Below are 57,671 nucleotides of genomic sequence, written 5' to 3' on the forward strand. Positions count from 1 at the left end.
CTGTTCGCCATTTAAAGTGGTACGCGAGCTGGGTTTAGAACGTCGTGAGACAGTTCGGTCCCTATCTGCCGTGGGCGTTTGAGAATTGAGAGGGGCTGCTCCTAGTACGAGAGGACCGGAGTGGACGAACCGCTGGTGTTCGGGTTGTGATGCCAATTGCATTGCCCGGTAGCTACGTTCGGAACTGATAACCGCTGAAAGCATCTAAGCGGGAAGCAGGCCTCGAGATGAGTTCTCACTTTGACTTAGRGTCAACTGAAGGGCCGTTGAAGACTACAACGTTGATAGGCGAGATGTGGAAGTGCTGTGAGGCATTAAGCTAACTCGTACTAATTACCCGWGAGGCTTAACCATACAACGCCAAAGTGGTTTACTAGAATTGTTCCAGACAATTCCTAGCATGACCTCCATCCATGGAGGCCTTAGCTAACAGAAGTTAATAGACTAAAGTAGACAAAAGAATTTAATAGCTTTTTCCRGATTTACATTGATGARGGAGACTTCATTGATGAACAGAATTTCCTGGTGACTATAGCGTTTTGGACCCACCTGACCCCATGCCGAACTCAGAAGTGAAACAAAACAGCGTCGATGATAGTGTGGATTACCCATGTGAAAGTAGAACATCGCCAGGGCCAAATAAGAGAAACCCGTTGCAGCAATGCGACGGGTTTTTTGCTGTCTGGGGTAAAGTACTTCCATGTAGCATCTCCCTTCGCGCGTCCTTGCGCTCACTTCCTCGAACTGCGAAGCGGTGCTTCGGTTTCTCGTCACCCAAACTCAGAAGTGAAACAAAACAGCCGAAGGGTCGGCCCCGGTCAATGATAGTGTGGATCACCCATGTGACTCTCTATTTAAAAAATGAGAACATCCTACTTCGTAGCGAGCCAGGGCCAAATAAGAGGTTGATGAAAAGCGTTCATCCATGAACTTCATCGACATTCGAACATCCATGTACATCAAAACCCGTTGCAGCAATGCGACGGGTTTTTTGCTGTTTGGGGTATAGAAAATCTCGCGAGGTAAACTCGCTCCTACCACAGTATAGGCACAGTGCAACATGGTGGGAGGTGGTTCACCCGCCGATGGCTTACAATGAAAGTTTCGGCTCAAAGATAATGTGGAACACCCATGTACATCAAAACCCGTTTCAACAATACGACGGTTTTTTCTGTTTGGGTATAGCTTTGGGGCATAGAAAGGCTCGCGAGGTGCACTCACTCCCACCATAAACACAGTATTGTGGGAGGTTTGAGAGGGTTAGGTGGTTAAATAACGCGAGAGAAGCGGGTGTTTTTGACTTGGTTTTGTAAGTAAGCATCAAAGCACATGCAGATGATGCGAATAAACAAATTGCCGTTACTTGTGACTTTTATGGTGTGTTCATTCAGCTCTACCAGTTCATCTGCTGCTAGCGGCTCTAGAGCGTTAAGTGCTTGAACGAAATATTCGTCAAAATTTATATCATAGCGTTGCTCGAACAGCTTTTTATCTAACTCAAAATGACAAATAAGCTGTTTGATCACAGCCGCGCGTATTTCATCATCACCACTTAAGGTTATCCCTTTAGTGATCGCACACCTTTTATCATTTAAAGCTTGATAATAAGGTTTTAACTCTTTTTCATTTTGCAAAATCATGTGACCAACTTGGGAAATGGATGACACACCAAGACCTAACAGGTCACACTCGCCATGAGTGGTATAGCCTTGAAAATTACGGTGTAGATGCCCTTCATTTTGCGCCATAGCCAGCTCATCGTCTTTTTTAGCGAAGTGATCCATACCGATGAATTGATACCCAGCGGTGGTCATCTGCTCCAGTGTTTGCTTAAAGATCTCAAGTTTTTCTCCCGCACTTGGCATGTCGGCTTCTTTTAGTTTTCGCTGTGCTGCAAATCTATCTGGAAGATGGGCATAGTTAAATACAGAGACTCTATCGGGAGAAAGCGCGATAAGTTGCTCAATCGTTTGCTTGTAGCTCTCTACTGTTTGAAATGGTAGCCCATAGATCATATCCATATTAATAGATTTAAAACCGAGCGTTCTCGCTTCAGTTAAGGTAGCCAGCACTTCATCTAGATGCTGTGGGCGGTTTACCGCAGCTTGTACTTCATCATTAAAATCTTGTACGCCAAAAGACACACGATTAAATCCGAGCTCGTGTAGGTGACGCATCATATTTGGTGCAAGTGATCTTGGGTCTATTTCAATACCACGCTGTGCACTTTGAGAGAAGTTAAATGCACTATTGAGCATTTCGATTAGACGTGTTATTTGCTCTGTAGTTAAGAAAGTTGGTGTACCACCGCCTAAATGAAGTTGTTCTACACGATACTCAGAAAATAGCGGCGCTTTTGCTGCGATTTCTTGTGCTAAGTAATCTAGGTAAACGTCAGCTTTGGATTGATGACGAGTAATGATTTTATTACAGCCACAGTAGTAACATAGTTGATGACAAAAAGGGATATGAATATACAGCGAGAGTGAACGAGATTTAGAGCCCGTAATAGCCGCTTGTAACTCTTTTTGGCTATAACCAGACTCAAGCGATAAGGCCGTTGGATATGAGGTATATCTAGGACCAGATATATTGTACTTGTTGATAAGGGAATCATTCCAAATAGGTAAATTAATCACGATACGCACTCTCGAGTTTTATTAAGAGTGTCAGTGTACTTTTTACCGTCTAGGTTAGATTTGCCTCAGATCAAAACACGCCGCGATTGCGACGTGTTTTGGTGTTTGATTAAAGCTTAAATTGGTTGACTGTTGAGTTCAGCGCCTTGGCTAAGTCGTTCAAGTCACGGGCTTCATCTGCCAGTACATTGGCGTGGTTGGCCGTGCTATTAACGAGCTCATTAATTTGGTTAAGACTATTGTTAATATCTTCTGCAACAACGGTTTGCTGCTCTGTTGATGTCGCAATTTGATGACTTTGGTCTTGTACTGTCGTGACCGACTCTGTGATTTCTTTCAAGGCATCAAGCACGGCTTGCGTTTCCTCTACGGTCCCCTCTGCGCGGTCTTGACCTTGCTGCATCATCACTGAAGCTTGTTGGGCGATTTGCTGTAAACGAGAGATCATATTACGAATGTCATCGGTAGACTCTTGCGTGCGGCTTGCAAGCGATCTGACTTCATCAGCAACCACCGCAAAGCCTCGACCTTGCTCGCCTGCTCTGGCGGCTTCTATGGCGGCATTGAGTGCCAGTAAGTTCGTTTGTTCAGCAATACCGTTAATCACATCGATAACGGCACCTATGTTACTGGTTTCTTGTTCAAGTCCGGCAACCACTTTTGCAGCCTCGCCAATATGAAGTGCAAGTTCAGTCATGACTTCTTGGGCTTGTGATGAACGTCCTGCACCTTCATTGGTAATACGTTGCACGACATCAGCGGCTTGGTTGGTCTCTTGTGCATTACGTGATATTTCAGTCACAGTGGCTGCCATCTCGGTCACAGCGGCGCTTACGCTATCGACCTGTTCTTTTTCGCGCTGAATTTCGCTGTTAGTATTGTTTGACACTTCACGCAATTGGGCGGAAGCATTACTTAATTGCTCAGCTTGTGCTGCGGTATCGAGCATCATTGCTCTAAGTTTATCGATGAAGGTATTCATATGCAGCGCGAGTTGACCAACTTCATCTTTACTGGTGATATCGATACGTCTAGTTAGGTCGCCTTCACCTGATGCGATGTCTCGCATGGTTTCGGTAAGCGCTACAATCGGTTTGGTGATCATTTGCGTGGCGAGCAAGATCATTGCCACGATAATGGCTAAGATAATAATCAAGGCTGTGATTGTGCTCATTACGGCGTCATTTACAGGCGCTTCGATCAGCGACACCGGAATAAGTAGGCCAACGTGCCAATCCAATAGGGGGTTGTCTAATTTCACATTGTCATAAACAACATAATACGCTTCCCCTTTGAACGTGACTGTACTATTGCCAACGGGGTTACGCTTGATAGCGGCATTTAGAGCGTCAAAGCCTGATGTATTGGAAAACTGGGATTCAAGGCCATCTAAACCTTCTTTGCCTTTCTCGCCTTCATCTGTGGTAGAGAGTGAATGACCAGTACGCTTGGATAAATGCACAACATTTAAATCACCATCGAGCAAAAAGCCAAAACCTTTATCTTGAAACTTGATACGTTCAACCATATCGTTCAATTTATTGATCTGTAAGTCGACGCCACCCATGGCGACGAGTTTGCCGCCGTTATTGTAGATAGGTTGACGGATCACAGCAGACACTGCACCGGTATTGATATCGGTTGCAATTGGACCAACATACAATTTACCTACATCCAGCGTATCCTGCCACCATGGGCGCTGATAGGCGTAGTAAGGTCGACCATCCGAATATGCTGATGTACGATCATTTTCTTTAAAATATTCACCGGTGTTTGCTGAGGCAATAAAGGCTGAGAGAATATTTTCATCACCTTTGGCGATTCTAACTAAGTCTTCATTGACCTCTTGATAGTCTTTATCTTTAGTCAGATCGGCGCCACGGGTATTATAATTTTCAAACCAATGAATGTTGTGAGGCGTAGAAACAAAGGTTTCAACTACTTTACCGTATTGGCCAAAGAATGCTTCCATCGCCAATTTTTCGGCTTGAATATAGCTTTGCGTTTCTCGTTCAATTCCATCTCGAGAGAGCGTTGCAATATGGCTGACGAAAAAGCTTGATGCAATAATTAATAATACGGAAATGGTGCCGCCAATTAGCAGCAATATTTTCTTTCTAAGGGATAAATTCTCAAGCATGACACTTCTTATTTTTAGCTTATGCAAACGGTAATCAAACCATAGATAACAGGAGAACGCCACCGTTTGCGTTAACTTCTTTTACATAGATAATACAAGGTAACTTCCTAGTTAAGGTAATATTCATATGAAAGTATTAAATCGCAGTCTGGTGGTACTGGGCGCGGGTTGGCTCGGTGAAGCGTTGTGTCGCGAAGCTGAGTTGCAAGGGTGGCAAATAGAAGGCACCAGAACCCAAGCTAGCGAGATGCATAGCTGGTCAAGGCAGCTGGTCTTGACTGAAAATGGCACCTTAGCGCACTCAATTTCTTTACACAACGCGTATTGGGTGTGTGCGATCCCACCAAGAGCGAGGCATGTCGATAGTAACTATTTAGAAACGTTAGAACAGGCATTGTTACTTGCAAAGAAGATGTCAGCAGCAGGTTTCTTATTGTGTTCGACCACTGGCGTTTATAGCACCGAAAATGGTGAATATGATGAACAAGGTAAGTTAGCGGATAAAGCCAACCAGCGTGTTGATATACTAAGAACTGCTGAAGAGATGGTGCTTAACGCAGGCGGTAAAGTGGTGCGCTTAGCAGGTCTTCAAGGTCCCGGTAGGGAGCCTGGGCGATTTGTAGCAGGAAAAGCCTTGTCTAGCTCAGCGAATGGTAGAGTGAATATGGTTCATCGCGGTGATGTTGTTGCTGCAATCAATACCGTGATCGCGCAGTGGCAGGATGCTGCAGACATTTATAATGTTTGTTATCCAGCACACCCCACGAGACAGGCGTTTTATCAATATCACTGTGAAAAGTTAGGGACTGAGATGCCAAGTTTCGCTTCGTCAAAAGAAGAAGCGCGCATTATCAAAGCCGAGCGTATTACCGAACTCGGCTTTGCCTATCATCATCCGATTGTTAATGAATCTGAGTTAGGCTGAAGGTAAGAGTTGTGCTGGTAGCAAGTGCGCCAGTGCAGCTTGACCCAATAATGCATTAGCACTTTCAATATCGGGTGCAAAATACCTATCTTTGTCATAAAAGCTCACGACTGCTCGTAATATTTGCTGAGCAGTAGCCACTTTGTCAGATGGCTTAAGTGGCGCTCTAAAATCTAACCCCTGCGCTGCAGCAAGATATTCAACTGCGAGTACACCTTGGGTGTTGTCAGCCATTTCCTGTAAGCGTCTTGCCGCAAAGGTTGCCATGGAAACATGGTCTTCTTGGTTTGCCGAGGTTGGGAGGCTGTCAACACTGCCAGGATGTGCGAGTGTTTTGTTTTCAGAGGCCAGTGCCGCAGCAGTGACTTGCGCAATCATAAAGCCCGAGTTTACACCGCCATTGTTAACTAAGAAGGGAGGCAGTTTTGATAAGCTCGAATCAATAAGCAGTGCGATACGACGTTCAGCCAATGCACCAATTTCAGCAATGGCTAGCGCTAGGTTATCAGCCGCCATCGCGATAGGTTCTGCATGGAAGTTGCCGCCAGAAATAATATCTCCAGCATCAGCAAATACCAGCGGGTTATCTGTTACCCCATTGGATTCTACAAGGATCACCTCAGCGGCCTGGCGGATCTGAGTTAAACAGGCACCAAGCACCTGTGGTTGACAACGTAAGCAATAAGGATCTTGTACTTTTTCACAATCAACATGAGCATCACTTATTTCTGAGCGAGTTTGTAAGATATCTCTAAATGCCAGTGCAGTGTCGATTTGGCCTTGCTGACCACGAACTTCATGAATACGCGCATCAAACGGCGAGCGGCTGCCCATAGCCGCTTCAATGCTCATGGAACCAACGACACAGCTTTGCGCATAAAGATCTTCAGCTCTGAAAAGACCTTGCAGTGCAAAGGCTGTAGATGCTTGTGTACCGTTAAGTAGTGCGAGACCTTCTTTTGCAGCTAAAGTAAGTGGTTCAAGTCCTGCTATTTTTAACCCATCGATGGCATCGATAAGTTCACCACGATAGCGAACCTGACCTTCGCCAAGGATCGGTAAACACATATGCGATAGTGGTGCAAGATCGCCTGATGCCCCGACTGAGCCTTTCTTGGGCACACAAGGATAGACTTCGGCATTAACCAAGGCCGCTAAGAATTCAATTACATCCAAGCGGATCCCAGAGAAACCACGAGAGAGTGAGTTGATTTTTAGTACCATCATGAGTCGAACGGTGCTATCGTCCATTAACTCGCCAATACCGGCTGCGTGCGACAGTACAATAGAGCGTTGTAGCAACTCTAATTCGTCTTTTGCAATTTTGGTGTTGGCCAGCAAGCCAAAACCCGTATTAATGCCGTAAACGGTGCGCCCTTCTTTGATTACTTGCTGAACTGTGTCTGCACTGTTAGCAATAGCGGCTTTCGCTGATTCGTCTAAGCTGAGATGAACAGGCTGTTGATTGATTTGTCGTAACGTGTTTAAAGTCAGTTGGCCTGGGATTAAATTTAGTGAGTACATACTTACTTTCCTTCCAGCATAGGTAAATCTAGTTTTTGTTCTTTTGCACAGTCTTTGGCTATGTCATAACCGGCATCGGCATGACGCATTACACCGGTACCTGGGTCATTCCATAGTACACGAGATAAACGGGCGTCTGCTTCGTCTGTGCCATCTGCCACAATAACGACTCCCGAATGTTGACTGAAACCCATACCAACACCACCGCCGTGATGCAGCGAGACCCAAGTTGCACCGCCAGCCGTGTTTAACAAGGCATTGAGTAACGGCCAGTCTGATACTGCATCTGAACCATCCATCATCGATTCCGTTTCACGGTTTGGACTGGCTACAGAGCCAGAATCTAAGTGATCACGACCAATCACAATCGGTGCTTTGAGTTCTCCATTTTTGACCATTTCGTTGAATGCTCGTGCTAAACGCGCTCTGTCCTTCAGTCCAACCCAGCAAATACGAGCAGGCAGGCCTTGGAATTGAATGCGCTCGCGCGCCATGTCTAACCAATTGTGAAGGTGTGGGTCGTCTGGGATAAGCTCTTTAACTTTCGCGTCTGTTTTATAAATATCTTCAGGATCGCCAGACAGCGCAACCCAACGAAATGGACCTATGCCTTGGCAAAACAGTGGACGAATATAGGCAGGAACAAAGCCCGGGAAATCAAAGGCGTTATCAACCCCTTCTTCTAGGGCCATTTGGCGAATGTTATTCCCGTAGTCAGTTGTCGCAGCCCCGCGCGATTGCAGCGTTAGCATGGCTTGTACTTGCACTGCCATAGATTGTTTTGCGGCTTTTACAACTGCTTGTGGATCGCTTTCGCGAAGCGCGGCTGCCTCAGCCATAGTCCATGTTTGCGGTAAGTAGCCGTTTAGTGGGTCGTGCGCAGAAGTTTGATCGGTCACTACGTCAGGCGTGATATTGCGCTCAACCAATTCAGCATACACATCCGCGGCATTGCCCAGCAGGCCAACCGATACTGGTTGTCCAGCAGCCTTAGCTTCATCAATAATAGCTAATGCATCATCAAGTGTGGTTGCCTTTCGGTCCACATAACGTGTGTTAAGACGAAAATCGATTCGTGACTCATCACACTCAACAACGAGGGCGCTAAAGCCTGCCATTGTTGCCGCGAGTGGTTGTGCGCCGCCCATCCCGCCAAGGCCACCCGTTAAGATCCACTTGCCTTTCGCCTCACCATTAAAGTGTTGCTTTGCCATTGCTACAAAGGTCTCGTATGTGCCTTGCACTATGCCTTGTGAGCCAATATAGATCCAAGAACCAGCGGTCATCTGGCCGTACATCATCAGGCCTTTCTTATCGAGTTCGTTGAAGTGATCCCAGTTAGCCCAATGTGGTACTAAATTTGAGTTAGCAATTAAGACGCGAGGAGCATTGCTATGAGTTTTGAATACCCCGACAGGTTTACCTGATTGCACCAGTAAAGTTTCGTCTTCTTCTAAGCGGTCTAACGTTTCGACGATTTTATCGAAGCATGCCCAGTCGCGAGCGGCGCGGCCAATACCGCCATAAACTACTAGTGCATTTGGGTGCTCAGCAACTTCAGGGTCAAGGTTATTCATCAACATTCGCTTTGCCGCTTCAGTAAGCCAGTTCTTTGCGGTAATGTCTGCACCTCGTGGCGCGCGGATCTCGCGGCTAGGGTCTAATCTTGGGTTGTCACTCATTCTGCTCTCTCCTGTTGTATATACAACCTAAGTGAAACGTCTAGTTGCTGCGATTGCTTAGTTTCACTAGGTTGTTAGTCTATTTGTATTGCATGACAACCGAGGCTGCCATGTCGTTTTGATTTATCTGCCGCGATATTTGGCGACACTTTATGTGTTACGACCTTTGCTTAAAGGTGAGATGACCACCTAAGCGATATTTACTGCCTGGCGAAATTAATCTCGCGAAGCTAACAATGCCCTTTGCAGACCAAGTTCGGCGGATCATTTGTAAGCATGGTTCTTCATTATAAAGCCCAAGCCACTGGCAAACCTCTGGTGATGGCATAACTGCTTCAACGGTGTGTCTAGCCTCAGTGAGTGGCGCGACTTGAGATAAATATTCATGAGGGGTAGTCAGTTCAAAGTTTTGGTCTAAATACTCCGGTGCCAACTGTGGATTGACAAAGCGCTCTTCGACTTGCAGTGGTTGTTCATTTTCATTATGCACAATTACGCTTCTATAAACTGGTGCGTCCGCTTCTACACCTAGTGCAATGGCGATAGGTGCTACTGCTGCAATAAGTTCAAGCGTTAGTACGGTGCATGAGTATTTGCCATTGCGTGCGTTGACCTCGTCGGCAATATTGCGGATCTCAAGTAACGAAGACTGAGATTTAAAACTGGCAACAAAAGTACCTAGACCTTGGCTACGAGTTAAAATTCCGGCTTCAGTTAGCTCGCTTAGTGCTCGTCTTGCGGTCATTCGGCTAACATTAAATTGGTCAGCTAACTCATTTTCCGACGGCACGCGCTCGTTTTCGAGCCAGCGCGCGGCGCGAATATTATCGATAATATATTGTTTTATCAGCGCAAATTTAGGAAGCTCAGGCACAGTTGTTGTCTCGAGTTCATATTTATGTAAATAAAGATGGCACACTTCTCTTGTATATACAAGTATCCCTGATAGACTCAATGGATAAATCTCGCAGTGAGCGAGTTTCTTTTAATGTGTTGGCATATGGATTTGATTTAGATTAGGACAAGTATGATGTTAGAAGCCGATTTGCTTATTATCGATGTCAATATTGCAACTATGGATCCCAATTTGGATACCCCTTATGGTGCGATAGAAAACGCAGCGATCGCTATTAAAGATGGCAAAATTAATTGGTTAGGCCCTCGTAGTGAACTACCTGAGGTTGACGCCATAGCAACCCCTATTCATAAAGCCAATGGCCAATGGTTGACCCCAGGGTTAATCGACTGCCACACGCATATTTTATTTGCAGGTTCTCGGGCCAACGAATTTGAGCAACGATTACTGGGGGCGTCATATCAACAGATTGCCGCGCAAGGTGGTGGTATCGCAAGTACCGTTAAGGCGACACGATTAGCAGACAGAGAAACGCTGTATGTTAACGGTAAGAACCGCTTGAATAGTTTACTCAAAGAAGGGGTTACCACGGTTGAAAGTAAATCGGGTTACGGCCTAGACGTTGAAAATGAGCTAAAGCTGCTAGAAATTAATCAACTACTTAATGAGCATCACCCGATTGATGTGCATAGCACGTTCTTGGGCGCGCATGCATTACCCCCAGAGTACAAAGACAATAGCCAAGCCTACATTGATTTAGTCTGTGATGAGATGCTGCCACAAGTTGCTTCGCGCCAATTAGCAACGGCTGTTGATGTATTTTGTGAGAACGTCGGATTTACCTATCAGCAAACTGAGCAAGTATTTACTCGAGCACAACAGTTGGGATTACAGGTTAAATGTCATGCTGAGCAGCTATCTAATCAACATGGCAGCGAGCTGGTGGCAAAGTTTAAAGGGCTTTCAGCGGATCATATTGAATATCTTGATGAAGCTGGTGTGGAAGCGATGGCGAAAGGGGATGTGACTGCGGTACTTTTACCCGGCGCTTTTTATTTCTTACGAGAAACGCAATTACCACCAATTGACTTGCTCAGAAAGCATAAAGTAGCAATGGCACTCGCGAGCGACTTCAATCCAGGTACTGCGCCTTTGTGCTCACTGCGATTAATGCTAAATATGGCATGCACATTATTTAGAATGACACCGGAAGAAGCGCTTAGCGGTGTTACGGTTAATGCTGCGAAAGCCTTGGGGTTGAACGACCGTGGAGTATTGAAAGTTGGAACGCGCGCGGACTTAGCGTTATGGGACATTACCCATCCTGCACAGTTAAGTTATCAATTTGGTGTAGCGGACCTGTCAAATTTGTGGATCTTAGGTAAACTTAATCAGTAATGATCCTTTTATAAGCAACAAATTATGCTTTCAATTTCAACAGCTAGTGGCGGAGCCACGGAATTATTGCTGTCTGAAGGAATAGCGATACTAATTACGCCAATGATGGCTGGCATGGCCGGAGCCATTGTAATGGGGGCGTTAGCATTAATGTTGCAGCGCCCCTCTGGTATGCTCAAGCTGGCTCACCTTAGCAGTGCAACACTTGCAATACTGCTCGCCTTTACGGGCAATATCACTACATTACATTTACTTACTCTGACGATACTCCTGTATCTATTCCATGGCTTACAGGAGCACAAAAGTGGCTTATTGTTGATAAGTGCTGCTGCGATAATCACTTTAGTAATGTGGACTGTGTCTGAATATCTATGGACATTTCCTGCCCAGCATGGCGCAATTGTCATTGTGTTTATGTATATTCTTTTCCTTGCCTATCAAGCGTATAGCAGCGCAAATGAATTTGAATTGAAAGAACACAATGATGACCACACCGAGCATGAAAGTTTGGGGTTACCTGGTCGGCAAAGTTTTAAACGTGCTTTTAATGAATATCGCCAAACGGAAGGGAGCCCTTGTATGCTCGTGCTAGTCCGTCTCATGGGTTTCGAGCAGGTAAATTTTCATTTAGGGCGTGAGTTTGGTGACTTGCTGCTAGCTCAGTCGGCTAATCGTATTGCACAATGTTTGCAATCAGGCGATGTTATGGCCATCACTCATGGCAATGAAACTGCGAAAATGGCGCATCTAGGTGGTCTTAACTTTGCGTTTGTATGTTCGTTAAAGCATGGTAAGCACTTTCATGAGCAGCTGATAGAGGAAATATCAAACAGCACTTTAAAGCCATTCAATGTTGGTAGCTGTACGTTAGAGATCATGATGCGTGCGAGTTATGTAAATTGCGATGAAGAAATGGGGCAGCTTGAGAACCTGATTTCTTGCGTGTTTTTAGCGCTAGATACACAATCAGAAGCGCATCAGCATAGCCATCAACAGGTCGTGCCGTATCAACAACGTATGCAAATTCATCGGCTGGAGCAACAGGTTAGGTTGTCGGAGTTAGCTAAAATCAACTTTAGATCTGAATTTGAGCTCTATTTTCATCCAGTCGTTCGTCATGAAGATAACAGCATTGAGTTTGTTGAATTACTGTTGCGTTGGCAGCATCCAAAGCAAGGGATTTTAAGTGCCAATGAGTTTATTGATGATATTCGTTTAGTTGGACTTGCCATTCCCGTTGCTGAATATGTATTAGAGCGTGCATGCGAAATTGCATTGGCACTGAAAATGGAAGGGATCAGCGTTCCCATCAGTATTAATGTCTTTGGTGCTGAGCTCTTGAGCGAAAGCTTTATCGAGTTTATTGACTACACTATGCTCAACCATCAGTTAAGCCCTGGCGCTATCATTATCGAGTGTCCAGCTAGTATGCTTGCCGAACTAGATGAGCAAGAAATTGCGATGATCAGTCGTTTGAAGAACTTGGGTGTAAAAATGTGTGTCGATAGCTTTGGTGATGCGCCGCTGGTACTTGCTAAATTACCCGCACTGCGTTTTGAGTACGTGAAACTGTCGCGCAATATGACGCAAGAACCAGAGCATATGGGGCATACCAAATCCTTGGTAAAAGGCATTGTAGAGATGCATCAAGAAAAGCACTGTCGCGTGATTGGCGAGGGTATTGAATCTCTCGGGCAACTCGAGTTTGTAAAAAGCATTGGCACGGTGGCAGCGCAAGGGTTTTACTTTTCTCGACCACAGAACAGCAATATTTTGATCAGTTGGCTGAAACAAAGGCTACCTCAATAACTAGGAGCGCCTTACCTTTACATTGGTTTGGCTGTGACAGTGTTTAGCGCCTCTGTTGACGGGTACTTAAATAAGCGTTCGCAAGGTTCGTTAGTATTTGGCCACAATGTTCGATACCCGCCTGCTCACCAAGTGGGTGTCTAGCAGGGGCTGCTTCACATAAGTGCAAATATTTAGCATGTCGAGCCTGAGCCATACGGTACACAAAATATTCGGCATCGCTACTTGTGAAGCCTTGATAGGTCAGGGCACTTGCAGGCATACCGACGATGGCATCAACGTCTAACTCTACGCCTAATGGAATGTCGCTTGGCATCGTTGCCAACGCTTTGTCGAGTGATGCGGATAAACTCTGAGTTTGCCTGGTTTTTATCGCTTGATAACTTGAAAATCCGAATCCAGCGTTTTGCAATTGAGTAAGGATTGTTTGGTTGTTTTTGTGCTCGTGCAAGCCGATGACATGATAATGCGACAAACTACCAGCTTGATGCGCGTAACTGAAGCCATTACCGCTATGTCGCCCTTCACAAGCTCGAAAGTCAGCATGAGGGTCAAAGTTGATGGCACCAGCGGCATGCTTGCTGGCCTCAAAATGTGCCTGCAAAATACCAAAAGCATTATTGTGACCACCACCAATGATAATTGGCTCCAAGCCTGCAGCAAAGATAGGTGCTAGGGTTGCAATAACTTGGTTGTCGAGGTCAGCACAGAGAGTGCGTAGCTGCGCTAGCTGTTCGCTATTAGCGTTATCGAGCGATAGTGCACGCGTTTGAATAGCGAGGGTATCCACCTCGCCTAGCAACAAAACCTTATCGCCTGACAAAAACTGGTTATCGGGCTGATTCAAAAAGCGTTTTAAGAAGGCTTGCCAACCGAGCTCGGCGCCGCCTTGCCCGCAATTGGCGCGCGGACCTATATCCTCGGGGATCCCCAACAACACGTAACGGATCCCAAATTGGGCCGCGTCTCTAAGCGAAGCCGCGTAGTCATGATCACATTGTAAAAAGCTTATGCTTTGCCAAATTCTGGTTTCACCGGCTCTTGCACTGACAAAAGTGGCAATATTACTTTCATCATATATACGGACTGCTGTACTCATGACTGTTACTTCTAGCGCTTAATTGTCTTCGTTATCATCTTCTAAAATTAACTCTTCCGCAGAGATGATAATGCCGGTGGAGTCGGCGTAAACAAAATCATCTTCGTAAAAAGAGACACCTGCGAAATTAACGGGAATGCCGACTTCGCCGCTGCCACTGCTATCTGCTGCTACTGGGATAGAAGCGATTGCTTGAATGCCAATATCGCTTTCTTCTAATTCATCAACATGGCGCACCGCGCCGTAAACGATGATGCCTTGCCAGTTGTTCTCGACCGCCAGCTCAGCTAAATCAATATCAACCAGTGCACGACGAGTTGAACCACCACCATCAACGAGCAGCACACGACCAGTACCGTCTTGTTGTAGTACATCTTGGATCTGCTCATTGTTTTCAAAACATTTGACGGTAGTGATACGACCACTAAATGACGTCTGGCCGCCAAAATTGATGAACATAGGCTCTAGCACATCAACCACATCAGCAAAGTGGTCGCAAAGATCAGAAGTGCTGTATTCCATATTGAATCCTCGAATATTGATTGTCGATAACCAGTATACTCTCATACTTGTGCTTAGCAATGCTTTGATTCAACTTACATATTTGTGTCTTAAAAGTGTCACCTATTTGTTATTTTGCTCTTCTATGCTGATATTGTGAGCAATTAGGCGTGACTCGAATGATGAAAGCAAAACTAGCCGAGCTGGACGCTGCATTATACTTTGTGGTGTTTTGCCCTAAACCAAGAAACTGGTTTAGATTGATAGCATTAGGTCTATCCAAAAGTGGCAACGGTGGACTCTATGTGTTGGTCGCAATTGCGTGCGCTCTGTTTTTGGAGCAGCTAGGTCAGCAATTTGCACTCACCGTGATTTTGGCCTTTGCAATTGAAAGGCCGCTTTACTTCTATCTAAAAAATCGTTTTGCACGATTACGACCATGTGACTGCTACGCAGTGAAAGCCTTGTTGACGCCGAGTGATAAGTTTAGTCTGCCCTCGGGGCATAGTGCTGGCGCTTGGCTATATGCGACTTGCTTGATGGAGCAAATTCCACTAGCTGCGTTTCCGTTGATGATTTGGGCTTCAGGAGTGTCATTGTCACGCGTAATTGTAGGGGTACATTATCCACTTGATGTGGTGCTTGGTGCGGCAATGGGTGTTGCCTGTGCAAGTTTAGCGATAGTGATATTAGGAAGCGTATGAAAATACTATATGGTGTTCAAGGAACGGGAAATGGCCATACGACTCGAGCTCGGGTAATGGCAAATTGCTTTCGCAACATGGGAATTTCTGTTGACTACTTTTTTTCTGGACGTCCTTCGGAAAACTATTTCGATATGCATGATTTTGGTGATTATCGCAGTTGCCGAGGGTTGTCATTCGTTACCGAACGTGGCCAGTTAAATCGTTTAAAAACTTTTCAGTCGCTCAAGTTTGGTGAGTTTATTCGCGACGTTAGAAAATTAGATGTATCAGGTTATGACTTGATCTTTAACGACTTTGAGCCTGTCAGTGCGTGGGCAGGAAAGCTGGCAAAGGTTCCGGTGATAGCGATGAGTCATCAAGCGTCATATTTATATGATGCTGTTCCACAATTTGCCGTACAGCCTTGGCACAAAGCCCTGATCCGGTATTTTGCACCAGCTGATATTCATCTTGGGGTGCACTGGCAACCGTTTGATAAGCATATTATTCCGCCTTTTATTCCTTACGAGGCTGAGCAGGAGCAATGTGCATCGATAATTAACAAAGTTTTGGTTTATCTGCCGTTTGAAGCTTTGGATAGCATTATTGAGTTGTTAAAAGATTTCCCTGATAAGGAGTTTTACTGCTATCACCCGGATGCTGACAATGCTTCTTTGCAACATATTCACCTAAGAAAACCGAGTCGTTCTGGGTTTATTCAGGACTTAAGAAATACCAGTGGTGTGATTGCAAATGCCGGGTTTGAGCTTTCTAGTGAAGCATTAAAACTCGGTAAAAAACTGCTACTTAAACCATTAGATGGTCAATTTGAACAGCAGAATAATGCACAGACGCTAGCCGAACTCGGTCATGCCCAAGTGATGAATTATCTCAATGCTGGGGCGCTGGAAGAATGGCTGCGAACAGACGCGAAGGCATCGTTTTATTTTCCATCCGATCCTAGCTTGCTAGTGGAGTGGTTGATAGGAGGTCAATGGCACAATATTGATTTATTGCACAATCAACTTTGGAACGGTGTTAATAATTTGTATGTAAAAGCGGCGTAAATATATTAATTTGTAATATGAACCCAGAATAATTACCTATTATGAGGCAAGGCTGAAAGGCTTCAGCTATACTTTAGCCAGTCTATTAACATTGTAGGTAAGCCGATGGCGGTATTAGAAAATCTGACTATCAGACGTCGTTTGCAAGTGAATGCATTAGTGGTAGGGATTGCCTTGGTTGTTATGTTAATTATGATCATGTACGAAGCTCGTACTATGCTGAAATTGAATGAAACCATTCAATATGCAGAAGAGCTCGACATTCATGAATTAGCAATGCGCAAACACGAGAAAAATTTCCTTTTTTACAAGCAGGTAGATTCACTCGATGAGTTTGAAAACGAGTATCGTGAGCTGCAAACTAAGCTCGCTTTGTTGCAAGGTACTTTTTCTGATTTTGATATCGATTTAGGTCGGATCAACGAATTTGAACGCTTAGCAAAAAGTTATTACGATGACTTTCAAAAAGTGGTGCAATTACAAAAAACAATTGGCTTGCATCCAAAGGATGCTCTTTACGGTGAGCTTCGTGGTGCGGTACACGAGGTAGAAACACTACTAAAAGAGCAGCAGAATTATCAACTCCTTTCAACCATGCTGCAGCTTCGTCGAGCCGAAAAAGACTTTATGTTACGTTTTGATACCAAATATCTTAAGCGTTTTGACGAGCTAGTTGCACAGTTTTCTCAGGAAATTCGTAGTGCTGGGTTTAACGCTCAATATCAATCTAAGCTACTTAGTTTATTGAGCACCTATCAATCCAAATTTGCGGGTTTAGTTCGAGCACAAGAAGCACTTGGCTTAGATTTAACGAGCGGTGCGCTTGGCAAGATGAAAGTGAGTGTTGAGAAAAGTGATGCGCTGGTCTCTGAAGTCGTGGAGCAGGCAAAGGCAGAGATCAAAGAAAACGTTGATAAAACTCAGATGCTTGCCATCGGTGTATTTGTTGTGGCTGGTATTATCGTGATGACTTTGGTGTTATCGACTAGTCGCTCAATTATTCAGCCCGTAGAGCGCGTTTATCAAACCATTGAGCGCATTCGTCGTGAAAATAATTTAAGTCTACAAATTGAACAAAGCGGTAATGACGAAATCACGATTATGACCCGTGATTTTAATAGCTTAATTTCTGACTTCAGAGATCTCATTGCTGATGTGAATGGAGCGTTGGCAACTATTAATGAAGCCACGGATCATTTAACGGAGACAACAGCCCAAACGAGTACTGGTATGGCTGAGCAGTTGCACGAAGCGGATATGGTTGCAACCGCTGCGACCGAGATGCAAGCGACGATCCAAGACATTTCTCATAATACGGGTGAAGCTGCGCATAAAGCCGAGACAACGAATGAAAATGCGCAACAAGGTCGCCGTGAGGTCACAGCAACAATTGAGCACATCATGCAGTTATCGGAATCGTTAGGTGGTGCTTCAAGTGTTGTTGCTCAGTTAGAGCGTGACGGTGAAACTATTGGCTCGGTATTGGATGTGATCCGTGGTATTGCAGAGCAAACAAACTTACTTGCGCTAAACGCTGCTATTGAAGCTGCACGTGCGGGAGAGCAAGGTCGAGGTTTTGCTGTTGTAGCGGATGAAGTTAGGTCACTTGCGCAGCGTACTCAAGACTCCACGCAAGAAATCGAAAGTATCATTTCTACACTGCAACAGCGTACACGAGAAGTGGTGAACATCATGGAACAATGTCGTGAACAAGGCAATGAAAGTGTGTCGCAAGCCGAAAAGGCTGGGGAGTTGCTCAGCATGATCACCCAAGATGTGCAAACGATTATGGAAATGAGCACGCATATCGCGACGGCAATTGATGAACAAAACCAAGTTGCTTCAGAAGTGAATAAAAACGTGGTTAAGATCAGAGACATTGCGCAAGGTGCCTCAGAGCATGCTCGCTCTAATGCGCAAAGTAGTGAAGAAGTCGCAGAGCAAGCGCGCGTATTACACGAAGCCGTGGCTAAGTATCAGGTATAAACACCAATTCAACCTGAGGTTCTTAATGTCAAAGCCCCACTTAATTTATAGTGGGGTTTTTTATTAAACCTGAGGCTCGGATAAGAAATGAGCTTGCTTATTATTTTTAAGGTTCAGGTTGATTGTCATTTTGAATATTGAGAAGCGTATTGCATTTAAGGTGACTCTATTCAACATCGTGAGTAATATGTACTGTTGTAGAAATTTTCCGGATCGTCTTAGGTAGGGGTTTGCATCTTTAAAAGGTATGTTTTATAAAGAGAAAATCACATGTTGAAAAGGAATATTTAAATGAAACTCTCCACACGTAATTCTTGTATCCGGGGGCTATTTTTACTTTTGGCTATGGGAAACTTTTCTGTTCAAGCTTCGATGTTATGTCGAGATAGCTTCGATACTGTACGCAATAACATGACTAATATGAATTATAAAAGCTTTGATCAAACACCTAACTCTGGGTGGCGAGTACTGTATAATCAGGGTTGTTATTTAGAAGCTGCAATGCTCATTGAGCAATATAAAACCATGACTGGAGAGCAGCAAGCAAGTTTGCAATGGCATTTATTTCAGAATTATGCTATGGCGGGAAAGCGAGAACAGGCGATAGAGGTTGGAGAGGCACTTCTGCTCTCTGCGAAGAATAATCCTGCCGAGTTCCTTTGGGTAGAGTATATAGCCGCGAGTGTTGCGTTTTTAAAAGAAGATCGAGTGACACTAATGAAGATGCGTAACAAGCTAGCGGCACAAGCTGATTTCTTCCCTAATAAGATGAATTTAAAGGTTTTAGATAGCTTGGTCGATAATGTCAAATCTTCGTATCAGGCTGCTTATCAACAGTAAATTTAAGGCACAAACTTGATAGGTACGCTGTCCTTTTGGGTTTTATACTCTTCTACAGCGTTTACATATTCCTGCCATAGCACATCGTGTTGTGTAGCTATAGTGTATAAGTATTGCCAGCTGTAGAGCCCTGAGTCGTGGCCATCATCAAAAACAAAGCGTGCAGCATAGTGACCAACGGGTTCAATTTTCTTTATGGCGACATTCTGTTTGTTTAGCACGAGTTGCTTTTGCGCCGGACTATGCCCTTGCACTTCGGCGGATGGTGAATGTGTTCGTAAGAATTCGGCACTTAGCGTAAAACAGCGGCCGTCCTCAAAATAAACATCGAGTACTTTACTGAGCGTATGATAATGAAGTTTGGTGACTTGATACATAATTGGTATAACTCAAAAAGCGGAGCAAGGCTCCGCTTTTTATTTTAATTTACAGAATGAAGCGGCTTAAATCTTCATCCTGAACAAGCATGTCTAAATGCTGTTCAACGTAGGCGGCATCAATCGTCAAGGTATCACCAGCCTTTTCACTGGCATCGAATGAAATCTCTTCCATCAGCTTTTCCATCACAGTGTGAAGGCGACGCGCACCGATGTTTTCAGTTTTCTCGTTGACCTGATATGCAGCTTCAGCCAGTTTAGTGATAGCGTCATCGGTAAAGTCGATAGTGACGTCTTCTGTTTTCAGTAGCGCTTGTTGCTGCTCTGTAAGAGATGCATTTGGCTCAGTTAGAATACGTTTGAAATCACCCGCAGTTAGTGCTTCTAGTTCAACGCGAATAGGTAAACGACCTTGTAGTTCAGGGATTAAATCCGACGGCTTGGCCATTTGGAACGCACCTGACGCGATAAATAAAATGTGGTCGGTTTTTACCATGCCGTGTTTAGTATTAACGGTTGAACCTTCGATAAGTGGTAGTAAGTCGCGTTGTACACCTTCACGGCTAACATCTGGGCCAGAAGATTCTCCGCGCTTACAAATTTTATCGATTTCATCAATAAACACGATACCGTTTTGTTCAACTGACTCAATAGCTTGCTCTTTAAGCTCTTCTGGATTAACAAGCTTTGCAGCTTCTTCTTCAATCAATAGCTTAAGTGCTTCTTTAATTTTCAGCTTACGGTTCTTTTTCTTGTCACCCGACATGTTTTGGAACATGCTCTGTAGCTGGCTGGTCATTTCTTCCATACCAGGAGGTGACATGATCTCAACATGAGGCGCCGTTTCTGCGATGTCGATCTCAATTTCTTTGTCGTCTAACTGACCTTCACGTAGTTTCTTACGAAATACTTGACGTGTTGACGAATTTTCATTTGGCTGAGACTCACCCCAAGCGTCTTTTGCTGGTGGCAAAAGTGCATCTAAAATACGCTCTTCGGCGGCTTCTTCAGCGCGGAATTTGAATTTCTTGGTTTGCTGTTCACGTGTTAGTTTAAAAGAAACTTCGACTAGATCGCGGATGATGGTTTCAACTTCTTTACCAACATAACCCACTTCGGTGAACTTAGTCGCTTCTACTTTGATAAATGGTGCGTTAGCAAGCTTTGCTAGACGGCGGGCAATTTCAGTTTTACCTACACCCGTTGGGCCGATCATCAAAATATTCTTGGGTGTAACTTCTGCACGCAGCTCTTCATCAAGCTGCATACGACGCCAACGGTTGCGCAGTGCAATCGCGACGGCTTTTTTGGCTTTGTCCTGACCGATAATATGTTGATCAAGCTCGTGCACAATCTCTCTTGGAGTCATAGCTGTCATGACGAGTCCTATTACAATTCTTCGATAGTTTGGAAATTATTGGTAAATACGCAGATATCGCCGGCGATCTTCAGGCTCTTTTCCACGATTTCTTTCGCACTTAAGTCTGTATTTTCAAGTAGTGCGGTTGCAGCCGCCTGTGCGAAGTTACCACCACTGCCGATAGCAATAAGATCATGCTCTGGCTGCACCACGTCGCCGTTACCTGTGATGATAAGCGAGGCGGTTTCATCGGCTACCGCAAGTAGGGCTTCAAGCCTTCTTAATGCTCTGTCGGTACGCCAGTCTTTTGCCATTTCTACGGCTGCTTTAGTGAGATGGCCTTGGTGCATCTCTAGCTTTGCTTCAAAGCGTTCAAATAATGTAAATGCATCAGCTGTACCGCCAGCGAAACCTGCCAGTACTTTACCATTGTATAGACGACGTACTTTACGTGCGTTGCCTTTCATAACTGTGTTACCAAGCGAAACTTGGCCATCACCGCCGATAACCACTTTGTCATCGCGACGAACACTAACGATGGTAGTCATAGTAATCCTTATCTGGGCCTGTGCCCGTGTAACTCTAGATTAGTAGGAAATATGGGTGGACTTATAAAAATCAAGTCCAGCCCCAAATCCCGCAGCCAAATATCCCAACGCGTTGTAATTTGTTTTTATCGCTTTCTGCTAAACGCTTGGTATCGTAGGGGCCAAGACGGACACGATACCAGACACCGTTACTCCCTTCGGTACGACGGATCTCCGCGATTAATCCAGCAAACGCAACTTTGGCTTTCATGGCTTCGGCTTGGCTATGGGTTCTAAATGAACCACACTGCATTTGATAGGGACCTTTGCTCTCGATCTCTTTAACTTCGACCTTGATTTCATGATTTTTAATTTCTTCAATGAACTCAGGTGGGCGAGGCTTTGGTTTAATAACCTTTTGCTCGGCAACTGGGTGTGGGTTTTTGGCTTGCTCTACTTCTTTAGGATCGGCATTGGTTTTTATAAACCAAAGACCGTAGGCAAACCCTCCGATTAGTAGAAATGCAAAAATAGCAGCAATAACAGGAAATTTCGCCGATTTTTCTGGCTTGTCTTTCCCCTTGCCTTTAGGTTTCTTATTGATGTAATCGTGCTGTGCCATAGGTTATTTGATTTTAATAGCTATCCATTGGATCAACATCTATGCTCCAGCGTACTCGATTGGCAGACTCATGCGTAGCGATATAGCGCGCAAGTTGCGAAAGGTAGTCCCGCAGCACAGTGCGTTGTTGTGCGTGTATGTGTAATTGATATCTGAACTTTCCAGCTATTCGTTCAAGTGGTGCTGGAATTGGACCCAGCAATTGTATACCAGGATAGGGGGTAGCAGGAACCAAATCCGACAAAAAGCGCAATACTGTATTTATATTTGTTGCCTCGGCGCGGATGATAGCTAAGTGTGCGAAGGGGGGAAGCATAGCTTCTTCACGCTCTTGTAAGGCATATCGCGCGAAGTCGCCATAACCATTATTAATTAAATCTTGCAATAATGGATGTTCTGGAAAATGCGTTTGCAATAACACGGTTCCCGCTTCACCGGCACGTCCGGCTCGTCCAGCAACTTGCGTAATGAGCTGTGCCATTTGCTCGGTTGCTCTAAAGTCACAAGAGTAAAGTCCTGAGTCCACATCCAAGATAATCACAAGGCTGACATCGGCAAAGTGGTGGCCCTTGGCAAGCATTTGAGTGCCGACCAGAATTCGCGCGCCACCTTGATTAATTTCTTCAAGGGCGCTTTCAAGGCTGCCCTTACGGCGCGTAGAATCTCGGTCAATGCGAGTAACGGGAATATCAGTGAAGCGTTCGCTTAAAAAGCCTTCGAGTTGTTCTGTACCAAGCCCTGTGGGCATGATTTGGGTGCTGCCGCAATCTGGACACTGTCTCGGTACAAAGTCCTGTTCACCACAATGATGGCATACCAAGCGGTTCATGTTTTTATGGTACGTGGCGCTGGTAGAGCAATGTTTACAGGTATTAAGCCATCCGCATTCGTGACACATCAATGTTGGTGCAAAGCCCCGACGATTTAGAAACACCATAACTTGCTTACCACGAGCGAGTGTTTTTTCCATCCAATGTAAACTCATTGGTGAAAACCCGCCTTGTTCTGGCTGACCTTTCATGTCGACAAGGTGAAATTGGTTGTCGTGCTGGGTCTGCGCTCGTTTACTCAGTGTGACGAGTTGATATTTGTTGGTAATGGCTTTGTGTAATGTTTCTAATGCCGGTGTTGCGGTTCCCAAAAGCAAAGGGCAGTGTGCCTGATGCGCTCGAAATGCAGCGAGATCTCTGGCGTGATAGCGCAGGCCTTCTTGCTGTTTAAACGAGTTGTCGTGCTCTTCGTCAACGATGATCATGCCGAGATTTTGAAATGGCAAAAAAATGGCCGAGCGAGTACCGATAACCAAAGCGCTCAGACCCTTTTCGGCGCGACGCCAAGTATGTAGGCGCTCGTTATCGGTTAGATTTGAGTGCCATAAATCAATGGGCAGGTTATTAAAGCGCTTCTTAAAGCGGTTGACTGTTTGCGGTGTGAGTCCAATTTCAGGCACTAAGATCAGTGCTTGTTTACCCGCTTTTATTATGTTTTCAAGGCTCTGTAAGTAGACTTCGGTTTTACCACTTCCCGTTACACCTTCGATTAAAAAGGTACGGTAACCGACTTGTGCATTGACGGCGCTGCAAATAGTCGCTTGCTGGTCGTTTAGGCGTGGCTTTTCGCCTAGCTGTAATTCGTTTTGCGACCAATCACTATCATGCTCAATAGATTGTGAGATAAGCGCTTTTTCTTCTAATGCTTTAATTGTTTGGCTAGCAAATCCGAGCGCTTTGAGTTCACTTAATTTTATTGCACCACCTTCATATAATTGAGAAAGCAGCGCTTGTTGCTTTTTGGCTCGCAGTGTTGGTAGTTTCTGCCCTTTTTCCGTTAATCTGACGATAGGGATCTGAGTTTTGTCTGGGCTTCCACCATCTCTGAGTACTGCCGGTAGTGCTGTGAATAAGGTATCGCCAATTGGATGACAGTAATACTGGGAGACAAAGTGTAAAAAGCTAAGTTGTGCTTGATTAAAGACAGGATGCTCGTCCAACACCTCAATAATTTGCTTGAGTTTTTCTTTTGGTACATCGGTGTCGTCTTTTTTAGCAAGCGCAATCGCTGTGCAGCGACGGTTGGCAAAATTGACGGTGACTCTCATTCCTGCTTCAACTTGCATGGTTGGTGCTAGCAAATAGTCGAATGTTCGGTGCAGTGGCAGCTTTAAAGCTACTTCAAGAATGAGCATGTATTACAATTCCATAAAGTGAGCGCAGTGACGAAGTATATACCTAAGGTGGTACGAATTGAAAACTTACTCAGAGGCGGTGATAAAAAACTCTGAAATATTGCTTGTAGATTGTTCAGTTAAGCACTAAAATACGCGTCCACATTTTTGTATAACTACGTATGGTGCCAGACTTCGGGTTTGGAGAGCGATACGGCCTTAACTAGAGGTTGCTATGAAAGAAGGTATTCACCCTAATTACGAGACGATCACTGCATCGTGCTCTTGCGGTAACAAGTTCGAAACTCGTTCAACGCTATGTAAAGATATTCACCTAGACGTATGTTCTGCATGTCACCCGTTTTACACTGGTAAGCAGAAGATCCTTGACACAGGTGGCCGTGTAGATCGCTTTAACAAGCGTTTCGGTGCACTTAGCAGCAAGAAGTAATCTTGTTGGTCTAGTCGAAAAAAGCACCTTTAGGGTGCTTTTTTTGTGCCTGTTTGAAAATACCTTCTCGATTTATACATCCTATTCTGCATCAGCAGATAGACCGTCAGTCATCCCGTCTTATTGTGTCTTTTATTCTTCTAAAATAAAAAACTTGCCAGTTTGGCAGCAAAACTTTACTGATCTCTTGGGTAGAGTAAAAACTCTATTTAGCAGATAAATATTGAACATTTACGAGCTTAAGTTGTGAAAATAATCAAAGCTCATATAGTAAATAGTATCAGGTATGAGCACTTAATATAAACTAAAGTCAGTATATTGCGATTAAATGTCGGTATCTTGACGTTAAAGTTAGTTAAGTTGCAATTTTCTTATTGTTTTTATAGTTGGTGTACATTTGTGCTAATTTTATACATTCCGTGCTGATTTTAGCGTCTTGTTTTTTAAGTTTTAGTCATTTTATTTGTGAAATATTTCTTAAAATTGAGCTTATCTTCTCGGAAAAGTATAGAAAATACCATGCTAGTGGATAGACCTGATTTTACTTGAATAATGAGCAAAACTCGGTATTGTGTGAATACGGTCGATTAACTATATGTCCTATTGACATACCGCGACAGCAAAGCACATACGCTTGTTGAGTGGTTGAATGTCGTCGCTCATATAGTTAATCGCACTGTGTGTTGCTGTAACCAGCTAGCTAGGTTGCCAACATTCAGAATGCGAACGTTTACCACACTCTCACATTAACTTCGTAGGAAAATATCGCGCCATGACAGACTTTCGTCAACAAGCTCTAGATTATCACGAGAAGCCCGTTCCAGGTAAAATCAGTGTTGAACTCACTAAACCTGCCGAGACCGTAAAAGACTTAGCACTTGCATACAGCCCAGGTGTTGCAGAGCCAGTACGTGAAATCGCGGCTGATCCGGCGAATGCATACCGTTACACGGGTAAAGGAAATATGGTTGCGGTGATCAGTAATGGTACGGCAATTCTTGGCTTGGGTAACTTAGGTCCTTTGGCGTCAAAGCCTGTTATGGAAGGTAAGGCACTATTATTTAAGCGTTTTGCGGGCCTTGATTCAATCGATATCGAAGTTAAGCACAACACCACTGAAGACTTCATCAATACTGTGGCAAATATCGCAGACACATTTGGAGGTATTAACCTTGAAGATATTAAAGCGCCAGAGTGTTTTGAAATTGAGCGCGCGCTAATTGAACGTTGTGACGTTCCTGTATTCCATGATGATCAGCACGGCACTGCAATTGTAACCGCTGCGGGTATGCTGAATGCGTTGGAAATCCAAGGTAAAGATATTCATGATGCGATTATTGTGTGTCTTGGCGCGGGTGCAGCCGCTATTGCTTGTATGGAATTACTGATCAAATGCGGTGCTCAACGTGAGCACATCTATATGCTGGACAGAAAAGGCGTGATCCATACTCGTCGTGATGACCTAAATGAATACAAAGAGCTGTTTGCAAACAACACGGATAAGCGTACGTTACAAGACGTGATTGCAGATGCGGACGTATTTGTTGGTGTTTCTGGCCCAGACTTACTTTCTGCTGAGGATCTAAAGCTAATGGCTGACAAGCCAGTGGTATTCGCTTGTTCTAACCCAGACCCTGAGATCAGCCCTGAAGTTGCACACGGTGCACGTAATGATTTGATCATGGCGACAGGCCGCTCGGATTATCCAAACCAAGTAAATAACGTACTGTGTTTCCCGTTTATCTTCCGTGGTGCGCTTGATGTACGCGCAACCGCTATCAATGACGAGATGAAGATTGCAGCGGTTGAAGCAATTAGAACGATTGCGAAAGAGCCTGTACCTGCTGAAGTGTTAAAAGCGGCTGACGTAGATAGTCTAGAGTTTGGTCCTGAGTATATTATTCCAAAACCAATGGATCCACGTTTGTTACCTCGTATCGCAAAAGCGGTAGCGGTAGCTGCAATTGAATCAGGCGTGGCACAAATCGATATGCCAGCTGGATATATGGAATAATACCATTGGTATTATTCAAATGAAAAAGCCTCGATTGAGGCTTTTTTTGTGTCTGTATTTCCAGAGCGAAAGAGCAGTTATCACTCTTCGTTTATTTCTGGGATCTCCAAACCGCGCTCTTCCATTATTTGTCTTACCTCTAAAGGAATACGCTCTGGATTATCTTTTCTCAAGTCTTCATCGCTCGGCAGTGGCTGACCTGTGAAGGCATGTAGAAACGCCTCACATAAAAGCTCACTGTTCGTGGCATGACGTAAGTTATTCACTTGGCGACGTGTACGCTCATCAGTTAGCACTTTGAGTACATTCAGAGGTATGCTCACCGTGATCTTTTTTACTTGCTCTGCTTTCTTACCGTGTTCTGCATATGGGTGAATATACTCACCGTTCCATTTTGCCATAATTGTGTACTTGCCTCAGTTACATCAATGCCAATATGACTGGGTTCTGGTCTACATTATTCACCAACCGCATGAATATAGGGATAACCTTACGAATTAAAGATAAATCCCAAACTCAAATAGATGAATAAACTAATCCGCCATAGCGAGATAGAAGAATCTCTGCCATAGTTTTCAATAACTCAGTCGTATTAGCAACGCCTAGAGTGGCGAAATTTTATCGGTTTAAAAAAGATAGTCAAATACTAGTTATTTAGCCATTTAGCAGTATAAATGTTTTGACTTCTGGTTTCTGTTGCTCTAACCTTTTAGACGTCTAAACATCCAACTATCTAGGTGACCTTATGAGTCAAGTTAATAAATCGACGGTAGCAGTGCGTCACGGTATAGAAGCTGATAAAGCGCATGGGGCAGTAGTGCCACCGCTTTACCTTTCTACCACCTATTCTTTTGCCGATTTTGATACCAAACGCGACTACGATTATGGCCGCAGCGGTAACTTTAATCGTGATGTGCTTGCACAGGCACTTACCGAACTTGAAGGTGGTGCTCGTGGTATTATTACCGCCACTGGCATGGCTGCCGTTCACCTAGTAACTCAACTGCTTAACCATGACGATACGCTGGTTATTCCACATGACTGCTATGGTGGTAGCTATCGCTTGTTTACATCGCTTGCAAAGCGTGGATTGCTCAAATTAGCCGTCTTGGATCTCACGCAACCTGAAAGTCTTGCGCAGCTGCAGCAGATCAAACCTAAATTAGTTTGGATTGAAACACCAAGTAACCCAATTTTGCGGTTAACGGATATAGAAGCTGTCGTAAATGCAGCACACGCTGTGGGGGCTTTGGTCGCCGCTGACAACACCTTCTTGTCTCCTGCATTACAAAACCCCATTGCCTTTGGCGTAGATGTAGTCGTGCATTCAACTACTAAATATATCAATGGTCATTCTGATGTCGTGGGGGGCGCGGTGATCGCGCGTACACAGGAGTTGGGTGATGAGTTAGCTTGGTGGGCGAATAATATCGGTATTACAGGTGCACCTTTTGATAGCTACCTTACCCTACGTGGACTGCGCACCTTAAATGTGCGTTTACGCCAACATCAAGAAAATGCTCAGATTATTGCGGAGTATTTAGAAAAGTCGCCGTATGTTAGCCAAGTTTATTACCCTGGCCTTGAGTCGCATCCTCAACACGAACTTGCGAAAAAACAACAGCTCGGCTTTGGTGGCATGGTGAGCTTTGATATCAAAGGCGATCTGCAAACATCTGCGAAGTTTTTAACGTCTCTAACGCACTTTTCATTGGCAGAATCTTTAGGTGGGGTTGAGAGTCTTATTTGTCATCCAGCGACGATGACACACGCGGGTATGGATCCGCAAGCACGTTTAGAAGCGGGAGTGGGCGACACGTTGATTCGTATTTCTGTAGGCATTGAAGATGCACAGGATCTCATTGCAGATCTGGAATCGGGATTTGCATGTATTGATGAAAGTCAGGCGAGTGATGATGCTAAGTCATTCAAATTAACGCCTGCACATACAGTAGCGTTGTGGTGAGTAAATGGCAAAAGTAGTACATAAGTTTGGTGGTTCGAGTTTAAGCTCGCCAGAGCGTTATCAGGCGGTTGCCAAGATAGTGTTAGAGCAATGTCAACTAGGTGACAGTGTTGTGGTTTCTGCTGCAGGAAAAACAACGAATACCCTAGTGAAGTTATGGCAAAGCTTTGAGCAGCAAGATGTTCGCGCATTCAACGATGTTTTATTACAAGTTGAAAATCATCAACGTGAATTAATTGATGCCCTGTTTGTAGGTGAACAACACAGTGTGTTACTCAAACAGCTTGTCAATGAGCTGCAAGCAATCGCTTTAGGACGAGAAGAACAGCATCTTCACTACGCGAGTTTACTTGCACATGGAGAGCTATGGTCGGCTCGTATATTAGCAAACTACCTAAGTTCTCAAGGTATCGAAGCCAAAGCTATCGACGCTCGTACGTTATTTGTACAACAAGAGGGGGTGTTACTACACGCCCATAACAAAGAAGCGTGCTATCGCGCAATTGATGATCACGCTATCTATATTGTTACCGGTTTTATTGCCGCAAATGCACAAGGTGAAACGGTGACTTTAGGCCGAAATGGCAGTGACTATAGCGCGACTTTGTTGGCAAGTTATCTTGATGCGGCTCAAGTATCAATTTGGACGGATACAACGGGTGTATTCAGCACTGATCCACGTAAAGTCGCCAATGCCATAAAATACACAAAGGTATGTCGTGGCCAAGCTGAATTACTCGCACGATTAGGTAATCCAGTACTACATGCAAAAACGCTGTCTCCACTTAAAGATACCGATATAAAACTGCAAGTTCGCAGCAGCTTTGACGCCGATGCACTTGGCACTGAGATAGTAAAGGCAGGCTATAGCAAAGAGAAGCGCTTTATTACCACTTTTGGACAACTTGACCTGTTACGCGTTGAGCAGCTAAAAAGTGGTGAAGTGAAACAGCTAAGCCAGCTTATTCAGCATAGCATTCATCATTTTGTTAAAGGTGGAGAGGCACACTTACTGGTGCCATCTGAGTTTAGCCATGTTGTGATTAAAGCGCTGGATTCGCGAGCCAATATTATTGAGTCGCAAGTACAAGGCTTTGCTATTGTTGCCCCAAGTCAGGATGTTGCTGGCTTACATCAGCAAGCTCTGGAATTATTGGATGAACATGCGATTGTCACCCGTTTTGTGCTGCAAGAGCGCCATTACAGCTTAGTGTTAACCGATCAAGCAATTGATAGCGATCTACTTGCTATATTGCACGAACGTTTGGTCAATAAAGGCAGAGAGCTTGCTGTGATTGTAGCTGGTGTTGGCAATGTGGGTGAAGTGTTTATCGAACAATGCAAAAACCAAGTCGCTAAGCTGAGTGAGCACTTTGATCTTAAGTTGGTTGGCTTACTGCGTTCTAAGCAAATGTTGTTCTGTCCAAGCGGGTTGAATTTAGCATCGTGGCAACAGCAATGGCAAAATGAGGCCATCGAATACAATGAAGCAGAGCTATTCACTCGTATTAAAGAGCTAGATTACGAGCATAAAGTGGTGGTCGATATTACTGCGAGCGAGCGTTTCAGCGAGTTGTATCCACAGTTTGTTGAACATGACTGCCATTTGATCAGCGCTAATAAATATGCCGGCACGGCACAACAAGGTTGGTACTCAAAGCTGCGTCAGCAGTTACAAGATCGTAACCTATTATGGCGTTACAATACCAGTGTTGGCGCAGGTCTTCCCATTAACTTTGCATTGGCTGATCTGCAAAATAGTGGCGATGAAGTGGTGAGAATTGAAGGCGTCTTTTCCGGCACTTTATCTTGGCTTTGTAGTCGCTATGATGGTTCTGAAGCATTTTCTGAGCTAGTGCTTGGGGCGCAAGAACTTGGTTTTACCGAGCCCGATCCGCGCGAAGATCTATCTGGCCGAGATATGCAGCGTAAGCTTTTGATCTTAGCACGAGAGTTAGGCATTGAGCTTGAGCTTGACGATATTGAATTAGAGGCGTTAATGCCAGAGTCCTTGAGTGTGGGTTCATGGCAAACGTTTTTAGAAAATCGCCAGCAACTCGATGACTTTTATGCGACACACTATGCAAAGGCCACAGCGAATGACGCTGCGCTTCGTTATACTGGTGCGCTTGAAATTGCAAGCAATGGCAAAGTGTCTGCAAAAGTAGGCATTGCACAGGTACCAAATGGCTCGGCAATCGCGAATTTAACACCGGGTGATAATATTTTTGTGATCCACACTAAATGGTATGAACAAAATCCGCTGGTGATCCAAGGCCCGGGGGCAGGTAAAGAAGTGACAGCAGCGGGAATACATTCCGATTTATTCTGGCTGACGCAAAATCTAAAATAACTCTTTTAAGAAAATAGATATAATACAACTGGTATAAGACAAAAATGCCGATACATCTGTATCGGCATTTCTATTTTAGAATAACTCTTCGTGAGTCGGTAGCGGCGCGGTATCGTCAAACGGTGTGCTGCTATCCGTATCCAATACGTACTTGGTTGGGGCCGTACCTTGCTCGAAATATTCAAACCGAGATGTGTAATCGTTCTTGCGAGACAAAAGCCCTGTCTTTAAGTCAATCCGAGTTGAAATAAGCCCTGGAGGCGGCTCTATCGGAGCCAAAGGCTCGTCTTTAAGCGCCTCACGCATAAAGTCTATCCAAGCAGGTTGTGCTGAAATCGCTCCGGCTTCTGCGCCAACAAGTTGATTATTACCAAGGTTAGCGTTGTAGGCCGCACGACCCAAGGATTTACTCGCATCGTCAAAGCCAACCCAGACTGTGGTGAGGACATTACGGTTAAAGCCCGTAAACCAAGTATCTACTGAGTCATTGGTGGTACCCGTTTTTCCAGCAAGGTCACGACGTTTTAACCATTGACCACGCCAGCCTGTGCCGCTCCAGCCCGTATCGTGTTTCCAACTACCACCACCCCAGATAGCACTGTGAAGCGCATCAGCAATCAGAAATGCGTTTTGCTCCGAAATCACTTGCGGTGCACAGCGCTCAGGTTGTTCTTCCATCTGCTGTTCGTCGCAGACCAATAGCGGCTCTGCAGAACCCAGCTCAGTGCCGAATGAGTCGGTAATTTTATCGATAAAATACGGCTCAATGAGGTGACCGCCGTTTGCAAAAGTGGCCATGCCGCGCGCCATTTCAATAGGAGTCAGTGCAGCACTACCAAGCGCCAATGACTCGCTGCGATTAATATCTGCGTCTTGAAAACCAAATTTAAGCAAGTGATCAGCAGCCTTATTTATGCCAACGCCTTTGATCAAACGAACAGATACCACGTTTTTCGATTGTGCAAGCGCTCGGCGAATACGGATTGGGCCGTTATACACTTCAGGGCTATTCTTCGGACGCCAAGCCACGCCAACGCTTCTGTCCCAATGATTAATCGGGGCATCATTAAGAATGGTGGCTAGGGTATAGCCATTTTCTAATGCGGATGAATAAATAAAGGGTTTGATGTTTGAACCCACCTGGCGCTTAGCTTGGGTAGCACGATTGTATTGGCTAAGCTCAAAGCTGTAGCCGCCCACAATCGCCTTGACACGCCCATCCTGCGGGTCAAGTGAGACGAGGGCACTGGATGCCTGCGGCAACTGACTTAACATCCAACCGTCGTCTTGTTTACGGACAAACACTTGCATGCCTGGCGCGAGGATATCTGCGGTTGTTTTTGGTGGTAAGCTTTGACGCGTTTCACTGATGTATTGTCTGGCCCAACTTAAGCCTGACCATTCCAATGTAATTTGCTCACCGGTTTTTAAGAGCAGGTCGGCCGTTTTCTCTGCAATGCTTAGCACCACAGCGGCTTTTAACGGCCCAATTTCATTGACCTTTTTAAGGCGAGTAATAATGCCTTCATGGCTTAGCGGCGATTCCGTTTCAGCATGCCAATAGGTTTCTTCTGCGCCTCTAAAGCCGTGACGCATATCGTAGGCATGTAAATTATCAACTAATGCATGCTGAGCAGCCTGTTGCATGTCAGACTCCACACTGGTGTAAACTTTCATGCCTGAGTTATAAGCTTTATCAGTACCATAACGCTCAACCATATAGGCGCGAACCATTTCAGAAATATAAGGTGCATACAGCTCGATTTCGGCGCCATGGAATTTAGCCGTGATAGGAGCTTGTGTCGCCTCACTATATTCTGCGCGGGTAATATACTTTTCAGCAAGCATTCGTCCGAGCACAACATTCCGGCGCAATTGCGCGCGCTCTGGGTTACGAATTGGATTTAACGCAGAAGGCGCTTTTGGCAGGCCTGCAATCATTGCCATTTCTGCTAAAGTTAATTCTGATAGTGAGCGACCGTAGTAGACTTGCGCTGCAGCACCGATACCAAAGGCGCGATTGCCCAGTTCAATTTTGTTTAAGTAAAGCTCAAAAATTTCATCTTTCGTTAATAGTTGCTCAATATGCAACGCAATAAAGATTTCTTTCACTTTACGAATATAGGCTTTCTCTCTTGTTAAGAAGAAGTTTCTGGCAAGTTGCATGGTGAGCGTACTGGCTCCCTGCTTTTTTTGCCCTGTGGTGATAAGTACTATAGCGGAGCGGACGATACCTATCGGATCAATACCGAAATGATCGTAAAAGCGGTTATCTTCTGTCGCTAAGAATGCCTTTCGCATGGGGAGTGGAACATCCTGCAAACGTACAGGGATCCTGCGCTTTTCACCAAATTGATTGATGAGTTTTCCGTCTCGTGTAAAGACTTGCATGGGTGTTTGTAGTTGAACATCTTTCAAAACCTCTACACTTGGTATGTCAGATTTGACATAATAATAAAGACTGATAAGTGTCAACACGCCTAAAAGGGTACAAACAAAAACGAATTGTAAAAATCTTTTCAATAATTTCACGGAATTATCCCTAGTTAGACTCCCAATTACAGGTAGACACTGCTAGTATATCTTGATTAAAAAACGATTAATATTTTTGTGTGCTAAATTTTTATGGTACACAGTCTTAAAAGGAAACGGGCGCTTCACATGCTGAGCCAACTACTAAAAAAACAAGCACCTCTGATGATAGGGATCGATATCGGCTCCCATTGTGTCAAAGCGGTGTTGCTGTCGAAGACAAGTTCCAGCTACCGAGTAGAAGCCGTTGCGATTGAACCTATTCCGAAAGGAGCAGTAAATGAAAGGGCCATTCAAGACATTGAAGCGATCGGCAACGCGATAACCAAAATGAAGCGGCGCATTCCAAAGCTCACGCAATATGCAGCAGTTGCCGTATCCGGTCAGACCGTGATTACAAAAGTGATCTTTATGGATGTGTCATTAACTGATGCTGAACTCGAGTCTCAGATAGCAATAGAAGCAGATAGCCTGATCCCTTACCCGTTAGATGAAGTTAGTCTAGATTTTGAAAAAATTGGAGTAAACGAAGCCGATCCGTCAAAAATGAATGTGCTGCTCTCTGCGGCTCGTACCGAAAGCGTGCAAGCACGGGTTGGCGCATTGGAAGAAGCGGGTTTCAAAGCGAAAGTTGTTGATGTAGAAAACTACGCACTAAGTAGAGCCATGGATGTCATTTACCCTGAACTGCCAAATGATGCCTTTGATAAAATCGTAGCAATGATAGATATTGGCGCAGTGCTTACGCTGATTAGCGTTATTCAATCTGGGAAAACGATTTACACTCGTGACCAAGTGTTTGGTGGTGAGCAATATACCAACAGCATTGTTGCTTATTACAACAAAACCTACGATGAAGCAGAACTGGCGAAAACGACGGGGGATTTACCTCCAAACTATACCTTTGAAGTCTTGGCTCCTTTCCAAACTTCTATGCTGCAGCAAATTCGTCGAGCAGTGCAAATGTTTATGACGACCAGTGGTAAAGATCATATCGATTACATCGTGTTGACGGGTGGAACGGCTTTAGTGGATGGCTTAGATAAACTGCTCATTGATGAGCTTGGGATCCACACAATAGTGGCAGACCCGTTTACTGATATGGAGATTGCACCAAAAGTAGATAGGCATGTGCTGCAAAAGCATAAAGCGCAATTCGCCTTAGCGACAGGCTTGGCATTAAGGAGCTTCTCATCATGCCACATATAAATTTGCTTCCTTGGCGCGAGCAGCAAAGGCAAGCGTCGCAACAAATCTTTCTGACTATCATTGCGGTGATCATTGCGGCTTGTCTGTTGTTAATGTACATGCTTGGCAGCTTCTATGACGGCTTAAAAACCGGGCAAGAAATTAAAAACCGCTATCTCGAAAGCGAGATCACTCAACTAGATTCACGGATAGTTGCGATTAACGACCTGAATAAGCAAAAAGAAAATTTACAGCGCCGTATTCGGCTTATTGAGGAGTTGCAACTCAACCGCAGTCTCGGCACGCAAATTATCGATGAAATAGCGCGAGTGGTTCCGGCTGGGGTTTATCTCACCAGTCTTGAGCGACAAGACAATATGATCAAAGTCATTGGTCGGAGTGAATCAAACAACCGCTTATCGCAAATGCTACGACAAGTTGAATCATCATATTTAATAGAGCGGCCGGTGATCCAAGGCATAGTAGCCGGTGAGCAAAGTTCAAAATTACTGAGTGATTTTACGATGCACTTTTATATTAAGTCTCATGACGACATCCACTTAGCCGATAAAGCGAAATAGGGCGGAGGCACAGTGCATGAATTTTGACTTAAACAGTTTAAAAGAAATAGATTGGAATGAGCTGGAGCTCGATAATATTGGTCATTGGCCATTTCCTGTAAAAGTTTTATGCTCCGTTCTGGTGGTTTTACTAATGATGGTATTGGGTTATAACCTGATGGTCTCAAGTTCCATTGACCGCTACGACCAAGCGGTTAAAAAAGAGCAAGAGCTGAGAACGAGCTACCGGATTAAATACGCAAGAGCAAACAATCTAGAGCTATATAAACAGCAAATGATTGATATGGAAGCGCAATTCACTGAGCTGTTGAGACGACTGCCAAGCTCCAACGAAACGCCTGGACTACTTGATGATCTGACTTACGTTGGTACCTCAAGCGGATTAACCTTCCTAAAAATTGGCTGGATGCCAGAGGTACGTAAAGAGTTTTATACCGAATTGCCGATTAAGCTAGAAGTGATAGGTAAGTATCATGAATTTGGTCAGTTTGTGAGTAAGGTATCTGAATTACCTCGTATAGTCAGCCTACATGATTTTAGAATCGAAAATGCAGGAAATGGCGAGCTGGTATTTAGTGTTGTGGCAAAAACTTATCGTTATGAGCAAGGAGGTCAGAAATGATCCGACTGATGCTCTGCGTGACCTCGTTGATGTTCATCTCGGGTTGTAATGATAGTACTGCAGAACAAAAAGAATTTATTGATCAGGTAAAAGCAAGCTCAACACCAAAAATCGAGCCTATACCTGAAATGCAAAATTATGAGCCATTTAAGTATAGCGCTTCAGAATTGCGTAGCCCTTTTGTTGCGCCCCAGCCTGAAGTGATTGAAAATAAACTAGTTCAAATTAAAAACTGTTTACATCCAGATCCAGATAGAGATCGCTATCCATTGGAGAAATTTCCGTTGGATAATCTACGTATGAAAGGCATTATTGCCAAGTCTGATGGTCGTTGGGCGCTAATCGAAGCGGCGACGCAAGGCTTGTATCGTGTAAAGCGTGGTGAATATATGGGCCTGTATCATGGCAAAGTGCTGAGTGTACATGCCGATCATTTAGAATTATTAGAATTGATCCCAGATGGAACGGGATGTTGGAAAGAAAGGCTAACAAAAGTGGAAATGTTAGAAGCGGAACAAGGTGGCACGAGTGAATACTAACAATAACGTTATAAAATCAACCATTAAAAGCACTCGAACATTATGGCGTTCTGTGCTCGGTGTTGCCTTAGTTGGCCTTTCGTCAATTACGCATGCCATTCCTATGTTGTATGACATTCGCTATAACCCCGTTCCGACAGGGGAAACTCAGCTACAACTGGTGTTTGATGAAAAACTCAATACAGAGCCAAAAGTTCGTGTTGTCGGCGAAAGCACCAGTATTGAATTGTTTTTCCAGCAGGCTGAGTTTGAAGAAAGCTTAAAAGCTTTGAGTATTGATAAAGCTGGTATTCAAGGCATTACCAGTGAACTCAGAGATGGTGGTTTTGCCGTTTCCATCAACATGGATGAGCTGAAGCTATATAAAACCGAGGTTAAGAATAACCTTGTGATAGTGGAAGTGTCTAATAAACCGATTGTCTCTGAACAAGATCAAAGTCAAAAAGTCACTGCGTTTATCAACCAAATTCAAGCTATCGATTTTCGTCGCGGTGAGAAAGGTGAAGCTAAAGTACTTGCGTTTCTTGAGCACAACCAAGCGGCCATCGATGTACAAGAGCGCGGTGGTAAAATCATTGCGGACTTCCACCATATCGATATTGCAGAAGACCTGCTATACGAACTCGATGTGTTAGATTTTGGCACTGTGGTATCTCGCATAGAAACCTTTAAAGAAGACAATAAAAGCCGCATTGTGATTGAGCCAAATGCGGCATTCAAGTTTACCTATCAACAGCTTGATAACATCTTTACCTTATCAGTTGAAAAAGACGAAGGTAATAAAACCTTTGGCGATAAAAAAGAGTATAGAGGTCAGCCGATCACGTTGAATTTTCAGGATATTCCAATTCGCTCCGTACTACAGATCATCGCCGATACAAACAACTTTAACCTAGTAACGAGTGACACCGTATCTGGCAATATAACCTTGCGTTTAGATGGTGTACCTTGGGATCAAGCGCTTGATGTTGTGTTACGTGTGAAAGGGCTAGATAAGCGTATGGATGGCTCTATTTTGATGGTCGCGCCATCTGAAGAGCTCGCTGCTAGAGAAGCCAAGGAATTACAAGCGCGTCAGCAAGTAGAAGAGCTGGAACCATTATATAGCGAGTATATTCAACTTAATTACGCGAAAGCGGAAGAGTTTGCTGACTTACTCAAAACCGATATCAACTCTATTATTAGTCATCGTGGTAGTGTATCGGTTGATAAACGTACCAATACTTTATTAATTAAAGACACCTCACGCAGTATTGAAAGTGTACGTCGGATGGTTGAAACCTTAGATGTGCCGGTAAAACAGGTGCGTATAGAGTCACGCATGGTTACTGTAGATGACACAGTACAAGAAGACTTAGGTGTCCGCTGGGGCTTTAGCGATCAGCAAGGCAGTGATGCCATCTCTGGTACGCTAGACGGTGCGAATGCGCTATCCAATGGCAATATTCCGTCTTTGGAAAACCGCTTAAACGTTAATTTAGGCGTAAAAGGAGTCCCTGCTGGCAGTATTGGTATGCACATTGCGAAACTAGCTGATGGCACTTTGATAGATCTTGAGTTGTCTGCATTGGAGCAAGAAAATAAAGGTGAGATAATCGCGACGCCAAGCATCACGACAGCTAACCAGAAAAAGGCGCGTATCGAGCAAGGTACAGAGATTCCTTACGTAGAGGCATCATCAAGTGGTGCAACGACGGTGAGCTTCAAAAAAGCGGTTTTAAGCTTGGAGGTGACACCGCAAATCACACCTGATAATAAAATAATTCTCGACTTAGTGATTACACAAGACACTAAAGGTGATACCGTGCAAACGCCAAATGGCCCGGCGACGGCAATCAATACCCAAGAGATCCAAACACAAGTACTGGTTGAAAATGGTCAAACTATCGTACTGGGTGGTATCTATCAGCAAGAAGTGAAAACGGCAGTAAGTAAGATCCCAATTTTGGGCGATATCCCATATTTAGGTCTATTGTTTAAGAACTCTCGTGATATTAATGAAAAGCGAGAATTGCTGATATTTGTGACGCCTAAGATCATTCAAGACAGTTTATAGGCCCGTTGACAGTAAAAGTATTGCGCTTTTTGCGTGGTTTGACTTGAAATTGTTCACGGATTACTGAGATAATCCCCTCCTTAATTTTGGGGCCAGGTCGTTAGGCGGGGTTTTATTTCAAATTTTAGAGTTCGTTTGTACTAAAAAGATATGGCTGAGAAACGTAATATATTTCTAGTAGGCCCGATGGGGGCTGGTAAAAGCACGATTGGTCGTCACATTGCAGATCAATTACACCTTGAATTTTTCGATTCGGATCAGGAAATTGAGCGCCGCACAGGTGCCGATATTTCTTGGGTGTTCGATATCGAGGGCGAAGAGGGGTTCCGCAAGCGTGAAGAAAGCGTCATCTCTGACCTAACAGAAATGCAAGGCATTGTGTTAGCGACAGGTGGTGGCTCTGTGATCAGCAAAGAAGTGCGCAACAAGTTGTCTGCGCGCGGTATTGTTGTTTACCTAGAAACGCCGATCGAAAAACAGGTAGCTCGTACTCAGCGTGATAAGCGTCGTCCATTACTACAAACCAGTGAAGACTCACGTGACGTACTAGAGCGCTTAGCTGATGAGCGTGAACCACTATATAGAGAAGTGGCAGATCACGTTGTTCGCACGGATGAGCAAAGCGCTAAAGTAGTTGCAAACCAAATTATTGAAAAATTAGATTTCTAATATAACAACACCGTAGGAGGGACGCCATGCTTGAATTAAAGGTTGATTTAAACGAGCGGAGCTATCCCATCTTCATCGGTGAACATCTCTTATCAGATGAAGGACGACTTAAGCAGTACGTTGGGCAAAGTCGTCCTGTTATCATCACCAACACCACCATTGCACCTCTATATTTAGATAGTCTGTTAGCAATATTTGATGCTCAAAAACCGCTACATTTTGTTATTCCTGATGGTGAACAATACAAATCGCTAGAATGGTTTGAAAAGATCTCTGCCTTTTTGCTCGAGCATAATTGTGGTCGTGATACGTGTTTGATTGCCCTCGGTGGCGGTGTGGTTGGCGATTTGACTGGTTTTGTTGCGGCATGCTACCAGCGTGGTGTTCCGTTTATTCAAATCCCTACGACTTTGCTGTCACAAGTAGATTCATCGGTTGGTGGTAAAACAGCGGTAAATCATCCGCTAGGTAAAAACATGATTGGTGCTTTCTATCAGCCAAAAGCGGTTTTTATCGACACCAAGACCTTAAGTACATTGCCTGCAAGAGAGTTTGCTGCGGGTATGGCTGAAGTCATTAAATATGCGTTGATCTATGACGCATCTTTTCTTGATACATTAACGGATCAGCATCCTCAGCTCAGCGCACTAGATGCTGAAAGCCTTCAACAAGTTATTTATAAGTGTTGTGCGATAAAAGCCGAGATCGTCGCCAAAGACGAAACCGAAGCGGGATTGCGTGCATTACTTAATCTGGGTCACACCTTTGGCCATGCGATTGAAGCGCAAATGGGCTATGGTAATTGGTTGCATGGTGAAGCCGTTGCTGCCGGTATGATGATAGCTGCAAATTTGGCTTGTCAGCGCGGCGCGCTTAGTACTACTGATGTTGAAAAGATCCGTCGTGTTATTGCGCTTTATCAATTACCGACAGAAGCGCCAAGCGAGATGACCGCAGCGCAGTTTTTACAACATATGCGCAAAGACAAAAAGAACAAACAAGGCAAAATTCGCTTTATTCTTCCTACGCAACTAGGCCAATGTGCGCTAGTGGATGATGTTAGCGATGAAACCGTGGTAACTCTAATAGGTCGTTAAATGCAGTCGCAAATTTTACCAAGCAGAGCTGCATTGGTAGATAGAATTGCTATGCAATTCGACTATGGCCAAAACCTGATAACCTTAGTTGGCTCTTCAGGTCTTGGTAAAAGCTACCTTGCGGAATCGTTTCTTACTGATAAATACCCAGACTTTAACAAAGCGTTTGTAAAGCTGACTGCCAATACTCAAGAGTTTGATGTGGTACGGCAGCTGCTTGAGCATAGCTTTCGCAGTCCTCTCATTGATCAGAAGTTATCTCTAAGTGAAAACTTCATGTTGCTCCATGATGAACAAGCTTGTGGGCCATGTTTATGGGTGTTAGACAACGTCAGGCATTTAACCCAAGAGCTTGCGGAACAACTACAAAAGCTCGCAAAATCTTCTCGCGAAACAATTTACATACTCGCTACGGCGCAGCAGCCTCAGCTGATCCCTGAAAGTCTGGATATTCATATCGAGCCTTTATCCGTGCTCGAGAGTAAGCGCTTGATGAGCATGTTTTACAAAGACTTACCGCCTGACGAAGATCCTATTTTTAATACGTTTGTTGCTGAAGCTCGAGGTAATCCGAGTGTTTTACTTTCTTGGCAGCCACAGCAGCAGAGTCTAAATTTACGTGAACAAAGCTCCAAAGTAGGTAGCAAATCACAATGGCAATGGTATGTCATTGCGCTTTGTTTGGTATTAACAGCGTTGATGGTTGCTTTAGTGTATAAGCAAGAATTAAAACGATACTGGACACCGACTCAAGGTGATGAAGAAACAGTAGCCACCGCTATTGATGCGCAAGAGGTATTTGAGGCGCCAAATACCAAAGTTGAAATTGAAAACGATGTGCAACCAGAGTTGCCAACCGAAGCGCCAACGCAAGTCGAAACTGCGCCTGTTGGCAGTATTTTATCTGCACTAACCGAAACAAAAGAAGATACGACAAACAACAATAACGCACTATCAGAGCAAGCGGTTACACCTGAAAAAGCCGATGTTGATAGTACTCCTGCCACTTTATCGCCAGTAACAGAGCTTCAGCACGCGGAGCCTGAACTATTGACGGGAAACCCTTGGTATCTCAGTCGCTCAGATGGTGAATGGGTGATCCAGTTACTTGCAGTGACAGAAAGTGAGATTGCAGCTGGGTTTATGGCGGAGCATAACGAGGTAGTGACACAGCAGTTTACTGTTTTAAGAAATGGCCGAACTTGGTTTGTAGTTACTACTGATGCTTACCAGAGTTTGGCATCAGCGAAGCAAGCAAAGGCAGTATTGCCAGAAGCGCTACAAAAAGGTCAGCCATTTTTTAAGAGAATGAGTAAAATTAAACAAGAAATTACTCAGTCTCTCGGTAATTAGCCACATTTAGTGTAAAATCGCGCAACCACTCACGACATAGAACGAGCATGCAACAAAAGACTAGAGCCTTCTTAAAATGGGCAGGCGGAAAATACAGCTTAGTAGAAGATATTTCTAAGCGCCTACAAGCAGCAAGTAATGAAGCCGACACGCTAGTAGAACCTTTTGTTGGAGCGGGATCTGTTTTCCTTAACACTCAGTTTAAGCATTATGTCTTAAATGACATTAACGCTGATCTTATCAACCTGTATAAAGAGTTGAAGCGTATTCCTGATGAATTTATCAGTGACGCTAAAAGGCTATTCGTCGAGCTGAATAACCATCCAGATGCGTATTACGCGTATCGACAACAGTTTAACGAAAGCATTGATGTGTATGAGCGTGCGATTCTATTTCTATATATGAACCGCCATGGCTACAATGGTTTATGTCGTTATAACCTCAAGGGGATCTTTAACGTCCCTTTTGGTAAATACAAAAAGCCTTACTTTCCAGAGCGCGAGTTATATGTGTTTGCTGAAAAGGCTCAACAGGCTACTTTCACTTGTCAAAGTTACAGCCAAGTATTTGAAACCATGCCAAAGAATGCGGTAGTGTATTGCGATCCTCCGTATGTACCTTTGAGCAAAACTGCGTCATTTACTAGCTATGCAAAAGGTGGGTTTAACTTAGACGATCAAGCACAGCTGGCGAATCTTGCGGAGACTGCGGCTTTTGAAAAGCAAACGCCAGTGTTAATCTCCAATCACGATACGGTGTGGACACGAAAGATTTACAATCAAGCGAAGCTAGATGTGATCAAGGTGAAACGTACAATTAGCCCAAAGGGTAATGGGCGGAATAAAGTTGACGAGCTAATGGCGCTATATCACCGTTCGTAATTTGCAGCGGCATAAAGGACTAAGCCAAAACTACACCATTTACAAACCAAATTAAGCCAATGACAAAAGCGGCGACAAAAACGATGCCCGCAAAAGCAAACGGCCAAAAATGCTTTTTGTTAAAGTCATATGCTTGTTTTTGACCGCTCTGCACACCAAACATTGCCGCACAGACACTTTGAATTAACGCGAATTTACTATTGGAAGAAGCCATAGTGTTTACCTCTTACCAGTTGATTGGCTCAACTGGTATTAGTAAGGAGATGAAACTTTACTACTGCTTTGATTGTCTTTAGAGCCAAGTAATAACTCAAGCAAATCCAAATAATGGAATTGGCCACTCGAACTACCGCCAGTCAACCACGCTGCCCAACTGGTGTGCGCTTCTTGCTGACATTCCACTGCATTTATTCGACTGCTTAAATTGCCAGTGCTACAAGCGCATGCGGAGTAATTTGCGGCAAGACTTTCATCATTGTCGAAAGAAAATACCCCTGCCGACACGGCTAATACCGTCCCAAGCAGAGCAATCCGTGCTTTATATCTAGAAACCATAACCCTATCCCCAGAAGTTAAATATCACATAATGATACACAATGTTCGTTTATTGCACAATCATAAAGCGCCTTAAATCGCAGACATTTTGGGCAATTTACGGTACAGTATCGCGGTCTTACGTTTAGGGGAAAAGTATGTCTGATTTTTTAATTGCACCATCCATTCTATCCGCAGATTTTGCGAGGTTAGGCGAAGATGTTGAAAAGGTACTGGCAGCAGGTGCCGACGTGGTTCATTTCGATGTAATGGATAATCACTATGTGCCAAATTTAACTTTTGGTCCAATGATTTGTGACGCATTAAGAAATTACGGAATTACTGCTCCTATCGACGTACATTTGATGATAAAGCCTGTAGATAGTCTAATTCCCGAGTTTGCTAAAGCCGGGGCGAGCATTATTACATTTCACCCAGAGGCCAGCGAGCATATAGACAGAAGCCTTGCGCTGATTAAAGAGTCAGGTTGTAAAGCTGGCTTGGTATTTAATCCGGGCACACCGCTGCATTATCTTGATCATGTGATGGATAAAATTGATCAAATCCTCTTGATGTCAGTAAACCCGGGCTTTGGTGGCCAAAGTTTTATCCCACATACACTTGAGAAATTAAAAGAAGCGAGAGCACGCATTGACGCTTCCGGTCGCGATATTCGTCTTGAAGTGGATGGGGGAATTAAGGTGGACAACATTGCTGAGGTTGCAGCGGCCGGTGCAGACATGTTTGTTGCAGGTTCCGCTATCTTTAATCAACCCGATTACAAAGCGGTAATAGACGCCATGCGTCAAGAATTAGCAAAGGTAAAATAATGCGTTTTGAGGGTATTTTATTTGACCTTGATGGCACGTTAGTTGATAGCGTCGAGGATATGTACATGGCGCTCAATTTAACGCTGTCTGAGCTTGCTCACCCAATTGTTAGTCATGCTCTGGTGCGTGAATGGGTAGGTAACGGCATCGATATGTTAGTAAAAAGAGGCCTAAGCGGTAGCCATGAAGTTAGCGAAGACTTATCCGAAAGTTTAGCGCACACCGCCATTGAGCGTTTTAAAGTGCATTATGACGAATTAGTTGGTCAGTATGCGGGTTTGTATCCGCATGTTGAGACAGGGCTATTTGCATTTGCCACAGTGCCAAAAGCCGTCGTGACAAATAAAAATCGTGCATTTACGCTAAAACTGCTGGATAAATTAAATCTCACATCGCATTTTGATTGTATCGTCTGTGGTGATGACACTGACAAAAAGCCGTCACCAGCTCCGCTATTGCTGGCTGCCGAGCGTCTTGGTATATCAGCGGATAAGCTTATTATGGTTGGGGACTCTAAAAGCGATATTTTGGCCGCTCAGGGCGCTAAGATACCTGTGATTGCGCTAAATTATGGGTATAATCAGGGATTCGATTTGAAAGAGTTCAATCCACAGTACCTTTGTGATGGATTCTTAGATATTATTCCCATTATCAATCAACGTTAATTCAATGAAGAAATAAAGGAACGACATGAGTAAACCTGTAGTATTAAGTGGTATTCAGCCAACCGGTGGTATGACAATAGGCAATTACGTAGGTGCCATTAACCAGTGGCTTAAACTACAAAACGATCATGATTGTTACTTTATGTTGGTTGACTTGCATGCCATTACGGTTCGCCAAGAGCCACAGCAACTACGCGATCGCGTATTAGACGGCGTAGCACTATATACTGCTTGCGGCATCGATCCAGATAAATCGTCACTATTTGTACAATCACAGGTTCCTGAGCATGCACAGCTAGGTTGGGTGCTGAACTGTTATGCACAGATGGGTGAGTTAAACCGCATGACGCAGTTTAAAGATAAGTCAGCAAAGCACGCCAATAACGTAAACGTTGGCTTATTCGCCTATCCAGTATTGCAAGCTGCGGATATTTTATTGTATCAAGCGGATCAAGTACCGGTTGGTGAAGACCAAAAGCAACACCTTGAGTTGACCCGCGATATCGCAACGCGCTTTAACAACCTGTATGGCGATGTCTTTAAGATCCCAGAACCTTATATTCCAGAGTTTGGCGCTCGTGTTATGAGCTTGCAAGACCCGAGCAAGAAGATGTCAAAATCAGACGAAAACCCAAATGGTTTTGTGATGCTGTTGGACGAACCTAAGAAGATAGAGAAAAAGCTGAAAAAAGCGGTAACGGATTCAGATGAGCAAGCACGGATTTACTTTGATCGTGTTGAAAAGCCAGGAGTATCCAACTTACTGACTCTACTAAGTGTTGCAACTAAACGCTCAATTGAAGAGTTAGTGCCAGAGTACGAAGACAAAATGTACGGTCATTTAAAGAAAGACACTGCCGATGCGGTAGTGAATATGCTGGAGCCTATTCAAGCGCGCTTTAAAGAAATCCGTGAAGATCAAACTCTGCTGGACGAAATCATGAAAAAAGGCGCGGAAAAAGCAAGTATTCGTGCCGAAAAAACACTGAAAGCTGTGTATGACGCCGTCGGTTTTATTCCTCGCGGTTAATAAAACACAATGAAAAGACACCATAAATGGTGTCTTTTTGTATTACAAGGGTCTACAGACCCTTGGTTTAAAGCAGATACTAGATATAAGAAAACCCTCCTGTTGAGTTCGTGATAAAATAGATTTATAACGAACATCCTTACCCCAGTGGCAAATAGGCCGCTTGGTTCTTTTAGTGGTACCTACATGCTGTTGATGATTGATAACTATGATTCCTTTACCTACAACTTAGTGCAGTATTTTCAGCGCTTAGATGTGGATGTGCTGGTAAAGCGAAATGATGAAATCAGCACCTCACAAATCAAGCAGCTTAATCCCAAATATGTTGTGCTATCTCCTGGCCCTTGCAGTCCTGATGAAGCGGGGATCTCGCTTGAAGTCGTAAAACGTCTACAGGGACAAATCCCTATTCTCGGCATTTGCCTTGGTCATCAAACTATTGCACAAGCTTTAGGTGGCAAAGTCATTCGCGCAAAACAAGTGATGCATGGGAAAACGTCTCAAGTGCACCATAACAATATAGGCGTATTTCAAGGCCTGCCATCACCATACGAAGTATGCCGCTACCACTCTTTGGTTGTTGAGCAAAGTAGCTTACCAAAGTCTCTAGCCGTAACGGCTTGGACACAGACACAAGAGGGTGAGCGTGATGAAATTATGGGACTTTTGGCATCCGATAGAGCACTTGAAGGTGTGCAATTTCACCCAGAAGCTATCCTCACTGAACACGGCTTAGCATTACTTGATAACTTTATAAAACGCTTCTAAAGTTTAAACAAAACCAACAGGATTTCGCCTAGGTGTTATACATCCATATTCGCTGCGTTTTTGTTGGTTAGACTAGTTTTTGATACGTAACTTTTTGATTCTATTGTGCGCAATATCAAATCATAATATTGCTTTTACTGGTATAATGTTAATCAGTAAGACGATTCTGTTGAGTGCTTAACTCAGTGTTTTTCCTTTAGATAAGTAGCATGCATGACGCAAGAAAATAAGCAAATTAGAATGGCACAAGCGCTATCCGAGCGTGCCCATGACCTTCTTATCAGCCTCAACTTTGCGCAAAAGCAAATAGGCTATATCCATACATTTGATATTAGCTATGGGGAGAATATCGCACAGCGCACTATGCTAGAGGTGGAAATTGCAGCGGCTGCAAAACGCCAAGAAAGCAGCACAAGCCATCACAAATATATTGCCAAAGCGAGTAAGCATCTACATTCAGTTATCGAAGAAGCTATCACAAAGCAACTGCATGACCTTGATAATATCTATCATGAAGTCATTGGCATTCAAGACTCCGTTCCTGCGATTTTAGACATTCTTGCCGTGCGCTCAGCTTCAGTTGGGCGTTTAGAACCTTTGGTTAATGACTTAAGTTGGTTGGGTCGTGAGCTGGTTTCGCTAGTCAACTTGCCACAGTATCGCAAAAAAAACAGTAAAGGCACGTCCATTAAGGTCGATACGCCGGCATTAGCATTAAGGTATTTAGGCCTTGAGAACTTGCAAATGGTGATCCCGACAATGGCGGTAAGACACTGGATGCCGCATGCTACAGAACCATTTGGCTTAATGAAGCGTAAATTACGCGAGCTGAGCATGAGCACGGCCATTGCGGCAAAAGAGCTGGCACCATTTTTTGGGGTAAAAGAACAGCATGCGTTTACTTTAGGCATGTTACTAGAACTTGGGAAAGTGGCCTTGATCCGTCTTTATTTACGCACCTTTGAAAAGGTGTGGCAAGCCAAGGTGCAAATAGCACGAGACAAAAAGCAAAAAGACCTACACACCGCATTAATGGAGTTATCTCCTGATCCGTTATTTTTACGTAACTTGTTGATAGAACATTCAGCAGAGATTTCACGTAAGCTAATTGAAAAAATGGAGTTACGTTATTTGCCCTTTAATGCCGTCATGGAAGAGTATGCGCAAACTTATCTACCAAATGCGCATAAAAACATTGCCGACCCATTACCACTGACACAAGTGATGCAAAAAGCCTATGGCTACGCACAACTGCTTGTTTTAAAAGATAGCCAGTTAATTGAAGACGATGAAGCTGAGATTTTGCTCAATCATTTAGAACTTACCGAGGAAATGCGTCAGCAATTGGCAAAATGTGCGTTCCATAACCTGCAGTTGACGATTTTGTAAAAAAAATTGAAATTTTTTTTGCGACTATTCATTCAAAACCTAATCTTAAATGATCTGTGCAAGGCTGCACGGCGCTTGCTTTGCCCTAAATATCTGCCCTAGATAGTTATTCACTTGAGTTGAGAATATATGTTAAACCCTTGAATACTAAGGGCTGAGAACGTGGTATAAGTGAGACAAATGGCGCTTTTTCTGGAATAATGAGCGTATGAATTTTGTGCCATCAAGGGGCGGGTCAAAATACATAGCACCGAATTGGTGTGAATAAATATCCTATCAAGTGGCGGCAACGCGCCGACCTCCAAAAGGAAATGACTCCTTGTTTGCACTTTCACTCACCAAATATGAGGAAATAAAATGACTATCAATCGTGAATTGTTTGACGACGTAATGGTACCTAACTACGCACCTTCAGCGGTAATTCCAGTGAAAGGTGAAGGTTCTCGAGTATGGGATCAGGAAGGTCGTGAGTACATCGACTTTGCTGGTGGTATCGCAGTTAACTGTCTAGGTCATTGTCACCCAGCTTTGGTGGGCGCGCTTAAAGAGCAAGGCGAGAAAATTTGGCATCTATCTAACGTGATGACCAATGAGCCTGCACTACGTTTAGCGAAAAAGCTAACTGATGCCACGTTCGCAGAAAAAGTCTACTTTGCAAACTCAGGTGCAGAAGCGAACGAAGCGGCGCTTAAACTAGCACGCCGTTGGGCACTAGATAAGTTTGGTGCTGAAAAGTCGCAAATCATCTCTTTCAACAAAGGTTTCCACGGCCGTACTTTCTTCACTGTAACTGTAGGTGGTCAAGCTGCATACTCTGATGGCTTTGGTCCAAAGCCGGGCGACATTGTTCACACAGACTATAACGATTTAGCGGCATTTGAAGCGCTTATTTCAGACAACACTTGTGCCGTGATGATGGAGCCGCTACAAGGCGAAGGTGGTATCATTTCACCAACGGCTGAGTTTGTAAAAGGTGTTCGCGAGCTGTGTGACAAGCACAACGCGCTACTTATTTTTGATGAAGTGCAAACTGGTGTTGGCCGTACTGGTGATTTGTATGCATACCAAGGTTTAAACGTAACCCCTGATATTTTAACAACGGCTAAAGCACTTGGCGGTGGTTTCCCTATTGGCGCGATGATCACAACAACTGAGATTGCTGCGCACCTAAAAGTGGGTACTCACGGTTCTACATACGGCGGTAACCCGCTGGCGTGTGCGGTTGCAGAAGCGGCATTTGACACAGTAAACACAACAGCTGTACTTGATGGCGTAAAAGCAAAAGAGCAGCTGTTCCGTGAACTGCTAAACGACATCAACGAAAAGTACAACGTATTCACCGAAGTACGTGGTAAAGGTCTATTGCTTGGTGGTGTAGTCACTGAAAAGTACGAAGGCAAAGCAAAAGAATTCTTGGTTGAAGGTATCAAGCAAGGCGTGATGTCACTGGTTGCAGGTGCAAACGTAGTACGTTTCACTCCATCTCTTGTTATTCCAGAAGCTGACATCCGCGAAGGGATGGCACGTTTTGAAAAAGCCGTTGCTACGGTAGTTGCTAACAACGCTTAATACTGGTTGCAAGGTCACCTTTTGGTGGCCTTGTTGTTATCCACATTTTTGAGGAGTAAGCGGGCTCATGATGATCCTTCGCCCAATCCAAGAAAGCGATTATCCAGCGCTTTTAAACATTGCTCACGAATCAGGCCACGGTTTTACCTCTTTGCCTGTTAACGAAGAGCTATTACAGAAGAAGATTGCACGCTCTGTTGCTTCATTTGGCAAGCAAGCAGACAAGCCTTTTGATGAAGGCTATTTATTTGTATTAGAAGATACTGAAACAGGCGAGGTGGTTGGTACCAGCGGTATCGAAGCAGCGGTTGGTTTAGATGATGCGTTTTATCATTATCACCTAAGCAAAGTGATCCACTCTTCACGCACACTCGATGTTTATAAAGCAGTGGATATTTTAACGCTATGTAATGACTACACTGGCGCGACGGAATTATGCACCCTGTTTTTGAAAGATGGCTATCGCAAAGGCGCAAACGGCAAACTGCTATCTCGCTCTCGCTTTATGTTTATTAACCAACATCGTGCTCGTTTTGCTGAAACCGTTATCGCGGAAATGCGTGGTGTTTCTAACGAGCAAGGCGAAAGCCCGTTCTGGCAATGGCTTGAAGAGCATTTCTTCTCGATGGATTTCCCGACAGCGGATTATCTAACGGGTATCGGCCAAAAGGTCTTTATTGCTGAATTAATGCCAAAGTACCCAATCTACGTAAACCTGCTTAGTAAAGAAGCACAAGCGGTGATTGGTGAAGTTCACGACAATACGCGTCCTGCTATTGAGCTACTAAAAAGCGAAGGTTTCACATTTAATGGTTATGTTGATATCTTCGACGCGGGTCCAACGGTAGAAGCAAAAGTGGGGAATATCCGCACGGTTCGCAATAGTGAAACTCGTACTGTGAAAATAGGCGAAAGCAACGGTGGATTCCCTGTTATGGTCGCAAATGGTAAACTTGTTGATTATCGCGCGACAGTAATTGAGTTAGCCCTGACTGATGGCAATGAAGTAACGCTTGCTCCACATGTTGCCGCGGCGCTAAAAGTTGAAGAAGGCGATCAAGTAAGCCTAGTAAAGATTTAAGATTGGGAACAGATTATGACAACACATGCAGCACAACTAATAAATGGTGAGTGGATTGCAGGACAAGGCGCAAGCTTTAGCTCTGTAAACCCAGCAAACAACGACGTTATTTGGAGCGCAAACGCAGCTACTGCTGAGCAAGTTGACGGCGCGGTAAAAGCGGCTCGTGAAGCTTTCTATTCATGGAGCGACATGAGCTTTGAAGCGCGTCTAGAAATTGTTAAGCGTTTCGCTGAAGTACTAAAAGAAAATAGCGAAGAGCTGGCTATTGCAATTGCTAAAGAAACGGGTAAGCCACTTTGGGAAACTCGTACAGAAGCGGGTGCTATGGTAGGTAAAATCGCGATTTCTGAGAAAGCCTATCAAGAGCGTACAGGTGTTGTTGAAAATCCAATGCCAGTTGGCCGTGCCGTGATCCGTCACAAGGCACATGGTGTAGTTGCTGTATTTGGCCCATATAACTTCCCTGGTCACTTACCTAATGGCCACATCGTACCTGCGCTACTTGCTGGTAACACGGTTATCTTTAAGCCATCTGAACTAACGCCATATGTTGCTGAGCTAACGCTTAAATACTGGCAACAAGCGGGTCTTCCTGCTGGCGTGATTAACCTAGTTCAGGGTGAAGTTGAAACAGGTAAAGCACTTGCGTCACACGCGGGTATTGACGGCTTATTCTTTACTGGTTCTTCTCGTACGGGTCACTTGCTACATGAGCAATATGCAGGTCAACCAGGTAAGATCTTAGCGCTTGAAATGGGTGGCAATAACCCGCTTATCGTAAAAGACGTAGCGGATACCAAAGCGGCAGTACACGACATTATTCAATCTGCGTTTATCTCAAGTGGTCAACGTTGTACTTGTGCTCGTAAACTATTCCTTCCTGCGGGTGAACAAGGTGACACAATCCTTGAGCAACTGATCAAAGCAACTAAAGCGATTAAAGTGGGTAACTTTGACGATGCAGATCAACCGTTCATGGGCTCAATGATCTCAAATGCAGCAGCCGCTGGCATGGTAAAAGCACAGCAACAGCTTGTTGAGCTTGGTGGTCAGTCGCTTATCGAGCTGACGCACACAGAAGGCACAGGCTTTGTGACGCCAGGTATCATCGAATGTACTAACATTGCAGATTTCCCTGATGAAGAGCACTTTGGTCCGCTGTTAAAAATATTCCGTTACACAGACTTTGACGCTGCTATTGAAAAAGCGAACGAGACAAGCTTTGGCTTATCAGCAGGTCTGCTTGGCGACAACGAAGCTGATTACGACCGTTTCTTACGTCGTATTCGCGCAGGTATCGTAAACTGGAACCGCCCAATCACTGGCGCTTCAAGTGCAGCTCCGTTTGGTGGTATCGGTGCATCAGGTAACCACCGTGCAAGTGCATACTACGCGGCAGATTACTGTGCATACCCAGTGGCTTCTGTGGAACTAGAAAAGGTAACTTTACCTTCTAGCTTGAGCCCAGGTTTATCTTTGGATTAAAATGCCAATATTGAGGTTTACTCAATAAAAATTGATTAGAAAAGCAGCTTCGGCTGCTTTTTTGTGTCTAGTTGACTACAAAAGTAGCAATCGAAAAAACTTTCTGCTTAAATCAATAGGAGATGTCTTTGATAGGTTCGGGTGAGCAAAGTATGGTTTTAGATAAACAAGGGTACGATGATTTAGTCATGTATTTGACGCAAAACTTAGCCTTGTTTGAGAAGTCTGGGACGGTTGAACCAGGGGCTCCAACAGTCATGGAATTAATCGAAGATGTGATCGCTGAAAACGTTATCCGTATATGCGAGCAGCACACTGAGTTATCTACAGAGCAGCGCAGCATGATCGTGCGTGAGGTAGATGGCATTGTGTACGACTTACAAGAAGTGCTATCAAGTGTTGTTGATAGACGTGTCACCGTAGAACAAAAAGAGTTTATCGAAGAATTCGCAGGTTTGGTCAAAAACCTGTTTGATTCTGCTGTATAGCTTGGCACAATCACTATCGACAGTGTAGAAAACACACTTAGAGGCAATTCTAGGTTTAAGATACACCGCCATTTGGCGGTGTTATGCTTTATAGAGGATAACTATGTTAGCTAGCGTAAAATGGGTTGAAGGAGATACCTTTATCGGTCGCTCTGCGTCGGGACATAATGTGGTATTTGATGCCGGTTCTGATAGTGCCGCGCCAAGTCCAATGGAGATGGTATTAATGTCAGCGGGATGTTGTTCGTCAGTCGATGTAGTCAGCATTCTACAAAAGGCGCGTCAGGATGTTAGCGACGTGGAAGTAAAATTAACCGCAGAGCGCGCAGAAAGCGCACCTCGGGTTTTTACCAAGATCAATTTACACTTTGTGGTGAAAGGGCGTAATGTCTCTGAAAAACACCTAGAAAGAGCCGTAAGTTTATCCGCTGAAAAGTATTGTTCAGTGGCATTAATGCTTGAAAAAGCAGTAGAAATTACGCATAGCCATGAAGTGGTTGAAATTGACGAAAAATAACGCTTTTTCATAGCGCTATTTTCGTATAAAATCCGCGAACTTTTGTTTCTGCAGCGCAGATTTTTTGTATTAAGGTGGGTCTATCGTGAACAAGCCCTTTGATAAAATTAAACTCCATGGCTTTAACAACTTAACTAAGAGTTTAAGCTTTAGCATTTACGATATTTGCTACGCCAAGACCGAGCAGCAACGTAAAGAATATCTAGAATATATCGATGAGCAGTACAGTGCCGATCGTTTGACGGATATTCTAAAAGACGTAACGGATATTATCGGTGCAAACGTACTGAATATCGCGCGTCAAGATTATGAACCACAAGGGGCGAGTGTGACGATCTTAGTATCAGAAGAGCCTGTTGAACAGCAGACTTTTGATAGTAATGAAGCACCAGGACCATTGCCTGATTCAGTGGTAGCACATTTAGATAAGAGTCACATCTGTGTTCATACTTATCCTGAAGCGCACCCACATGATGGCATCTGTACTTTTAGAGCAGATATCGAAGTTTCAACGTGTGGCATTATTTCGCCACTTAAAGCGCTTAACTTCTTAATTCACTCTTTAGAGTCAGATGTGGTGACGATTGATTATCGTGTTCGTGGATTTACTCGTGACGTTAATGGTGTAAAACACTATATCGACCACGCAATTCACTCGATCCAGAATTACATGACGGAAGATACTAAAGACGCATACCACATGGTAGACGTAAACGTGTATCAAGAGAACCTATTCCACACTAAGATGATGCTTAAGGAAACAGACCTAAATGCATATCTATTTGGAATTAGTACTGATGATTTAGACGCAGACGAAGAGGAAGAAATTCGTCTTAAGCTGAATCGTGAAATTCAGGAAGTGTTCTACGGTCGCAATTTACCAGAAACTGAATAATCAGCGGTAAATTGAGGAATTAAAAAAGGCGCGCAAGCGCCTTTTTTAATGTCTGAGATTTGTAAGATATTCAGCCTACATTTAATTTAAATGTGGACAATATTTGCTCGCTATCAATAGCGGCTAAAGCATCTAATCGGTGGGCTTATTCGGTAGGCAATAGTGCAGGCTGAAACCAGCTGAAAGAAGACATTAATTATCCGAGGCTCAGATTAGGTACTAACCTCTCATTTCATAACGCTATTAAAGGACTAAAAAATGGCATTTGATGATCTCATCTCGCGCTTAGGTGATAATCAGGAAAGCACCAGTAATAGCACTGAGCATGAAGCGTCAAGTGAAGTACAACTTCTTGCTGCAACAGCGATGTCCTCCATTCAAAGACGAAAGCTTCCTATTGAAATCATGCATGTGCTTCATGGTCGTATTTGGAGCATCATTCCGTTTAGACAAGCATCGCTTTTTAGATATCACTCTCAGGCTCAATTTTGGATACTTGCAAGCAAGCGCTGGCAGCGAGTAAATTATTCTAGCTTTAGTCGCCACAGTGGTGAGCGATATGCCTTTGTGCCATATCAATCACTTGATGTAAAAGATAAACTGACAAGCTATGGGGGAGGAAATCGCAGTGCGCAAGATTTTAATAGCTTGGTGCAAGCAGATATGCCTCGAGGACTTAGCCAAGCTGAAATTAATCGCGCCTTACTTGGTGGCAGTAAAGCAATAAAATCTGAAGTGGTACTCGAGCCAACAGTTTTTATTTCTAATCCAAATAACAATTCCAAAGTGGAACTAAAACGCTCCCAACAAGTTTATATGCGTTTTAGCGATCACATGTTTCGTGCTGGAGATACCGTAGAGTCCGTCGCTAACCAATATGCGGGTAGGCCCGATCCTAAGCTGATTTATGGTTACAACGACCATGTCAATCGCAACAATCCTCCAAAGGCTGGTGACCGTTTACGGGTACCGAGTGGTTGGGATACTAAAGTGGGAGGCTCGGTAAGTAATGCCCGCGCAGTAAGGTTGCAGTGGCAAGGTCCAAGCAAGGGAAGCGCAGTGCTTGATGTACCAAAACTACCACCAGATCAATTACACTTTTGGGACACTCGACTTAAACTCGATCCCGGCGTTTATGTTCTTACCGCGAGCGCAGGTTCAGCCAATCATAGTATTGACGTTGAAGTACTCGGTGTTAAGTCAAGTGCCGCATGGATAAAAGTGAGGGCGTATTACGATGATGAATGGCAGACCGCGCTTCCCCTTGAACAAGTCAATATTCATTTAGGTAATACACTTATCCACGGAAAACTTAAACTCAATTCAAGTGGTGATAAAAGCACAGATGCAAATGCACTTGAACGAGCAGAGTCAACGGCAAATGAGGCTGGAGTTGTGGTAAAAAGCGACTTACCACAAGAGGGGCAAGTCACTGTAGAAGTTGCTCGTAACGAAGCGCTAGAAGCGGAAATCAACAACCTCAAATCATCATTACACATGCAGCTTGATGGTGCATATCGAGATACCGTATCGAATATGAGTGGGTTTCAATCTGATTGGGACGAATATGGTTTTGCTGCAATTGCAATTAATGGCGCGCAAGGTGCGTATCAAGGTGGAAGTAAGTGGCTTGAAGACCAAGCAGATTTGTTCGAAGCACAAACATGGATTGACTTAGGAAAAGCCATTAAGTCCGTCGCAGGTAGCGCATATGATACCACCGCAGATTATGCTAGCGAGCGCTTTGAGCAATTGCGACAAAGTGCCAATGAAATGTCTAATTGGATTGAAGAGGATGCCAGTGAAGACTTGCTCAGTTGGAACTGGTATCAAGCCAATACACAGCGAGCATTAGATGCAGCCGAACAGGCTTATCGCGATGTACATCATGATACTACTCAGTACCTTAACGACGCTGCAGACGCAATTAAAAATACAAGCCATTATGCAAATGCGTTGTACACGCACCGCCATGCAATTACCAACTTACTTGATGATATCGCGAAAGGAGAGGTCGCCAAAGTACAACAATTTGTTGATACCACTTTAGTTGATATTGACCCTGAATTAGCCGCTAGCATAAAAAACACTCCTGACTTCTATTTAGTGTTGGCGCTCATAGACGATCATGATAGTGCACTAACTTATGTTGCTTACGCTTCACTCTTTATGGAAGCTGTGCCTCCTAATTTTTATGCATACATTGGCGGAAAAGGCGGCGCTTATGTCGCGATAGAGGTTTGTTTGTTACTAGCAACGTCATTACTTACATTAGGAGCGGGTACAGCCGCAAGAGTAACAGCACTTGCTGCCAAGTTATCAGCCAACGGTGCCAGAGCCGCAAGTACATCAGTAAAAGTTAAAAAAGCACAAGCGGCAATCAGCGCTTTTATCCGTACGCTTGAAGACTTTAACGACAGCACTACAACCTTAAAAAACTTAGGGAAAAAGCTTACAACCGCGCGTTCAAGTGGGTTGCTACTTAAAGGCAAAACCAACTCGACGCTAACTGCGAAAAAACAAACAACAAAACGACAGACACGATGCCGCTTATGTGGCAAAACAGATCACACAACACCACGAAGTCTACGCGGCATCGTTCATTATGAATAAGGAGTGATTCATGAGTGAAGAAATTGAAGAACAAATTGAAGGGATGGTTGATAAGGACAAAAAATATCGAGATAGGCTGATCGCCAATATCAAACACAAGAAGGATCATCCGTTCCATAATGGTATTCATATGGCGGCTCATCATCTGATTTCGAAAGAGGCTGTCAATGTCGCTCAGTTAGGGAGCTTACTAATTCATAGAGGTTACAACATAAATTTAGTTGAAAACTTGGTCTTTTTACCCAGCACCTTACAAGGTGCTTGTCAGCTGAGAGTGCAATTGCATCGTGGCGATCACACATATGCTCTGCCTAAACAAGAGGCTTATCACGATCAAGTTGCTTCAGGTATAAACAAAATAAAATCAGATCTAAAAAAATGCACACCTCGAACTCAAAAAGATACAAGTGAAATTCAAAATATCTTGGATCTTGAAAGTAAGGCTATATTAAAAAAAGTCGCAGAGTTCAGAGTCCCATTAAGCTCGGTTTTTAGAAACTTTAAGCCTTCAAGCAAAATAGGTTGTTCTAATAATAATGAAATTGATGAGTGCGAAGAACAGGTAACGCGTTGTAACCATGAGAGGAAGCATGTAGGTCAGATAAATTATTTATACCCATATGGTAATATTCGTAAGGTTCCTCAAGAAATCAAATATGAGAAATCTTACTATAAACTTAAAGTAGGGAATTAATGTGGCTAAAAATTATAATGAAGAATACTATTTAATTTTAAAGGATTTTAATGATTATACCTTGTATCCGATGGCATTAGAAAAGTCAGCGGATAGAGACTTTGAATTTGAGCGATTAACTTGGGGGCAAGAGCCGCTTTTCTTTGAAAATAGCTACAAACAAGAAGATATCAAAAGAAATATCAAAAGGCCTATCCCAACCGTTATGCTAAACATGGTGACTCCTATAATTAGTAGCCAAATTAGAGAGCGGCTAAAATTTTTTAATTTTGTCGGGATGCAACTATATCCAGCTGTATACATTGACGATGGTGATAACTATCACGAAGACTTTTGGTGCATGAACTTTTGGCAAGAGCTGGATTGTTGGGATAGAGAAAAGTCTAAAACGGAGAAAGCGACGAAAGAAGAATTGGCAGATCCATACTTTATGTCGAGAATTGACGTTTATAAATACCACTTAGATAGTGAAGTATTGGATAAAATCCCAGAAGAAGATCGCTTGATATTTAAACAAGCTGGTGGTCTTAAGTATGTCTTTGTCCATCAAAAAATTGCGGATATCTTTTTTGAGGAGAAGGCGACAGGCGTTAACTTAGTCAAAGT

At 44.0% G+C, this 57,671-nt stretch carries 50 protein-coding genes and 2 rRNA genes (1 of these 52 running past the window's edge); 36 read left to right on the top strand and 16 right to left on the bottom strand.

Going from position 1 to position 57,671, the window contains the following annotated elements; all coding sequences use genetic code 11:
• Together DS891_RS17820 and rrf are read left to right on the top strand one after the other, a co-directional pair.
• Nucleotides 1-354 (top strand): 23S ribosomal RNA (locus DS891_RS17820); the annotation flags it as partial.
• A 167-nt stretch (nucleotides 355-521) separates the two neighbouring features.
• A 5S ribosomal RNA gene (rrf, locus tag DS891_RS17825) occupies nucleotides 522-635 on the top strand.
• Between the two features lie 633 nt (nucleotides 636-1,268).
• Here the strand turns inward: rrf and hemN are convergent.
• Nucleotides 1,269-2,639, bottom strand: coding sequence for an oxygen-independent coproporphyrinogen III oxidase (gene hemN, locus DS891_RS17830; RefSeq protein ID WP_174170526.1), 1,371 nt, complete (start codon nucleotides 2,637-2,639; stop codon nucleotides 1,269-1,271).
• 109 nt (nucleotides 2,640-2,748) lie between these two features.
• Entirely contained in the window at nucleotides 2,749-4,779 is a 2,031-nt protein-coding gene (locus tag DS891_RS17835) for a methyl-accepting chemotaxis protein (protein WP_174170527.1), read from the bottom strand.
• 127 nt (nucleotides 4,780-4,906) lie between these two features.
• Between DS891_RS17835 and DS891_RS17840 the strand changes: the two genes are divergently transcribed.
• Nucleotides 4,907-5,704, top strand: coding sequence for an NADP-binding protein (locus tag DS891_RS17840; protein ID WP_174170528.1), 798 nt, complete (start codon nucleotides 4,907-4,909; stop codon nucleotides 5,702-5,704).
• On the opposite strand, the gene hutH is transcribed toward DS891_RS17840, so the two are convergent.
• The 3 genes from hutH to hutC all read right to left on the bottom strand — a co-directional run bounded on the left by hutH (nucleotide 5,696) and on the right by hutC (nucleotide 9,829).
• Complete coding sequence (gene hutH / locus DS891_RS17845) at nucleotides 5,696-7,228, bottom strand: histidine ammonia-lyase (protein WP_174170529.1); 1,533 nt, start codon at nucleotides 7,226-7,228, stop codon at nucleotides 5,696-5,698. The genes DS891_RS17840 and hutH overlap by 9 nt on opposite strands.
• Before the next feature lie 2 nt (nucleotides 7,229-7,230).
• Nucleotides 7,231-8,910, bottom strand: coding sequence for a urocanate hydratase (gene hutU, locus DS891_RS17850; RefSeq protein WP_174170530.1), 1,680 nt, complete (start codon nucleotides 8,908-8,910; stop codon nucleotides 7,231-7,233).
• Nucleotides 8,911-9,067: 157 nt separating this feature from the next.
• Complete coding sequence (hutC, locus tag DS891_RS17855; protein WP_017217272.1) at nucleotides 9,068-9,829, bottom strand: histidine utilization repressor; 762 nt, start codon at nucleotides 9,827-9,829, stop codon at nucleotides 9,068-9,070.
• Between the two features lie 111 nt (nucleotides 9,830-9,940).
• Between hutC and hutI the strand changes: the two genes are divergently transcribed.
• Nucleotides 9,941-11,164, top strand: a complete 1,224-nt coding sequence (gene hutI / locus DS891_RS17860; RefSeq protein WP_174170628.1) for an imidazolonepropionase — start codon at nucleotides 9,941-9,943, stop codon at nucleotides 11,162-11,164.
• A gap of 24 nt (nucleotides 11,165-11,188) precedes the next feature.
• On the top strand, nucleotides 11,189-12,973 hold the full coding sequence (locus DS891_RS17865) for an EAL domain-containing protein (protein WP_010607044.1): 1,785 nt from the start codon (nucleotides 11,189-11,191) through the stop codon (nucleotides 12,971-12,973).
• 43 nt (nucleotides 12,974-13,016) lie between these two features.
• Here DS891_RS17865 and DS891_RS17870 read toward each other — a convergent pair whose 3' ends face one another.
• Both DS891_RS17870 and rraA read right to left on the bottom strand, forming a co-directional pair.
• Complete coding sequence (locus DS891_RS17870; protein ID WP_174170531.1) at nucleotides 13,017-14,072, bottom strand: arginase family protein; 1,056 nt, start codon at nucleotides 14,070-14,072, stop codon at nucleotides 13,017-13,019.
• An 18-nt stretch (nucleotides 14,073-14,090) separates the two neighbouring features.
• The gene (gene rraA / locus DS891_RS17875; protein WP_010607046.1) at nucleotides 14,091-14,594 is read right to left on the bottom strand and encodes a ribonuclease E activity regulator RraA; all 504 of its coding nucleotides are present in this window, start codon (nucleotides 14,592-14,594) and stop codon (nucleotides 14,091-14,093) included.
• Between the two features lie 158 nt (nucleotides 14,595-14,752).
• Here rraA and DS891_RS17880 point away from each other — a divergent pair, with 158 nt between their 5' ends.
• From DS891_RS17880 to DS891_RS17895, 4 genes are all read left to right on the top strand, one after another.
• Complete coding sequence (locus tag DS891_RS17880; protein WP_010368944.1) at nucleotides 14,753-15,277, top strand: phosphatase PAP2 family protein; 525 nt, start codon at nucleotides 14,753-14,755, stop codon at nucleotides 15,275-15,277.
• The gene (locus tag DS891_RS17885) at nucleotides 15,274-16,326 is read left to right on the top strand and encodes an MJ1255/VC2487 family glycosyltransferase (RefSeq protein ID WP_010607047.1); all 1,053 of its coding nucleotides are present in this window, start codon (nucleotides 15,274-15,276) and stop codon (nucleotides 16,324-16,326) included. The genes DS891_RS17880 and DS891_RS17885 overlap by 4 nt, the downstream gene beginning before the upstream one ends.
• 105 nt (nucleotides 16,327-16,431) lie before the next feature.
• Nucleotides 16,432-18,312 carry a methyl-accepting chemotaxis protein gene (locus DS891_RS17890; protein ID WP_010607048.1) on the top strand — a complete coding sequence of 627 codons (1,881 nt, stop codon included), beginning with the start codon at nucleotides 16,432-16,434 and terminating at the stop codon, nucleotides 18,310-18,312.
• A gap of 291 nt (nucleotides 18,313-18,603) precedes the next feature.
• Complete coding sequence (locus DS891_RS17895; protein WP_010607049.1) at nucleotides 18,604-19,152, top strand: hypothetical protein; 549 nt, start codon at nucleotides 18,604-18,606, stop codon at nucleotides 19,150-19,152.
• A 2-nt stretch (nucleotides 19,153-19,154) separates the two neighbouring features.
• Here the strand turns inward: DS891_RS17895 and DS891_RS17900 are convergent, their stop codons facing one another.
• From DS891_RS17900 to priA, 5 genes are all read right to left on the bottom strand, one after another.
• Entirely contained in the window at nucleotides 19,155-19,529 is a 375-nt protein-coding gene (locus tag DS891_RS17900; protein WP_010607050.1) for a gamma-butyrobetaine hydroxylase-like domain-containing protein, read from the bottom strand.
• A gap of 49 nt (nucleotides 19,530-19,578) precedes the next feature.
• Nucleotides 19,579-20,907 carry an HslU--HslV peptidase ATPase subunit gene (gene hslU / locus DS891_RS17905; protein WP_010607051.1) on the bottom strand — a complete coding sequence of 443 codons (1,329 nt, stop codon included), beginning with the start codon at nucleotides 20,905-20,907 and terminating at the stop codon, nucleotides 19,579-19,581.
• An 11-nt stretch (nucleotides 20,908-20,918) separates the two neighbouring features.
• Nucleotides 20,919-21,437: an ATP-dependent protease subunit HslV gene (gene hslV / locus DS891_RS17910; RefSeq protein ID WP_010368932.1), complete on the bottom strand. Its 519-nt coding sequence runs from the start codon at nucleotides 21,435-21,437 to the stop codon at nucleotides 20,919-20,921.
• A gap of 70 nt (nucleotides 21,438-21,507) precedes the next feature.
• Nucleotides 21,508-22,038 (bottom strand): SPOR domain-containing protein, encoded by a 531-nt coding sequence (locus DS891_RS17915; RefSeq protein ID WP_017217264.1) that lies wholly within the window; start codon nucleotides 22,036-22,038, stop codon nucleotides 21,508-21,510.
• A gap of 13 nt (nucleotides 22,039-22,051) precedes the next feature.
• Nucleotides 22,052-24,223 (bottom strand): primosomal protein N', encoded by a 2,172-nt coding sequence (gene priA, locus DS891_RS17920; RefSeq protein WP_010607052.1) that lies wholly within the window; start codon nucleotides 24,221-24,223, stop codon nucleotides 22,052-22,054.
• Nucleotides 24,224-24,437: 214 nt separating this feature from the next.
• Between priA and rpmE the strand changes: the two genes are divergently transcribed.
• Nucleotides 24,438-24,653, top strand: coding sequence for a 50S ribosomal protein L31 (gene rpmE, locus DS891_RS17925; RefSeq protein ID WP_010607053.1), 216 nt, complete (start codon nucleotides 24,438-24,440; stop codon nucleotides 24,651-24,653).
• Nucleotides 24,654-25,425: 772 nt separating this feature from the next.
• On the top strand, nucleotides 25,426-26,667 hold the full coding sequence (locus DS891_RS17930) for a malic enzyme-like NAD(P)-binding protein (RefSeq protein ID WP_069020522.1): 1,242 nt from the start codon (nucleotides 25,426-25,428) through the stop codon (nucleotides 26,665-26,667).
• Nucleotides 26,668-26,747: 80 nt separating this feature from the next.
• Here the strand turns inward: DS891_RS17930 and metJ are convergent, their stop codons facing one another.
• Nucleotides 26,748-27,068 (bottom strand): met regulon transcriptional regulator MetJ, encoded by a 321-nt coding sequence (metJ, locus tag DS891_RS17935; RefSeq protein ID WP_010368921.1) that lies wholly within the window; start codon nucleotides 27,066-27,068, stop codon nucleotides 26,748-26,750.
• Between the two features lie 344 nt (nucleotides 27,069-27,412).
• Here metJ and metB point away from each other — a divergent pair, with 344 nt between their 5' ends.
• Together metB and metL are read left to right on the top strand one after the other, a co-directional pair.
• Nucleotides 27,413-28,633 carry a cystathionine gamma-synthase gene (gene metB / locus DS891_RS17940; RefSeq protein ID WP_174170532.1) on the top strand — a complete coding sequence of 407 codons (1,221 nt, stop codon included), beginning with the start codon at nucleotides 27,413-27,415 and terminating at the stop codon, nucleotides 28,631-28,633.
• A gap of 4 nt (nucleotides 28,634-28,637) precedes the next feature.
• Nucleotides 28,638-30,986 carry a bifunctional aspartate kinase/homoserine dehydrogenase II gene (metL, locus tag DS891_RS17945; RefSeq protein WP_174170533.1) on the top strand — a complete coding sequence of 783 codons (2,349 nt, stop codon included), beginning with the start codon at nucleotides 28,638-28,640 and terminating at the stop codon, nucleotides 30,984-30,986.
• 75 nt (nucleotides 30,987-31,061) lie between these two features.
• Here the strand turns inward: metL and DS891_RS17950 are convergent, their stop codons facing one another.
• The gene (locus DS891_RS17950) at nucleotides 31,062-33,518 is read right to left on the bottom strand and encodes a PBP1A family penicillin-binding protein (RefSeq protein WP_174170534.1); all 2,457 of its coding nucleotides are present in this window, start codon (nucleotides 33,516-33,518) and stop codon (nucleotides 31,062-31,064) included.
• A 129-nt stretch (nucleotides 33,519-33,647) separates the two neighbouring features.
• Here DS891_RS17950 and DS891_RS17955 point away from each other — a divergent pair, with 129 nt between their 5' ends.
• The 9 genes from DS891_RS17955 (at nucleotide 33,648) to DS891_RS17995 (ending at nucleotide 42,504) form a co-directional block, all read left to right on the top strand.
• On the top strand, nucleotides 33,648-34,727 hold the full coding sequence (locus tag DS891_RS17955) for a pilus assembly protein PilM (protein ID WP_010368913.1): 1,080 nt from the start codon (nucleotides 33,648-33,650) through the stop codon (nucleotides 34,725-34,727).
• On the top strand, nucleotides 34,715-35,287 hold the full coding sequence (locus DS891_RS17960; RefSeq protein WP_010607058.1) for a PilN domain-containing protein: 573 nt from the start codon (nucleotides 34,715-34,717) through the stop codon (nucleotides 35,285-35,287). The genes DS891_RS17955 and DS891_RS17960 overlap by 13 nt, the downstream gene beginning before the upstream one ends.
• A 16-nt stretch (nucleotides 35,288-35,303) precedes the next feature.
• Nucleotides 35,304-35,909, top strand: a complete 606-nt coding sequence (locus tag DS891_RS17965; protein ID WP_010607059.1) for a type 4a pilus biogenesis protein PilO — start codon at nucleotides 35,304-35,306, stop codon at nucleotides 35,907-35,909.
• Nucleotides 35,906-36,448 carry a pilus assembly protein PilP gene (locus DS891_RS17970; protein ID WP_010607060.1) on the top strand — a complete coding sequence of 181 codons (543 nt, stop codon included), beginning with the start codon at nucleotides 35,906-35,908 and terminating at the stop codon, nucleotides 36,446-36,448. Before DS891_RS17965 ends, DS891_RS17970 begins: the two co-directional genes overlap by 4 nt.
• A complete protein-coding gene (locus DS891_RS17975; RefSeq protein WP_174170535.1) occupies nucleotides 36,438-38,504 on the top strand; it encodes a type IV pilus secretin PilQ family protein in 2,067 nt (688 codons plus the stop codon). Before DS891_RS17970 ends, DS891_RS17975 begins: the two co-directional genes overlap by 11 nt.
• A 150-nt stretch (nucleotides 38,505-38,654) precedes the next feature.
• Nucleotides 38,655-39,173, top strand: coding sequence for a shikimate kinase AroK (gene aroK / locus DS891_RS17980; protein ID WP_010607062.1), 519 nt, complete (start codon nucleotides 38,655-38,657; stop codon nucleotides 39,171-39,173).
• 26 nt (nucleotides 39,174-39,199) lie between these two features.
• Entirely contained in the window at nucleotides 39,200-40,270 is a 1,071-nt protein-coding gene (gene aroB, locus DS891_RS17985; RefSeq protein WP_010607063.1) for a 3-dehydroquinate synthase, read from the top strand.
• Nucleotides 40,271-41,623, top strand: coding sequence for an SPOR domain-containing protein (locus DS891_RS17990; protein ID WP_174170536.1), 1,353 nt, complete (start codon nucleotides 40,271-40,273; stop codon nucleotides 41,621-41,623). It abuts the gene before it with no gap.
• 47 nt (nucleotides 41,624-41,670) lie between these two features.
• Nucleotides 41,671-42,504 (top strand): Dam family site-specific DNA-(adenine-N6)-methyltransferase, encoded by an 834-nt coding sequence (locus tag DS891_RS17995; protein WP_010607065.1) that lies wholly within the window; start codon nucleotides 41,671-41,673, stop codon nucleotides 42,502-42,504.
• Between the two features lie 19 nt (nucleotides 42,505-42,523).
• Here DS891_RS17995 and DS891_RS18000 read toward each other — a convergent pair whose 3' ends face one another.
• Together DS891_RS18000 and DS891_RS18005 are read right to left on the bottom strand one after the other, a co-directional pair.
• Nucleotides 42,524-42,718: a DUF2970 domain-containing protein gene (locus tag DS891_RS18000; protein WP_010607066.1), complete on the bottom strand. Its 195-nt coding sequence runs from the start codon at nucleotides 42,716-42,718 to the stop codon at nucleotides 42,524-42,526.
• Between the two features lie 38 nt (nucleotides 42,719-42,756).
• The gene (locus DS891_RS18005; RefSeq protein WP_010607067.1) at nucleotides 42,757-43,059 is read right to left on the bottom strand and encodes a hypothetical protein; all 303 of its coding nucleotides are present in this window, start codon (nucleotides 43,057-43,059) and stop codon (nucleotides 42,757-42,759) included.
• Between the two features lie 137 nt (nucleotides 43,060-43,196).
• Here DS891_RS18005 and rpe point away from each other — a divergent pair, with 137 nt between their 5' ends.
• The 14 genes from rpe to DS891_RS18075 all read left to right on the top strand — a co-directional run.
• A complete protein-coding gene (gene rpe, locus DS891_RS18010) occupies nucleotides 43,197-43,868 on the top strand; it encodes a ribulose-phosphate 3-epimerase (protein ID WP_174170537.1) in 672 nt (223 codons plus the stop codon).
• Nucleotides 43,868-44,533 (top strand): HAD-IA family hydrolase, encoded by a 666-nt coding sequence (locus DS891_RS18015; protein ID WP_102057628.1) that lies wholly within the window; start codon nucleotides 43,868-43,870, stop codon nucleotides 44,531-44,533. Before rpe ends, DS891_RS18015 begins: the two co-directional genes overlap by 1 nt.
• A 25-nt stretch (nucleotides 44,534-44,558) precedes the next feature.
• Nucleotides 44,559-45,563 (top strand): tryptophan--tRNA ligase, encoded by a 1,005-nt coding sequence (gene trpS / locus DS891_RS18020; RefSeq protein ID WP_010368888.1) that lies wholly within the window; start codon nucleotides 44,559-44,561, stop codon nucleotides 45,561-45,563.
• Between the two features lie 186 nt (nucleotides 45,564-45,749).
• On the top strand, nucleotides 45,750-46,331 hold the full coding sequence (locus tag DS891_RS18025; protein ID WP_010607069.1) for an aminodeoxychorismate/anthranilate synthase component II: 582 nt from the start codon (nucleotides 45,750-45,752) through the stop codon (nucleotides 46,329-46,331).
• 213 nt (nucleotides 46,332-46,544) lie between these two features.
• A complete protein-coding gene (locus DS891_RS18030; RefSeq protein WP_010607070.1) occupies nucleotides 46,545-47,720 on the top strand; it encodes an HDOD domain-containing protein in 1,176 nt (391 codons plus the stop codon).
• A 357-nt stretch (nucleotides 47,721-48,077) separates the two neighbouring features.
• Complete coding sequence (locus tag DS891_RS18035; RefSeq protein ID WP_102057626.1) at nucleotides 48,078-49,289, top strand: aspartate aminotransferase family protein; 1,212 nt, start codon at nucleotides 48,078-48,080, stop codon at nucleotides 49,287-49,289.
• 67 nt (nucleotides 49,290-49,356) lie between these two features.
• Entirely contained in the window at nucleotides 49,357-50,370 is a 1,014-nt protein-coding gene (gene astA, locus DS891_RS18040) for an arginine N-succinyltransferase (RefSeq protein ID WP_010607072.1), read from the top strand.
• 15 nt (nucleotides 50,371-50,385) lie between these two features.
• Entirely contained in the window at nucleotides 50,386-51,858 is a 1,473-nt protein-coding gene (astD, locus tag DS891_RS18045; protein WP_069020533.1) for a succinylglutamate-semialdehyde dehydrogenase, read from the top strand.
• Nucleotides 51,859-52,010: 152 nt separating this feature from the next.
• Nucleotides 52,011-52,346 (top strand): DUF3802 family protein, encoded by a 336-nt coding sequence (locus DS891_RS18050; protein ID WP_029215895.1) that lies wholly within the window; start codon nucleotides 52,011-52,013, stop codon nucleotides 52,344-52,346.
• A gap of 103 nt (nucleotides 52,347-52,449) precedes the next feature.
• Nucleotides 52,450-52,863, top strand: coding sequence for an OsmC family protein (locus DS891_RS18055; protein WP_174170538.1), 414 nt, complete (start codon nucleotides 52,450-52,452; stop codon nucleotides 52,861-52,863).
• A gap of 85 nt (nucleotides 52,864-52,948) precedes the next feature.
• Nucleotides 52,949-53,758: an adenosylmethionine decarboxylase gene (speD, locus tag DS891_RS18060; RefSeq protein WP_095726638.1), complete on the top strand. Its 810-nt coding sequence runs from the start codon at nucleotides 52,949-52,951 to the stop codon at nucleotides 53,756-53,758.
• A gap of 258 nt (nucleotides 53,759-54,016) precedes the next feature.
• The gene (locus DS891_RS18065) at nucleotides 54,017-56,371 is read left to right on the top strand and encodes a hypothetical protein (protein WP_174170539.1); all 2,355 of its coding nucleotides are present in this window, start codon (nucleotides 54,017-54,019) and stop codon (nucleotides 56,369-56,371) included.
• A gap of 10 nt (nucleotides 56,372-56,381) precedes the next feature.
• Entirely contained in the window at nucleotides 56,382-57,065 is a 684-nt protein-coding gene (locus DS891_RS18070; protein WP_174170540.1) for an AHH domain-containing protein, read from the top strand.
• 1 nt (nucleotide 57,066) lies between these two features.
• Nucleotides 57,067-57,671, top strand: the 5' portion of a protein-coding gene (locus tag DS891_RS18075) for a DUF1629 domain-containing protein (protein WP_174170541.1). Its footprint extends 31 nt past the window's final position; the window shows 605 of its 636 coding nt (coding positions 1-605); its start codon is at nucleotides 57,067-57,069; the stop codon falls past the right edge of the window.

This window comes from Pseudoalteromonas sp. JC28 (genome assembly GCF_013319255.1).
Classification (GTDB): domain Bacteria; phylum Pseudomonadota; class Gammaproteobacteria; order Enterobacterales; family Alteromonadaceae; genus Pseudoalteromonas.

What these genes read in the sequence shown, in the direction of transcription:
- DS891_RS17835 (WP_174170527.1), bottom strand. Translation starts at nt 4,779, where the DNA reads ATGCTTGAGAATTTATCCCTTAGAAAGAAAATATTGCTGCTAATTGGC.
- DS891_RS17840 (WP_174170528.1), top strand. Translation starts at nt 4,907, where the DNA reads ATGAAAGTATTAAATCGCAGTCTGGTGGTACTGGGCGCGGGTTGGCTC.
- hutH (WP_174170529.1), bottom strand. Translation starts at nt 7,228, where the DNA reads ATGTACTCACTAAATTTAATCCCAGGCCAACTGACTTTAAACACGTTA.
- hutU (WP_174170530.1), bottom strand. Translation starts at nt 8,910, where the DNA reads ATGAGTGACAACCCAAGATTAGACCCTAGCCGCGAGATCCGCGCGCCA.
- hutI (WP_174170628.1), top strand. Translation starts at nt 9,941, where the DNA reads ATGTTAGAAGCCGATTTGCTTATTATCGATGTCAATATTGCAACTATG.
- DS891_RS17865 (WP_010607044.1), top strand. Translation starts at nt 11,189, where the DNA reads ATGCTTTCAATTTCAACAGCTAGTGGCGGAGCCACGGAATTATTGCTG.
- DS891_RS17870 (WP_174170531.1), bottom strand. Translation starts at nt 14,072, where the DNA reads ATGAGTACAGCAGTCCGTATATATGATGAAAGTAATATTGCCACTTTT.
- rraA (WP_010607046.1), bottom strand. Translation starts at nt 14,594, where the DNA reads ATGGAATACAGCACTTCTGATCTTTGCGACCACTTTGCTGATGTGGTT.
- DS891_RS17880 (WP_010368944.1), top strand. Translation starts at nt 14,753, where the DNA reads ATGATGAAAGCAAAACTAGCCGAGCTGGACGCTGCATTATACTTTGTG.
- DS891_RS17885 (WP_010607047.1), top strand. Translation starts at nt 15,274, where the DNA reads ATGAAAATACTATATGGTGTTCAAGGAACGGGAAATGGCCATACGACT.
- DS891_RS17890 (WP_010607048.1), top strand. Translation starts at nt 16,432, where the DNA reads ATGGCGGTATTAGAAAATCTGACTATCAGACGTCGTTTGCAAGTGAAT.
- DS891_RS17895 (WP_010607049.1), top strand. Translation starts at nt 18,604, where the DNA reads ATGAAACTCTCCACACGTAATTCTTGTATCCGGGGGCTATTTTTACTT.
- DS891_RS17900 (WP_010607050.1), bottom strand. Translation starts at nt 19,529, where the DNA reads ATGTATCAAGTCACCAAACTTCATTATCATACGCTCAGTAAAGTACTC.
- hslU (WP_010607051.1), bottom strand. Translation starts at nt 20,907, where the DNA reads ATGACAGCTATGACTCCAAGAGAGATTGTGCACGAGCTTGATCAACAT.
- hslV (WP_010368932.1), bottom strand. Translation starts at nt 21,437, where the DNA reads ATGACTACCATCGTTAGTGTTCGTCGCGATGACAAAGTGGTTATCGGC.
- DS891_RS17915 (WP_017217264.1), bottom strand. Translation starts at nt 22,038, where the DNA reads ATGGCACAGCACGATTACATCAATAAGAAACCTAAAGGCAAGGGGAAA.
- priA (WP_010607052.1), bottom strand. Translation starts at nt 24,223, where the DNA reads ATGCTCATTCTTGAAGTAGCTTTAAAGCTGCCACTGCACCGAACATTC.
- rpmE (WP_010607053.1), top strand. Translation starts at nt 24,438, where the DNA reads ATGAAAGAAGGTATTCACCCTAATTACGAGACGATCACTGCATCGTGC.
- DS891_RS17930 (WP_069020522.1), top strand. Translation starts at nt 25,426, where the DNA reads ATGACAGACTTTCGTCAACAAGCTCTAGATTATCACGAGAAGCCCGTT.
- metJ (WP_010368921.1), bottom strand. Translation starts at nt 27,068, where the DNA reads ATGGCAAAATGGAACGGTGAGTATATTCACCCATATGCAGAACACGGT.
- metB (WP_174170532.1), top strand. Translation starts at nt 27,413, where the DNA reads ATGAGTCAAGTTAATAAATCGACGGTAGCAGTGCGTCACGGTATAGAA.
- metL (WP_174170533.1), top strand. Translation starts at nt 28,638, where the DNA reads ATGGCAAAAGTAGTACATAAGTTTGGTGGTTCGAGTTTAAGCTCGCCA.
- DS891_RS17955 (WP_010368913.1), top strand. Translation starts at nt 33,648, where the DNA reads ATGCTGAGCCAACTACTAAAAAAACAAGCACCTCTGATGATAGGGATC.
- DS891_RS17960 (WP_010607058.1), top strand. Translation starts at nt 34,715, where the DNA reads ATGCCACATATAAATTTGCTTCCTTGGCGCGAGCAGCAAAGGCAAGCG.
- DS891_RS17965 (WP_010607059.1), top strand. Translation starts at nt 35,304, where the DNA reads ATGAATTTTGACTTAAACAGTTTAAAAGAAATAGATTGGAATGAGCTG.
- DS891_RS17970 (WP_010607060.1), top strand. Translation starts at nt 35,906, where the DNA reads ATGATCCGACTGATGCTCTGCGTGACCTCGTTGATGTTCATCTCGGGT.
- aroK (WP_010607062.1), top strand. Translation starts at nt 38,655, where the DNA reads ATGGCTGAGAAACGTAATATATTTCTAGTAGGCCCGATGGGGGCTGGT.
- aroB (WP_010607063.1), top strand. Translation starts at nt 39,200, where the DNA reads ATGCTTGAATTAAAGGTTGATTTAAACGAGCGGAGCTATCCCATCTTC.
- DS891_RS17990 (WP_174170536.1), top strand. Translation starts at nt 40,271, where the DNA reads ATGCAGTCGCAAATTTTACCAAGCAGAGCTGCATTGGTAGATAGAATT.
- DS891_RS17995 (WP_010607065.1), top strand. Translation starts at nt 41,671, where the DNA reads ATGCAACAAAAGACTAGAGCCTTCTTAAAATGGGCAGGCGGAAAATAC.
- DS891_RS18000 (WP_010607066.1), bottom strand. Translation starts at nt 42,718, where the DNA reads ATGGCTTCTTCCAATAGTAAATTCGCGTTAATTCAAAGTGTCTGTGCG.
- DS891_RS18005 (WP_010607067.1), bottom strand. Translation starts at nt 43,059, where the DNA reads ATGGTTTCTAGATATAAAGCACGGATTGCTCTGCTTGGGACGGTATTA.
- rpe (WP_174170537.1), top strand. Translation starts at nt 43,197, where the DNA reads ATGTCTGATTTTTTAATTGCACCATCCATTCTATCCGCAGATTTTGCG.
- DS891_RS18015 (WP_102057628.1), top strand. Translation starts at nt 43,868, where the DNA reads ATGCGTTTTGAGGGTATTTTATTTGACCTTGATGGCACGTTAGTTGAT.
- trpS (WP_010368888.1), top strand. Translation starts at nt 44,559, where the DNA reads ATGAGTAAACCTGTAGTATTAAGTGGTATTCAGCCAACCGGTGGTATG.
- DS891_RS18025 (WP_010607069.1), top strand. Translation starts at nt 45,750, where the DNA reads ATGCTGTTGATGATTGATAACTATGATTCCTTTACCTACAACTTAGTG.
- DS891_RS18030 (WP_010607070.1), top strand. Translation starts at nt 46,545, where the DNA reads ATGACGCAAGAAAATAAGCAAATTAGAATGGCACAAGCGCTATCCGAG.
- DS891_RS18035 (WP_102057626.1), top strand. Translation starts at nt 48,078, where the DNA reads ATGACTATCAATCGTGAATTGTTTGACGACGTAATGGTACCTAACTAC.
- astA (WP_010607072.1), top strand. Translation starts at nt 49,357, where the DNA reads ATGATGATCCTTCGCCCAATCCAAGAAAGCGATTATCCAGCGCTTTTA.
- astD (WP_069020533.1), top strand. Translation starts at nt 50,386, where the DNA reads ATGACAACACATGCAGCACAACTAATAAATGGTGAGTGGATTGCAGGA.
- DS891_RS18050 (WP_029215895.1), top strand. Translation starts at nt 52,011, where the DNA reads ATGGTTTTAGATAAACAAGGGTACGATGATTTAGTCATGTATTTGACG.
- DS891_RS18055 (WP_174170538.1), top strand. Translation starts at nt 52,450, where the DNA reads ATGTTAGCTAGCGTAAAATGGGTTGAAGGAGATACCTTTATCGGTCGC.
- DS891_RS18065 (WP_174170539.1), top strand. Translation starts at nt 54,017, where the DNA reads ATGGCATTTGATGATCTCATCTCGCGCTTAGGTGATAATCAGGAAAGC.
- DS891_RS18070 (WP_174170540.1), top strand. Translation starts at nt 56,382, where the DNA reads ATGAGTGAAGAAATTGAAGAACAAATTGAAGGGATGGTTGATAAGGAC.